This is a genomic window from Vibrio sp. SCSIO 43009, assembly GCF_023716525.1.
Classification (GTDB): domain Bacteria; phylum Pseudomonadota; class Gammaproteobacteria; order Enterobacterales; family Vibrionaceae; genus Vibrio; species Vibrio alginolyticus.
Window position 1 is genome coordinate 57,672 of record NZ_CP071843.1, and the last position, 57,671, is coordinate 115,342.

The 57,671-nt window shown below is 47.3% G+C and carries 47 protein-coding genes (1 of these 47 only partly in view); 16 read left to right on the top strand and 31 right to left on the bottom strand.

Going from position 1 to position 57,671, the window contains the following annotated elements; translation table 11 throughout:
- Positions 1-252 precede the first annotated feature (252 nt).
- The gene (ohrR, locus tag J4N43_RS15995) at positions 253-711 is read right to left on the bottom strand and encodes a transcriptional regulator OhrR (RefSeq protein ID WP_045484297.1); all 459 of its coding nucleotides are present in this window, start codon (positions 709-711) and stop codon (positions 253-255) included.
- A gap of 137 nt (positions 712-848) precedes the next feature.
- Here ohrR and ohr point away from each other — a divergent pair, with 137 nt between their 5' ends.
- Positions 849-1,271: an organic hydroperoxide reductase Ohr gene (ohr, locus tag J4N43_RS16000; protein ID WP_005374640.1), complete on the top strand. Its 423-nt coding sequence runs from the start codon at positions 849-851 to the stop codon at positions 1,269-1,271.
- Between the two features lie 77 nt (positions 1,272-1,348).
- On the opposite strand, the gene J4N43_RS16005 is transcribed toward ohr, so the two are convergent.
- Both J4N43_RS16005 and J4N43_RS16010 read right to left on the bottom strand, forming a co-directional pair.
- Positions 1,349-2,446, bottom strand: a complete 1,098-nt coding sequence (locus tag J4N43_RS16005) for a YdcF family protein (protein WP_062730883.1) — start codon at positions 2,444-2,446, stop codon at positions 1,349-1,351.
- Between the two features lie 299 nt (positions 2,447-2,745).
- Positions 2,746-3,645, bottom strand: coding sequence for an AraC family transcriptional regulator (locus J4N43_RS16010; RefSeq protein ID WP_062730884.1), 900 nt, complete (start codon positions 3,643-3,645; stop codon positions 2,746-2,748).
- Positions 3,646-3,829: 184 nt separating this feature from the next.
- On the opposite strand from J4N43_RS16010, the gene J4N43_RS16015 reads away from it, so the two are divergent.
- Both J4N43_RS16015 and J4N43_RS16020 read left to right on the top strand, forming a co-directional pair.
- Complete coding sequence (locus J4N43_RS16015; protein WP_062730885.1) at positions 3,830-4,693, top strand: helix-turn-helix domain-containing protein; 864 nt, start codon at positions 3,830-3,832, stop codon at positions 4,691-4,693.
- Between the two features lie 91 nt (positions 4,694-4,784).
- A complete protein-coding gene (locus tag J4N43_RS16020) occupies positions 4,785-5,372 on the top strand; it encodes a GNAT family N-acetyltransferase (protein ID WP_062730886.1) in 588 nt (195 codons plus the stop codon).
- A 109-nt stretch (positions 5,373-5,481) separates the two neighbouring features.
- Here the strand turns inward: J4N43_RS16020 and J4N43_RS16025 are convergent, their stop codons facing one another.
- The 6 genes from J4N43_RS16025 to J4N43_RS16050 all read right to left on the bottom strand — a co-directional run bounded on the left by J4N43_RS16025 (position 5,482) and on the right by J4N43_RS16050 (position 12,995).
- The gene (locus J4N43_RS16025) at positions 5,482-5,748 is read right to left on the bottom strand and encodes a DUF2999 family protein (RefSeq protein ID WP_004746427.1); all 267 of its coding nucleotides are present in this window, start codon (positions 5,746-5,748) and stop codon (positions 5,482-5,484) included.
- Between the two features lie 79 nt (positions 5,749-5,827).
- The gene (locus J4N43_RS16030) at positions 5,828-6,937 is read right to left on the bottom strand and encodes a lipocalin-like domain-containing protein (RefSeq protein ID WP_017820081.1); all 1,110 of its coding nucleotides are present in this window, start codon (positions 6,935-6,937) and stop codon (positions 5,828-5,830) included.
- Positions 6,937-9,468, bottom strand: coding sequence for an ABC transporter permease (locus J4N43_RS16035; protein ID WP_062730887.1), 2,532 nt, complete (start codon positions 9,466-9,468; stop codon positions 6,937-6,939). The genes J4N43_RS16030 and J4N43_RS16035 overlap by 1 nt, the downstream gene beginning before the upstream one ends.
- The gene (locus tag J4N43_RS16040; protein ID WP_047102441.1) at positions 9,455-10,165 is read right to left on the bottom strand and encodes an ABC transporter ATP-binding protein; all 711 of its coding nucleotides are present in this window, start codon (positions 10,163-10,165) and stop codon (positions 9,455-9,457) included. Before J4N43_RS16040 ends, J4N43_RS16035 begins: the two co-directional genes overlap by 14 nt.
- Before the next feature lie 487 nt (positions 10,166-10,652).
- Positions 10,653-10,898 carry a DUF3297 family protein gene (locus tag J4N43_RS16045; RefSeq protein WP_005374689.1) on the bottom strand — a complete coding sequence of 82 codons (246 nt, stop codon included), beginning with the start codon at positions 10,896-10,898 and terminating at the stop codon, positions 10,653-10,655.
- A gap of 105 nt (positions 10,899-11,003) precedes the next feature.
- Positions 11,004-12,995, bottom strand: a complete 1,992-nt coding sequence (locus tag J4N43_RS16050; RefSeq protein WP_158159428.1) for a U32 family peptidase — start codon at positions 12,993-12,995, stop codon at positions 11,004-11,006.
- 227 nt (positions 12,996-13,222) lie between these two features.
- Here J4N43_RS16050 and J4N43_RS16055 point away from each other — a divergent pair, with 227 nt between their 5' ends.
- Complete coding sequence (locus J4N43_RS16055) at positions 13,223-13,669, top strand: DUF302 domain-containing protein (RefSeq protein WP_047102439.1); 447 nt, start codon at positions 13,223-13,225, stop codon at positions 13,667-13,669.
- Between the two features lie 91 nt (positions 13,670-13,760).
- Here the strand turns inward: J4N43_RS16055 and J4N43_RS16060 are convergent, their stop codons facing one another.
- The 5 genes from J4N43_RS16060 to J4N43_RS16080 are packed head-to-tail and all read right to left on the bottom strand — an operon-like array spanning position 13,761 to position 21,009.
- Positions 13,761-14,963, bottom strand: a complete 1,203-nt coding sequence (locus tag J4N43_RS16060; RefSeq protein ID WP_053350159.1) for a type III PLP-dependent enzyme — start codon at positions 14,961-14,963, stop codon at positions 13,761-13,763.
- Positions 14,956-16,785 (bottom strand): IucA/IucC family protein, encoded by a 1,830-nt coding sequence (locus J4N43_RS16065; protein ID WP_062730889.1) that lies wholly within the window; start codon positions 16,783-16,785, stop codon positions 14,956-14,958. The genes J4N43_RS16060 and J4N43_RS16065 overlap by 8 nt, the downstream gene beginning before the upstream one ends.
- Positions 16,757-17,962: an MFS transporter gene (locus J4N43_RS16070; RefSeq protein WP_062730890.1), complete on the bottom strand. Its 1,206-nt coding sequence runs from the start codon at positions 17,960-17,962 to the stop codon at positions 16,757-16,759. Before J4N43_RS16070 ends, J4N43_RS16065 begins: the two co-directional genes overlap by 29 nt.
- Before the next feature lie 6 nt (positions 17,963-17,968).
- On the bottom strand, positions 17,969-19,801 hold the full coding sequence (locus J4N43_RS16075) for an IucA/IucC family protein (protein WP_062730891.1): 1,833 nt from the start codon (positions 19,799-19,801) through the stop codon (positions 17,969-17,971).
- The gene (locus J4N43_RS16080) at positions 19,798-21,009 is read right to left on the bottom strand and encodes an ATP-grasp domain-containing protein (RefSeq protein WP_062730892.1); all 1,212 of its coding nucleotides are present in this window, start codon (positions 21,007-21,009) and stop codon (positions 19,798-19,800) included. The genes J4N43_RS16075 and J4N43_RS16080 overlap by 4 nt, the downstream gene beginning before the upstream one ends.
- Before the next feature lie 250 nt (positions 21,010-21,259).
- Between J4N43_RS16080 and J4N43_RS16085 the strand changes: the two genes are divergently transcribed.
- The 6 genes from J4N43_RS16085 to fecE all read left to right on the top strand — a co-directional run bounded on the left by J4N43_RS16085 (position 21,260) and on the right by fecE (position 29,350).
- Complete coding sequence (locus tag J4N43_RS16085) at positions 21,260-23,296, top strand: TonB-dependent receptor (protein ID WP_025768678.1); 2,037 nt, start codon at positions 21,260-21,262, stop codon at positions 23,294-23,296.
- Between the two features lie 121 nt (positions 23,297-23,417).
- A complete protein-coding gene (gene pvuA / locus J4N43_RS16090) occupies positions 23,418-25,556 on the top strand; it encodes a TonB-dependent siderophore vibrioferrin receptor PvuA (protein WP_062730893.1) in 2,139 nt (712 codons plus the stop codon).
- Between the two features lie 101 nt (positions 25,557-25,657).
- Positions 25,658-26,581 carry a Fe(3+) dicitrate ABC transporter substrate-binding protein FecB gene (locus tag J4N43_RS16095; RefSeq protein ID WP_053350194.1) on the top strand — a complete coding sequence of 308 codons (924 nt, stop codon included), beginning with the start codon at positions 25,658-25,660 and terminating at the stop codon, positions 26,579-26,581.
- Between the two features lie 74 nt (positions 26,582-26,655).
- Positions 26,656-27,615 carry a FecCD family ABC transporter permease gene (locus J4N43_RS16100; RefSeq protein ID WP_370687806.1) on the top strand — a complete coding sequence of 320 codons (960 nt, stop codon included), beginning with the start codon at positions 26,656-26,658 and terminating at the stop codon, positions 27,613-27,615.
- A complete protein-coding gene (locus J4N43_RS16105; RefSeq protein WP_005383459.1) occupies positions 27,612-28,583 on the top strand; it encodes a FecCD family ABC transporter permease in 972 nt (323 codons plus the stop codon). Before J4N43_RS16100 ends, J4N43_RS16105 begins: the two co-directional genes overlap by 4 nt.
- Positions 28,584-28,585: 2 nt before the next feature.
- Positions 28,586-29,350, top strand: coding sequence for a Fe(3+) dicitrate ABC transporter ATP-binding protein FecE (gene fecE / locus J4N43_RS16110; protein ID WP_053350166.1), 765 nt, complete (start codon positions 28,586-28,588; stop codon positions 29,348-29,350).
- A 117-nt stretch (positions 29,351-29,467) separates the two neighbouring features.
- Here fecE and J4N43_RS16115 read toward each other — a convergent pair whose 3' ends face one another.
- Positions 29,468-31,354: a methyl-accepting chemotaxis protein gene (locus J4N43_RS16115; protein ID WP_053350167.1), complete on the bottom strand. Its 1,887-nt coding sequence runs from the start codon at positions 31,352-31,354 to the stop codon at positions 29,468-29,470.
- 364 nt (positions 31,355-31,718) lie between these two features.
- On the opposite strand from J4N43_RS16115, the gene J4N43_RS16120 reads away from it, so the two are divergent.
- Positions 31,719-34,469: a M16 family metallopeptidase gene (locus J4N43_RS16120; protein WP_158159427.1), complete on the top strand. Its 2,751-nt coding sequence runs from the start codon at positions 31,719-31,721 to the stop codon at positions 34,467-34,469.
- Positions 34,470-34,557: 88 nt separating this feature from the next.
- Here the strand turns inward: J4N43_RS16120 and J4N43_RS16125 are convergent, their stop codons facing one another.
- Together J4N43_RS16125 and J4N43_RS16130 are read right to left on the bottom strand one after the other, a co-directional pair.
- Positions 34,558-35,010 carry a bactofilin family protein gene (locus J4N43_RS16125; RefSeq protein WP_080659230.1) on the bottom strand — a complete coding sequence of 151 codons (453 nt, stop codon included), beginning with the start codon at positions 35,008-35,010 and terminating at the stop codon, positions 34,558-34,560.
- Complete coding sequence (locus J4N43_RS16130) at positions 34,914-35,867, bottom strand: M23 family metallopeptidase (RefSeq protein WP_005374721.1); 954 nt, start codon at positions 35,865-35,867, stop codon at positions 34,914-34,916. Before J4N43_RS16130 ends, J4N43_RS16125 begins: the two co-directional genes overlap by 97 nt.
- Positions 35,868-36,294: 427 nt before the next feature.
- Between J4N43_RS16130 and J4N43_RS16135 the strand changes: the two genes are divergently transcribed.
- Positions 36,295-38,049, top strand: coding sequence for a hypothetical protein (locus J4N43_RS16135; RefSeq protein WP_186436814.1), 1,755 nt, complete (start codon positions 36,295-36,297; stop codon positions 38,047-38,049).
- 80 nt (positions 38,050-38,129) lie between these two features.
- On the opposite strand, the gene J4N43_RS16140 is transcribed toward J4N43_RS16135, so the two are convergent.
- The 12 genes from J4N43_RS16140 to J4N43_RS16195 all read right to left on the bottom strand — a co-directional run bounded on the left by J4N43_RS16140 (position 38,130) and on the right by J4N43_RS16195 (position 51,331).
- Positions 38,130-38,774, bottom strand: a complete 645-nt coding sequence (locus J4N43_RS16140) for an START domain-containing protein (RefSeq protein ID WP_102970221.1) — start codon at positions 38,772-38,774, stop codon at positions 38,130-38,132.
- Between the two features lie 77 nt (positions 38,775-38,851).
- Complete coding sequence (locus J4N43_RS16145; protein WP_053350169.1) at positions 38,852-40,036, bottom strand: multidrug effflux MFS transporter; 1,185 nt, start codon at positions 40,034-40,036, stop codon at positions 38,852-38,854.
- A complete protein-coding gene (locus J4N43_RS16150; RefSeq protein WP_053350170.1) occupies positions 40,033-40,677 on the bottom strand; it encodes a recombinase family protein in 645 nt (214 codons plus the stop codon). Before J4N43_RS16150 ends, J4N43_RS16145 begins: the two co-directional genes overlap by 4 nt.
- Positions 40,678-40,822: 145 nt before the next feature.
- On the bottom strand, positions 40,823-41,830 hold the full coding sequence (locus J4N43_RS16155; RefSeq protein WP_005374731.1) for a LacI family DNA-binding transcriptional regulator: 1,008 nt from the start codon (positions 41,828-41,830) through the stop codon (positions 40,823-40,825).
- 217 nt (positions 41,831-42,047) lie between these two features.
- Positions 42,048-43,781 (bottom strand): sodium:solute symporter family transporter, encoded by a 1,734-nt coding sequence (locus J4N43_RS16160; protein ID WP_005374733.1) that lies wholly within the window; start codon positions 43,779-43,781, stop codon positions 42,048-42,050.
- Entirely contained in the window at positions 43,774-44,769 is a 996-nt protein-coding gene (locus tag J4N43_RS16165) for a nuclear transport factor 2 family protein (protein WP_053350171.1), read from the bottom strand. The genes J4N43_RS16160 and J4N43_RS16165 overlap by 8 nt, the downstream gene beginning before the upstream one ends.
- A gap of 49 nt (positions 44,770-44,818) precedes the next feature.
- Positions 44,819-45,793 carry a nuclear transport factor 2 family protein gene (locus tag J4N43_RS16170; RefSeq protein ID WP_053350172.1) on the bottom strand — a complete coding sequence of 325 codons (975 nt, stop codon included), beginning with the start codon at positions 45,791-45,793 and terminating at the stop codon, positions 44,819-44,821.
- 513 nt (positions 45,794-46,306) lie between these two features.
- The gene (locus tag J4N43_RS16175; protein WP_158159426.1) at positions 46,307-47,587 is read right to left on the bottom strand and encodes a TRAP transporter large permease; all 1,281 of its coding nucleotides are present in this window, start codon (positions 47,585-47,587) and stop codon (positions 46,307-46,309) included.
- Positions 47,584-48,147, bottom strand: coding sequence for a TRAP transporter small permease (locus tag J4N43_RS16180; RefSeq protein ID WP_053350173.1), 564 nt, complete (start codon positions 48,145-48,147; stop codon positions 47,584-47,586). The genes J4N43_RS16175 and J4N43_RS16180 overlap by 4 nt, the downstream gene beginning before the upstream one ends.
- A gap of 58 nt (positions 48,148-48,205) precedes the next feature.
- Positions 48,206-49,201 carry a TRAP transporter substrate-binding protein gene (locus J4N43_RS16185; RefSeq protein ID WP_025768662.1) on the bottom strand — a complete coding sequence of 332 codons (996 nt, stop codon included), beginning with the start codon at positions 49,199-49,201 and terminating at the stop codon, positions 48,206-48,208.
- 268 nt (positions 49,202-49,469) lie between these two features.
- Positions 49,470-50,426: a LacI family DNA-binding transcriptional regulator gene (locus J4N43_RS16190; protein WP_053350174.1), complete on the bottom strand. Its 957-nt coding sequence runs from the start codon at positions 50,424-50,426 to the stop codon at positions 49,470-49,472.
- Between the two features lie 155 nt (positions 50,427-50,581).
- A complete protein-coding gene (locus J4N43_RS16195) occupies positions 50,582-51,331 on the bottom strand; it encodes an HpcH/HpaI aldolase family protein (RefSeq protein WP_053350175.1) in 750 nt (249 codons plus the stop codon).
- A 289-nt stretch (positions 51,332-51,620) separates the two neighbouring features.
- Here J4N43_RS16195 and hisD point away from each other — a divergent pair, with 289 nt between their 5' ends.
- The 4 genes from hisD (at position 51,621) to J4N43_RS16215 (ending at position 55,440) form a co-directional block, all read left to right on the top strand.
- Positions 51,621-52,913, top strand: coding sequence for a histidinol dehydrogenase (gene hisD, locus J4N43_RS16200; RefSeq protein ID WP_005374756.1), 1,293 nt, complete (start codon positions 51,621-51,623; stop codon positions 52,911-52,913).
- Between the two features lies 1 nt (position 52,914).
- Positions 52,915-53,649: an SDR family NAD(P)-dependent oxidoreductase gene (locus tag J4N43_RS16205; protein ID WP_025768659.1), complete on the top strand. Its 735-nt coding sequence runs from the start codon at positions 52,915-52,917 to the stop codon at positions 53,647-53,649.
- Between the two features lie 65 nt (positions 53,650-53,714).
- Positions 53,715-54,719, top strand: coding sequence for a cupin domain-containing protein (locus J4N43_RS16210; RefSeq protein WP_025768658.1), 1,005 nt, complete (start codon positions 53,715-53,717; stop codon positions 54,717-54,719).
- Position 54,720: 1 nt separating this feature from the next.
- Positions 54,721-55,440: an alpha/beta fold hydrolase gene (locus J4N43_RS16215; protein ID WP_053350176.1), complete on the top strand. Its 720-nt coding sequence runs from the start codon at positions 54,721-54,723 to the stop codon at positions 55,438-55,440.
- A 63-nt stretch (positions 55,441-55,503) separates the two neighbouring features.
- On the opposite strand, the gene J4N43_RS16220 is transcribed toward J4N43_RS16215, so the two are convergent.
- Positions 55,504-56,589, bottom strand: a complete 1,086-nt coding sequence (locus J4N43_RS16220; protein ID WP_062730895.1) for a porin — start codon at positions 56,587-56,589, stop codon at positions 55,504-55,506.
- 177 nt (positions 56,590-56,766) lie between these two features.
- Positions 56,767-57,671, bottom strand: partial view of a nuclear transport factor 2 family protein gene (locus J4N43_RS16225; RefSeq protein ID WP_053350178.1) — the 3' portion only. It continues 112 nt past the right edge of the window; only the last 905 of its 1,017 coding nucleotides appear in the window; its start codon lies off the right edge, out of view; it ends in the stop codon at positions 56,767-56,769.

Below are 57,671 nucleotides of genomic sequence, written 5' to 3' on the forward strand. Positions count from 1 at the left end.
ATATTCTCATCGGAGTGTGTTTAAGGAAAATCGCTTGTAACTATCCTATTGATAGCCATTTCCTATTTCACTTGATAGGGAAATCCGATGTAAGTGAGTTTGCTTTGATAGGTTTTATTGAAGATGAAGGCGGATTAGCAATAGAGAATACCGATGATTACTTTGAGTAGATCTTCTCGATAAGATCGAAGGAGCCTGCATCTCGGCAGGCTCTTTCTAATAGGAAGTGGTGAAGCGGATGCTTCTATCTTGTTAGCTCAGATTGTCGAGCACTTTGCCACACAACTTCTTCAGCATGATCATTTCATCCAGCTCTAGGGTGATTTTACACATCATGGCGTTTGGCACCGACTTAGCTTGCTCTTTAAGGGCACGACCTTGCTCGGTTAGATTGAGTACGCGAACGCGCTCATCGGTTTCACTGCGACCACGCTCTACATAGCCTTTTGCTTCTAAACGTTTAAGCAGCGGTGTGAGTGTGCCTGAGTCCAAATGCAGTTGTGACCCCAATTCTTTCACACTGGCACCATCTTTCTCCCACAGCACCATCATCACTAAGTACTGCGAATAAGTCAGATCAAGCTCGTCCAGCAACGGGCGGTAAGCTCGGATCACTGCATTTGCTGCGCTGTAGAGCGGGAAGCAAACTTGGTTTTCGAGTAAGAGTTTATCGTCGTCGGTCATGGTGTTGTCGGTGTAACACTGGCTCATTGGCGTTGCCTACCTGCTCACAGAGAAAGAGAGTCATAAAATAAATTGTGCACAATATAGTTGCAAACTATCTTCATTTCGATATAAGATTGCAAGCAATTAAATTGTGCACAACTTAAATTAAGAAGGACACTCGCATGACTACTCTATACAAAACTCAAGCTACCGCTTTGGCTGGTCGTAATGGTCAAGTAAAAACTGATGACGGTCTTCTCGATCTAGAGCTGTCATACCCGAAGGAAATGGGCGGCACAGGCGCAGCAACTAACCCAGAACAGCTTTTTGCGGCGGGCTATTCAGCGTGTTTTTCTAACGCGATTTTGCACGTAGCACGTGAAGGTAAAGTAAACCTGAAAAGCGCTCCTGTAACGGCAGAAGTGGGCATCGGTCCGAACGATAACGGTGGCTTTGCACTAACAGTGAGCCTAGCGGTAGAGCTAGACATGCCACAAGAACAAGCGCTAGAGCTAACGCGCATTGCACACCAAGTTTGCCCATATTCAAACGCAGTTCGTGGCAACATTGATGTGGCAGTAACGGTAAACGGCGAAGCAATTTAAGCGGTTCTTATCACTGCACAAAGACAAGAAAGCCTGCAAATACGCAGGCTTTGTTGATTGGTATGAGTCGAGAATACTTAACGCGACTCTAGCGGGTAAGAGCGGTAGCTCCACATGCCGTAAGTACGCAGTGCATCGCGGTAGATACCAAGCAGTTCGCCATCGCTGGCTTTGGCTAAGTCTTTCAGTGGCTTGTCTGGGTAGCTCACTGTGTCAAAAGTGATGTCTTGTGGTCCAGTTTGCCAGCTTGCGATTTCAAACAAGGTTTGACCACGGCGTACGTGGCTCGCTGAGCTGATGATGGTCGCGTGTTTAATGTTATGACGTGCCAATGCGTAGCTGCTGAATAGAGCGTTACCTACCGTGCTGGTGGCGTAGTTTTCTTCAATGATGCGATCTTTGCTGATGCCTTTTTCAATCAGCCAATCCGCCATTAACTTGCCTTCGGTTTTGTGGTTCTTTGGTACGCCGCCCGTCAATACGATCAACGCGTCTGGGTTTGCTTTTGCCATGGCTAGCGTGGTTTCCAAACGCTCAACCAAGATTTGATGCATTGAACCATCTGGGTTCAGCGCGTATCCCAATGTGACGATTGCGCCTTTGTCATCCAATTTACCTTTGTCGGCTTTCTCTTTTAGTGGCGTGGCAAGTACGCGGTCTACGGTGTCGAAGATGCGTTGGATGTCTGCGGCTTTACCTGCATTGAGCTTAGTGAGCGTCGCCATGTGTTTCGCTGATTCCGCTTGGTTGCCCTCAAAGCGTTGCCATACCGCTAAGTAAGCGTGCAAATCCACATCATCTGGTGCAACAGAAAGGGCTTGTTCAAACAGTTCAATCGCGCGGTCTGCATTCTTGTTGTAGATCTGCGCGTTTGCTGCAGAAATCAGTAGGTCAGTACGGTACGGCTCAAGTTTGTACGCTTCTAATAAGCGGTCGGTAACAATCTCCATGTTGCTCGGCATTTTGGCGGTAAAACCCGCATGCGAGATACGCGCAGGGGATTTGAATGCTTGTACCGCGTCGTTGAGAAGTTGGTCGACAACCTGACGTTTAGTGACGATTTGTGAGTAATCGGCGGAAGATTGGACGGCAGCATCGTTAGCCGCGATAGAGTATGGGGCAGCAGTCAGCGCAATCACGCTACCAAAAGCAATGGCAAGTAAGTTCTTCTTCATGGAATGTCCTAGAGGTGCTGTAGCACCTAGTTTTTATTGTGCCTAGCGTTGTAGGTCGAACGGGGTCGATGGAGTTTTTTTCAGTCTAGGTTCGCTTCATGAATAATCTGTGAAATGAATCCCAACTCAGTCGAGCGAATGAACGCGCGTAGTCAAAACGCGAAGTAGGATCACGAAAATAAAAAGGTATTCGTTCGTATTCTAAGTAATTGGATTAAAAGATAAACAGCGTTTAGAAGAAGGGATTTAAGCGACCAGAGTAAGAAATGAAAAAGCCTGCAACGATGCAGGCTTTTGGTTTATTTGATCGCGGTGCAGAAGCTAACGTCTGCATGATGCGTTTGTGGGTCGAAGCGGTGGTAAAGCTCAAAGCAAGGACGGTCGTCGTTCTCAATACCAGATTCAATTACCTTGCTCATGACATCATCCCATGCTTTTGAGTATTGGCTCGGATCAGTAATGTGTTGGCGCATCACCGCATATTGACCGCCGGGGAAGTCTTGCAGCTCAATGCCTTTCGGAACTTCCGTGTCTTCTGGCACCATCAAGCAGATATCAGTACGGCACTTCTCGTCTGGCGTGATTTCAGGATTGTCATGGTAGATGAAGATGCAGGTATTGCCCGCCAAACCTTTCATTCCTGCCCATTGATACAGGCGACCTGATGGCTCTTCATAGCCTTGGCCGTAAGGGCCGTTTACACGAATGTAAGCCAGTTTTGCTTTTTCAAAGTTTTGCGTTTCCATTGTCGTGCTCCATTTGGTGAGTTCAGAGCCAGTATATGAATCGCTTGGTGTTACTTCGTTTCCATTCTTGCGCAACGTGTGTCCAATCTTGCTGTTTCGTGCTAATTCAGAAAACTGCTGGTAGTTTTCGCAGTCACGAAAGGCCGTCGGTGTAACGCCATAATGTTGTTTGAAGGCTTTGGCTAAGCTCTGTGAGCTAGAAAATCCGTACTCTAGGGCAATGTTCAATACCGGTTGTTTGGATTTGAATAAGTCATCGGCGGCGGCTTCTAGACGCAAACGTCGAGTGAAATCGGCTAATGTCTCGCCTTGCACGGCTTTGAAGGTGCGATGAAAGTGATAAGGGGAAAGGTTCGCCAGCGCGGCCACTTCTGGCAGGTTGAGTGGCTCATTAAAGTGTTGTTCTAGATAACGAATCACAGGAACCAGTCGTTGGTGGTAGTCGACGCGCATCGTGGTATTTCCTTGTTCTGTTCAGCTTGTTTTCTCTGCTCAAAGCCTACCGCAATCCAACAAGCTTGCAAGGGAGCAGGGTGAGAAATGCGTGGCGAGATGAGCGTCAATCAGTCACACTCAACGAGCAGATGTTTAAGCAAAAACGTTGCGCTCATTATCTTTACTAACCGCTAGGACAATCATGATAGCTTGGAAACACACTTTGCCAGAGTACGAATGGCTCATTCATCAAGTTTGGTACTTGGAAGTGCCAGAGGGTGAAGTCATTGACCCCAAGCCGCACCTTATTCCAAACCCGCGTGCTCACTTACTCTTTACGCCATCAGAGCAAGACTACAGTTACGATACGGGAGACACAAAGCTTGCTGGCAAAGGCTGCCACTTATTAACGGCTAACGAACATTTGCTGTTGTTGGAAGATACGGCTCCCATCAAGCGTATTGGTATCACCTTTCGTCCAGAGGGTTTGTATGCCATTGAATCACGGTTTAGTGATGCATCCCAAGTTGCAGCAATTAACCAATGCGAATGGTTTGATTGGCTCAACGCGGCGTTTGATGAGCGCTTTCAACAGGGGTTATGGCTGCTAGAGTTGCAAGATTCACCGCAATGTTTGCTGAACTACATCAAACAACATCTAGATTCGTTAGATATCGAACCTTGTTGCACCAAACCGTTTTTGGCGTCACAAAAAGCGGTGTCCGTGATGGATGCTCAAGCGCTACGCTCACCTGAGTTAGCGATGGATATTGATGAGATAGCCAAACAGTGCGCCTGCTCTCGAAGAACGCTTGAGCGCAGTTTCAAACAAGTGGTGGGGTTGAGCGTTAAGCAGTATCAACAAATGGCACGTCTGGAGCAGATGATTTTGACCCTCTACAAGCAACAAGAGGCGATTGATTGGGCGAGCTTCTCCCAACAATTTGGTTTCAGTGACCAATCGCATTTGATTCGTACCCTCAAACAGCAGCTAAGGAAAACACCGAGCAGGTACTTGAAAAAGCGTGACTTAACCATCGATATCTATGGCGACTTTGAGTCGTAATACATTGCTAATCAGCCCGAAAGTTGTCGCAAAAATCCAATTTTTCTCTTATCCGCTGGGCTACTATCTTCAGCAGATAACGAGGTAACACATGTCATATCAAAAACTAAAACAAGGCGAAGCCATCCCATTTAACGAATCGTTGACTATCCAACTGATTCAAGGCTCTGATCTACAAGATATTATCGAGATGTTGAACGACGATAAGGTCAATCAGTATCTGTTCTTCGCTCCTGCTGACAACAGTCTGTATGAAGGCTTCTTTGGCCCTATTATTGAAAATACGGCACAAGCGATCAAAGACGGTGTTTGGCCAGATAGCCCAACGTTCGTGATTCGTGACCAACAAGGTCAGTACATGGGAATGTGTGCGGTGACCGCAGTGATGTTCTTAGCTGGCAACTACGAAGTGGGTTATCAGTTACCTACTTGCGCATGGGGCAAAGGCGTTGCGACTCGCGCTTGTCAAATGATGACCGAGATTGGATTTACTGAGCTAAACGCCCATAAAGTCAGTGCGGATTGCTACGCTTCTAATGCTGGTTCTTACAAAACGTTAGAGAAAAATGGTTTTACTCAAGAAGGCCGTCAGAAAGACTACTACAAACGAGAGCAAGGCTTTGACGACAAGCTGTACTACGGCATGACAGCAGAGCAATTCGCGTCTTTAAATCGCTAATAATTAGCCGACAAAAAAGTAGCTAACAACAAAGTAGTGAACAAAAAGGCCGTTAACCCACATGCTCGGGTTAACGGCCTTTTCTATATTCAGCGCTAATGGCTAAGACTTAGTTGCCTTGGTTTTGACTTTGAAGCTTCTCTTTTGCTTCTTCAACCTTTGAGAAATCCAATCCCAATTCGTCTACCGCTTCTTTGATTAGCGCAGGGTTTTGCATCACTTGCGCCATCAGCATTTGTAGCTTGTCTTGTGGCAAACCTAGTTGGCTGATTGTTGCCATTGCCGCTAGAGGGTTTTGCGTCAGAGTCTGAAAAATCTCGTTGATTTGCTCATCGCTGATGTTGTTCTCTTTCAGCAAGGCGATAATTGGGTTCATCATATTTCCTTTCAATCAGTGTATGACTTGGTTGCCAGTATTTGTTCTAGTAGAATAATTGGGGCTCCCGCTCAACATTTCAATACCCCGTTAGCTCCATGTAACCAGTCCCAGAATGAGAGCCCTCAATACGTACTGGGCCTTCCCAATAAGGTACCGAAAGCGGCATTTTCGCGTTCGGGTTGAGAGCAGAAACGGTAAGCTCAATTTGCTGATTTGGAATCGACACTTGCCACTGGGTTGGATACTTTCGCCCTTGGATTTCTGTTTGCTTGGTTGCTATTAAGCGAATGTCTTTTTGAGAAATGGCGATGCCAGAGCCATCTTGCTGCATCAGCTTTGCGCTGGCGTAACTAGCTTGTCCGGTTTTGGAATCCCGCAACTGGAACACCACCAAGCTGGTTTTGTCACTCAACCTCAGAGCAAACCAGTCCCAGCCTTGTTGTGAGTCGAGTAAGAATTGCGAGCTCCACTCTCGATCTATCCAGCCTTCACCCGACACTTGATGAGTTTCGCCGTCGATGGTGACTTCACCGGAGACATCAATAAACGGTTGGCTGTAGTAATACGAAGCCACCTGACCATCGGCACTTTTGGTGCTGTAACCTTGCTCGCCTTGCTTTTGATAAGGTGCGCTGCTGGTCAGTTTTAGTGAGTAGCCAAACTGCTCTGAATTGGCATTTAGCGTGGCAGGGAAGAGGTCGTTGGTTGAAGAGGTCCACTGCCAATCATCGAGGTAAACACGAAATGGAGAGCTATCGACGCCGGCTAAGGACGCTTGAGCGCGTGACCATTTTTCATCTGCATAGTGTTTGTCGGTTGTCGTGACTGCGCTGTGCGCCATGTAGATTTGCTGAGTTTGCCACTCGGTTTTCTTCACGTCATCTTCGCCCGTTGGCGGCGCAGCAGCAAAGCGAAATTGTGTCCATTGAACGCCAAGTGGGTTGCCTTCTTCATCAATTAAGTTAGCGGTTAAGTACCACCATTCATGACGAAAGTTTGGGTGCGCTTGATGATCGGTAGGAAAGGTGAGTTCAACCCCTTTTTCTACGGGTGTGAATAGGTTGCTTTCGCTTTGCATATCTCCACTGCCCAGAAAAGTTCCCATATTTTGTTGCTGCGCATCTTCACAACCGAATAGGAATAAGCTGCTTATGAGTAGAGTAAGCTTGCTTGCCAATCGAACCATCACAAGACCTCGCTTTGCAAACTGGATACGACAGGCTTGCTGACCAATCGCCACAGCGGAATCAAGGTTGCAATCACCGCCACCAAGATGGTGATCGCCGCAATACTGAGGGCGTCACTCCAATTCCACAGATAATTTAAGCTCCAACCAAAAGCGCGTAAGGTGACGATGTCTGTCAGCACATAACCCACCATGGCTCCGAGGGGCAGGGCGACAACCAGAGTAAAACTGACTAAAGCGACGATCTGCCCGACCACCATGGTCATTAATTTACGACGGCTGACGCCAAGTGCATACAGCCTTGCAATGGCGGCTTTGCGCGCGTCGAGCAACATAAAACAAGCACTGAACAAACCAATCACCGCGACCATCAACGTCACGCCGTTGAGTGCGCGTGTAATGGCGAAGGTCTGCGAGAAAATATCCAACGCGATGGATTTGATTTGCGCCTGGTCGTAGAGTTGACTCGGATGCAGATTCAATTGCTCGCGCAGTTGCTCGTAGACGATTTGTGGGTCCCCTGAGACTTTAATGCCAAGGCTTGTTGGCAGGTCGGTAAAGCCACTCTCTTGCCATAACTTTGGTGCTAATAAGACTTCACCGTTAGGTGAGCCGTAATCATGGAATACCGCACCCACAAGGAGGTTCTTATTTGGAACGGCATCAAGCGTGAGCTCGCTACCCAATGATAAACCCAGTTTGACCGCGGTTGGTTCACTGATAGCGACCAACTCACCTTGGTAAAAGCGTGACCAGAAGTTCTCCAAACGCGATTTGAACACCATTGTTTGCTCTAAGGTGTCTTTGTCTTTGGTGCCAAGCAAAATCGGTAAGCCTTGCAGGTTATCGTCGACGTAGTATTGCTTGTAGACGGTCTCAACATTGTCAAACTGTCCTAATGCGCGCTCTACATCTGCGATTTCCCCTTGCGCAGGGCTGACGTAAATATCGGCGTGTAACCTTTGTTCTAACCACTGCTTTAGGGTGGATTCAAAGCTACCAACTAGCTTGTTCATCCCCATATTGGCAGTAACGGCGAGTAGCAGTGCCATCATGGCGAGAGAAAGCGGAGAAATCAGCTCACGCAGCTCAGCAAACAGATACTGCATCAAACCGGAATTGGTGCGCTTCTCACACCAATTGGCTAAGACGCTGAGTGTTTTGGGTAGGTACAAAGGAATCGACACTACAAGCACGCCGAGCCACGCCATGGTGAAGCGGTGATGCTCACTCAGCCATAACCCTGCGAGTGCGAGAGTCGTCAACGCAGCACCTATCACGAACAATTGGTTTTCGTTAGAGGCTTCAGGCGCTTGATAAAACCCGCCATGAGAGGAAAGCGGTTGGCGCACTCGCTGTTTAAAGTGCTGCCAACACGCCAACAGGGTTGCGGTTAACGTGAGCAGCAGCGCTTGCGCCCACCATTGCCACTGCCAAGTTCCGGGCAGAAGTGTCGCGCCATAAAGTTGTTCTAGAGTCAGTGCCACGGTCGGATGTAGCCAATGGCTAAGCTGCATGCCCAATACAAAACCGAGGGAAGCGCCGATGGTAACGAGAACAGTGAGTTCAACTAACAGCGCAGAGAGCACAATGCTCGGCGCAACGCCCGCCTGTTGAATCTGCACTAACAGCCGATTGCGTTTAAGCAAGCTGTACTTAACGCCGTTGTAAGCAATGAACAGCCCGACTAAAAACGCGAGTAAGCTCATTGCGGTGAGATTGAGGTGAAAGCTGTCGGTCAGTGAGCCAAGGTCTGTGCTTTGATTATTGGAAATCCATTGTCCTTGCTCGCCAATGATGCTTTGCCAATTTGCTTGCGTGTCTTTATTCCCTTTATCACCCGAATGGAAAACCGCAATGTAACTGAGCTGCCCTTTTTTATTGAGCAGTTGCTGGGCAAAGCCAATGTCCATCAACATTCGGCTACCTAACTGCCATTCGTCAGGCAACACCACCACTTGGGTTGGAATGTCGTCCAGAGTTAGGGTTTCTACCTCTCCTAAGTTTTGATGTTGAGATTGGCTCATCATCACGATTGGCTTGCCAGCTAAAAGCTCAGGTAGAGGCAAAGCACTGTCGAACAAAGACACGTTCTGTTGGTTATCTGATGACTTTTGCTTGTTATCCGTTGAGTAGCGCGAACGTGAAGAGATGGCAGCAATTAACTCGCTACCTTGTACTGACCAACGACGACCTTGTTCGTCTCTCACTCGCCCTTCGATTACAGGTAGTGCTGCACTGAGCCCGTTTTGTCTAAGGGTGAAATAAAGAGACTCGGGCAGATAGTTTTGCCCTGCTGGTGGAATAATTAAGTTCTGAGCTTGTGCGCTAAGCTGCTCGGTAGATTCCGCATAACTTCGTTTGGCATTGAGGTTGATGGCTTGCACCGCAACAAATAAGGTCACAGCCAACACGATACCGATCAGAATCGCGGCGGCTTGCAGTGGTGCTTGTCGATAATGTGCCGCAAACAGATCCAGGGCGAGTCGAGTATGCGTGAATCTGGTGGTTGATAGCTTAGCTTGCTTCATGGCGAAGCTCATGTTTGTTTACTTGATGACTGTTCTGTAGCTGACTGTTATCCAATCGCAGCCGTGCTTTCATAAATTCAGCGCATTCATGGCTGTGTGTTACCAATAGCACCGCCGTATTGCCCTGGGTGGTGATTTCACTGAGCAGTTTCATCACTTCCAAGCCTGCTTTTTGGTCGAGGTTACCTGTGGGTTCATCAGCAAGTAGCAGTTTAGGTTTGTGTGCTAAAGCGCGCGCAATCGCGACTCGTTGTTGTTGACCACCGGAAAGGGCAGAAACATGTCTATCAAGCAGTTGGCTGATGCCTAGAGTCTCGACCAAATAATCGCACCAGTCATTCCATTTTTGTTGATTCAAATGTAGAGGGAAGGCGATGTTTTGCTGCACGTTGAGCGGCGTTAATAGGTTGAATTGCTGAAAAATAACACCGAGTTTTTGGTGTCGAAATCGGCTCCATTGCGGGTCTTTCCAAGCCGCCGTGTTATCACCATCTAACCACAACTCACCTTCGGAAAGTGGCTCAAAGCCAGCGATGACATTGAGTAAGGTACTTTTGCCGCTGCCACTTGCGCCTGTCAGCGCAACACTCGCTCCTGTGTTCAACGTAAAGTCGACGCCTTCCAACACGCGATGTGTCTCTTTGCCATCGACAAAGCTTTTGCTGGCGTGTTTGAGTGTGACAAGTGGGCTTTCCATTTCCTCTCCCTGTATTCAAAAGGTGTCGTTTCTTTTGGCAATGGCTATTGCAGTTAGTTCTCTAGAAACTTTAGACAACAATTAGATAAAAACAGCGATTTACATCGAGTTTAAGGTCTGTTGACCTTTCGAGCTGATTTTTGCAGCGAATTGTTGGGTATTTGTGCAAGGCAGAAGTTTTGATGTGTAGTTAGCCTACATGAAAAAGCTGATAACGCAGGAGAAATGACCAACAAACGCTGCCCAAAGGGTTCGGCTAAAATCGTTCTATGCCTTGTTAAGGAGTATTTACTTAGGATGCTAGGCTACACACTCCTTGCCTCGCCTAAAACGATTTTACCTCGAACAAAACTTAATCTCGAAAGATAAACAGACCCTACTTTGTACTGAAAAGAAGAGGGAAGAGATTAAATGAGGAAGGGATATGACAGGCATTAAAAAAGCCCGAGTCAGACTCGAGCTTTCAAAGATATTAAGCGTGGTCAGCTTACACGTAGTACGCTTCAACTTCGCCTTTAAGCTTGATTAGCATTGGGTTACCGAAACGGTCTTTTGCTTTAGGAGAAGCAATTTTTACCCAACCTTCGCTGATGCAGTATTCTTCTACGTCAGTACGCTCTTGGCCGTTGATACGAATACCGATTTGGTGCTCGAAGCATTCTTTGATGAAGAATGGGCTACGTGGGTTACCCGCTAGGCGATCTGGTAGAGCTGGTTTAGCTGTATCTGTCATTTTGTGTGACCTAAATTCCGTAAAAAGTGCGCTATTGTAGTCAGTGCACTGTGTGTGTTCAAGATATGTTGAGAGTGGATGCGTTGTTTAACTTTCAAGTACCGCCTACAACCCCTTCAAATACTGCGCGTTGGCTGTTGGTTGAATCATGTCATTCAGCGTTTGGATGGCTAGTTCGCTGTGATCTTCAAGTAGAGCTAAGAACGCGTCAATCAACTCAGGTTTGCTTGCTGAGACTTTCGTTTCGGTCTGGATATCACGCAGATCGATCAACACATCGGTAAACAATTGCGGCAGATCGTGCAGCACTTGCAGGTTTAAGACGTTGTGCTCGCTGTAGATTGAATTGTGGCTGCCTTTCTGTTTTTGCACCACGTAAGGATTGTCTTTTAAGTTGATGATAGACGTGCGTTTATCACAGCGTTTCAAACAACCTTTGTTGACCTTCACCTTACGGCATCCTTCGGTTTGTTGGAACAAACATTGGCGGCTCGTGAGTAGGGTATTTGGATGATAAATGCTGTAGAAGCTGCGCATGTTTTTCGGACGCTTGATATGGCGCATCTGCTTCATATTCAGCTCGTTAGAAACAAACGCGCCACTTGCAGCGAACTCGTCTTGAAGGCATTTAAACGCGTATGAGTTCACCGTGTTCATTTGTGGGCCTGCCACCCAGCCTAAGCCGAGCTCTTTTGCGATCATGCTGACGCCTGAGTTGTTGGTGATCGACAACTCAGGTTGGATGGTTTCCAAAAATACGCGCGCGGCTTGGTAGTCTTCGCCAATCAAAATGGCAGGGAACCAAGGTTTGAGCATTGGGTTGGCTTGGAACAACTCAATCATCGCGCTCAGTTCACCAGACAATCCCATTGGTAATTGATAGTAAACATCAATGTCGCGGTATTCGCACAGCATGGCTTCTTGTGCTGACGAGATCAGAACCGATAATTTTGGCGCACCTTGGCGAGGTTCTGGTTGAGGTAACGCTGGCAGAGTTGGTACATCAATCGACCCTTTCAAGCTGCTGCCGGATACTTGTGTCGAAGTGACATCGAACGACTTGGTTTGCTCTGCCACTTTCTCAATGATCGCGGTTTTGTCGTCGTAGAGTTTCTTTTTCACCGCTTGCACATCATCAGCAGACTGGCATTGATAAACCTTCGAAAAATACTTTACAGCGTGGTCGCGCGGGTTGTCGATGTACATCGCCTTGCCGAAATCACCTTGCAAAAATGCGTTGGAGAAATCACGGTTGAACACCGTGTACAACTCGGTTGTGTCTTCAGAGAGTTCCAAACCCTCGCACAAGCGATCGATTTGCTGGCGCCAATTGTCGACCACGGTATAGACGTAGTGCGATTTCTTGATTCGTCCTTCCACTTTTAATGAATACACGCCAGCATCGGCAAGCGCTTCCAAGTCCCCAAAGGCGGAATTGTCTTTCATATTGAGTGGGTAGTTGTTGCCCGTTTTGGTCGTTTCGTATTGTTCACGACAAGGCTGGCTACAACGACCACGGTTGCCCGAAGCGCCGTTACGCGCAGAACTGATGTAACAGATGCCAGAGAAACCAATGCAGTAAGAGCCGTGTACAAACACTTCCATCATCACGTCATGCTCACGACCAAACTGAGCCAGATATTTGATTTCATTAATGTTTAGTTCGCGAGATAAGTTTACTCGGCTTGCGGTGAGCTGGTTGAGAAAGAGGATTTGGCCTTCGTTATGCGTGTTCAGTTGCGTTGAAGCGTGCACATCCAAATCGGGAAAGTGATGTTTGAGAATGTAGGCCAGACCGAGATCTTGCACGATCACGCCATCGATTTTGGTGGTGTTCAGTTGGCTGAGTAAGCGAACAATCGCCGGAATTTCACTTTCTAAAATCAGCACATTCAACGTTAGGAAAATCTTACAGCTGTGCTGATGGGCTAACGTTAACACGCCATTTAAGTTATCTAAGGTGAGGTTGGTCGCTCGGTTACGAGCATTGAAGCGGTCGAGCCCACAGTAAATTGCATCGGCGCCAGCGGCAATGGCGGCTTTGATGGAATCTAAATCACCACCGGGTGCTAATAACTCAAATTGATCGCGTGTCACTACTTTTCTCTTTCTTACTAAAATAGGCTGCAAATGTTACGTATTTCACGCTTTTGATGCTCGGCTAGTTAATGCTTTATTAATCTGAATCAATTAATCCGTGTTACACGGTCGACTCTTGAGTGGGTAGAGTGCAATTCGCCATAGCGGAATCTGACTTCTATAGTTTTCCTACACTTGGTTTTTCTATATTTAGTTTTCTACTCAGAGAGAGGAAGGGACGACAAATGAAAAAAGTAATGATGGGGTTGGTAGTGGCGTTGGCGTCATTGAGTACGTTGGCTGGGGAGGGTGTGGTAACCGTTGCGAGCACGCATTCAGCAAAAGATACGGCGGATAAATTTGTCGCTATCGCGCAAGAAAAAGGGTTGAACGTCTTTGCGCGCATTAACCATCAAGAGAACGCCGTGAAAGTCGATATGACGTTGCGACCAACTGAAGTTATCGTGTTTGGGAACCCTAAAGTGGGCACACCACTGATGATCTGTGCGCAGGAAGTGGCGCTCGATTTACCCCAAAAAGTGTTGGTGTATGAAGATGCTGAAGGCAAAACGTGGTTAGCTTATAACGATCCGATGTATTTAAAGCAGCGCCATCATATTGAAGGCTGTGACGAGGTATTGAACAAAATCAGCGGCGTGCTGGGCAATTTAACCAACGCTGCGGCGAAGTAGAGTGCTGTATTAGGGCTGTTAGGGCTGTTTGTTATGTTGAAGAATAAAAAAGCCCCAATGATTGGGGCTTGAATGAAGCGAAGTATGCCGTTTAAAAATAGTGGAAGATCGGCGGTTCATGCATCAAGAAGTTTTGATGGGAGATGTTCCACGCATACGCGCCCGCTAAGGTAAACACAACGTAATCACCAATATCGACGTGGGCGACGTGTTGATTGCGTGCCAGCACATCTTTGGGCGTACAAAGCTGGCCGACAAAGGTCGCTTGTGCATGCTGAATTGGGTGAGAAATCTCATGGTGTTGCTCGCTTTTCAGGATGACGAATGGATGATCATGGCTCTGCGCTGCTGGCGTGCGGAAATGGTGGGTTCCTCCGCGCGCGATGACAAAGTTTTCGCCAAGATTTTGCTTAATATCCAGCACTTCCATTACGTAATAACCGCATGCCGCCGTGATGAAACGTCCGCATTCAAAACGCAGTGTCCAATCTTGCACTTGCTCTTTAGCGATGAGGAATTCCAACTTGTCGCAAAACTCCATCCACGGAAAGTGTTGCTCAGGGTTTTGGTAGTTGATGCCCATGCCGCCGCCCAAGTTGATCATCAGCTCACCGAGTTCGAACTCCTGTTGCCACGCCTTCACGACTTGGAAATAGCGCTGCATCAACGCTAAGTGACGTTCAACATCGAGCTGATGCGACATCAAGTGAAAATGGAAACCTTTCAGTGACACTTGCGGGAAATCGCGCAGCAACATTAAAGCATTACTCAGTTCGGACTCGTCCAAGCCAAATGGAGTCGGCTTGCCACCCATCGCCAACTTGCTGAGCGTGATGTCGCCAATATCAATGTTCATACGCAAAAAGATCGAAGTAGGGCGGTTGAGGCGCTCGGTTAGTGCTCCAATGCGCTTTAGCTCGGTGAGACTTTCGACATGAATTCCATCGACATCCAGCTCAATCGCTTGTTGCAATTCACTTAGCATTTTTCCGGGGCCACCGAAGATCAATGGCTTATCGAGTTGTTGCTGGTGGAGGTGTGTCAACTCCCCGCCAGACGCCGCTTCAAAACCATCGACATACGGCGCGAGCGTTTTGAGAATAGGGCCCGATGGATTGGCTTTGGCTGCGTAAAATAGCTCGACATTTTTCGGCAAAACGTGACGCAGTTGTTTGATGTGTTCTTCTAAGGCGCTTAGGTCATACACGTACGCGCACAAGGGTTGATTTTGCTGCTGTGCGAGCGTGTGAACTTGCTGGCTAACGCGTGTCGGTAGGGAGAGTGAATTAGACATGTTGCGCTCCTTTTTCGTGTTGCTGCCAAGGCGCGGCGACTTGGGTATAGCCCGACTCCTTATCGGCTTTTTGCATCAAACGCGTGGTGAAATTATTTTTGCTTGGGAAGTGACCGCCATTCAGCAATGCTTCTAGTTCTGGCTGTTTTCCATTCACTGACTGCCAACGCACAATGGCACTTTGCACCGCATTCCACAGCGTTTGCTCTAGTGGCTCATCACCTTCTGCGATGAAGAAAATCGCTTCGCTGATGTTGTTGATAAAGGTGCAGTATCCGATGCGATTCCAGCCTTGTTCGCGACTGTAGTAAACCGATTGTCGCGCGCGTTCAGACAAGTCAGTTAATGTTTCTGCTGGCCAAAACTCTGGCAGTAACTTGGTGCCTTCCAAATCACGAATCCAAACACAACACGGCATCTCTTGTTCAAAGCCAATCAAGGTGTTTTGCAAATGCGGCTCAAACGCCACCCCGTGTTTGAAGTAGTAGTTAAACACACCTGGAATTAGGCAATGCAAATAGCGTTCAAACCACAGTGTCGCGATGTCGGAATAGCGATTTTGCGTAGTACGCGCTTTGTTTTTAAGGCGTTGAGCAATGCAACTGTTGCCGTTTTTGTCGTAAGCAAACAGAGCGCCAGCGAGGGTTGGTTTTAAGATGTCGACTTCGCTCAGCGAGAAATTTTCGCGGTATAAAATCCCAAACGATTCGCGCGCTTTGGTGTTGTCATCCCAATTACGCTCAGCGACACTTTCTAGATTCAATGTGGTGGCGTAAGGCTCTGTCATCACTTTAAATACGGGGTTGTGCAGCTGTTCGTTTTCTCTAATTGGTTTGAGAATCGACGTGAGTTGCACGGCGCTGTCGAGTTCGTACCACGCGTTTTTACGCACGCAATTGGTTAATCGTACGTTGATGGAGACTTTCGCAAACCAATCCATATCTGGGTGGTAGAGGGTACGAACTGAAGAGGTCGGCTGCATCTTTTCACCACCTAAACCCAGTGGCGTGATCTTGCCTTGTTCAATGGCACGCTTCACGCTTGGGTTGCTCAAAATGGTGTAGCTTTCCCAAGGATGGCAAGGGTAGAGGGTCTTCCCATTGCTGGTGGCGTGTTGTGGCGCGAGCTGTTGTAGCATGTGCTGAGCAGGGTTAGCTTCTCCGTCGGAACTCAGCACATCAAGTAAGGACGTATCCACTTCAAACCAGTACAACGGGACTTGCGCGCCGACTTCTGGAGAAAACGCCAAGAGATCATCCATGGTGACGCCCGAACGACTTTTCGGGGTCGGATGGAAAGTATGCCCCCAAATCAGAGACTGTTCCGAAGCGATAAACTCGTTGTGATGCGATTTGGGCGCGACGTTGAGAAACTGCTCGGTAACCAGCACGCTATTTTCTAGTTGTTCGATCAGCTCATGGTTAAACGGGATCGCCAACACCTGCTTGAGATAGTTAAGCAAAAGCGTAAGAGTTTGCGTGGCATCCAATTTCGCCCAACCAGATCCCGGCATTTTCGCCCACGGCAGTTCTGCCAATTTGATTTTGCCCAGTTTGCTCGCGTAGTGAATCGGCAAAACCAGCACGCCATTTTGTTGAGAAAGATGAACGGCTACCCGCTGCTTGGCGGAATAGTTGCGTTTTAACGTTTGGGGTAGCGATGTCGATTGGTAGTGCCATTCCACTTGTTGATTCGGTAGCGCAAATTCACGTAAGTAACAATTAAGAACACCCATTATCGTGTTGAGTTGGGCCTTCTCCCGATTGAGCTGCACATCATGCGCGCGCAACTCGCTAGTCTGAGAGGATTGAGTTTGTAACATGTTGATTTCCAAATTTTGAATGGAGAACCAGCGCGATCAAGGTGATTACGCTGACTATCGCAGAAAGTAGGAAAGGAACCTCAAGTAGCCCCAAGCTAGAAATGAAAGAAGCGCAAAATCCCGCCGCCACGCCACCCCATTTGGACATGGCATCAAAGCGAGAAAATACTTTGCCACTGAGTTTGCGATCCAGATTGCTCGCAAGATGCTGATGCAATCCGTGATAACAACACACCATCGCGATGCCAAAGATAATTCTCGCAGCAATGAGTGCGGTTTCGGACGCAATCAAATGCAAGGCAGAGCTCACGGCAAGCAATGCAAACCCGAGCCACAACGTGCGCAGCGGTTGATGGCGATTCAGCCCATCTGACAACACGTGGATTTTGCCTGCCAGCAACAGATAGACGCCATGCGGCAGTGCGTACAAAAAACCGATCCATGCGTGGTGAGTGATGCCATATTGCTGCACAAACGGCGAGAAATAAGGAAAGGTCACCACCATGGAAAACGCAAACCCGAACTGAGCAAAGAAGATCCAGCGAATGGCATGCATTGCGTTTTTCTGTGCAACCGGTTTTTCTTGCTGAGATTCTGAGTTTGGCTTTTCGAGGTTTCGTTCGGCGGGTTTATCCGCAGGCAGTGTTAGCGTGATGCCCATAGCAATTAAAGGCAAAACGCATAACCACAGGTACGCGTTGAGTGGGTTGGTTTCGGACAAGCTCCAGCCGAGCCCAATGGGCGCAACGATCAGCGCCAAGCGAGCAGATAGCTGGGTTTTATTGAGTGACTTGCCGAGTTTTTTGGCTTCTTTAATTTGACTAGATAAGTAGCTGTTCGAGGCGGCCATGGTGCCGCCAAAGGTTCCTTGAACAATAAGACCAAACACAAACATGGCGAGGTTGTCTGCCAAGCCGCACAGCGCAAAACCTGCTGCAAGGCCAAGTTGCGCACGCAAGAGTGAGCGGCGGCGACCGTAGCGATCGGCAAAGTTGCCCCAAAATCGCGCCGCCAACGCAGTACAAAACGTAGGTAGGATAAACAATACCCCTGCCCAGTCCGCATCAATGCTTGCGCCTAATGTTGGCAACACGACGGGTAGAAATAGCGGCATACCTAACGCGGCAAACGCAGCGATAAAGTGGCACAACAACACACTGTAGATGAGTTTGGTCATAATCGTTTAACGTACGCTTTTTTTGATGGCTTCTAAGTAGGCGCGCTGCGCTTCTTCGCTAGAAAGCAGCAAGAAGTTCGGGGCCGACAAACCATAGAACTTATTGATGTCACTCGCGCCGGAGGCTTCTTTCGAGAGCAAACTGCCAGAGCTCAACAAGTACTTGGCGTACAAATCAGGTGCTTCTTGCAGTAACTCGCGTGCCAGTTTTATCTCTAACCCTCCGCTTTCTAGTCGGTTGAGTTGCTCTGCAATGCTTTTGGCCACGATAGCGTAAAGCGATGCTGAAGAGGAAATGCCCTTCGCTGCCATGGCTTCTACAATCGCTGCAATATCCAGTTGCAGTGTGATGGTGGTAAACATCTGACCGAGCGCCAATTCATTGTCGACTTTGATGCGTTGGTCGAGCAGTTCATCACAATCCACGGGAGTTGTTCCTGTTCCGTGTTTTTGGGCGGCATGCTCTGTTGCAAAGTGGAAGCGCTCTGGCCAAATTCGCGCTGCGTCGTTGTCTTTCATCGCGAGCGTCATTTTGCCCTGTTGATCAAATGCAACGATGGCGTTTTGCTGGTTGGACTCCAATGCAATGCCATAACGAAGCCACAAGGTAAGGTGTACTTGGCATAATAGGTCGACGTAATCTTTGAACCACGCCAGCGTATCTTGTTGATAGTACTGCTCTGCCAAGTGTTCTAAGAACAAGCGGTCGTCAGGCATTGGGCTAGCCAGTGCTGCAACCGGAACTAACGCTTTATCTTCGCAATGAGTAAGTGGGTACTCACGTACGATGTACGCGAAAGTTTTATCCTCGCCGACGTGCCCACCGTGTTTTTCGTTGCAATGGAACAAGCGAGTGTTTAAGTCTGCGTCCGTTTGTTCAAGGTGGTTGAGTAGGCGCTCAAACCAGTGGCCGTCATACAGTGTTGAAGGCTTGATTAAGCGAATGTTTTTCGTGCCTAGCGATCGCATGATCAGCGGAACTTTGATGTGAATGTGCGGTGCGTCGTTCACGACCACCGTACGAACGGAAAGCGTCGGCGTCACGTCTAGATACGTTAAAGGCGCTTCTATCATACCTTCGGGTAAGGCTTCTAAAGATCGCAGGGTGAGCGGATGCGCAGGGAACAGTACGTGGCTCAGTGCAAAATCAGCAGGAAGCCCAACTTGCTCCATGGTTGGCCAGCAATCAGGTTGTTCGCTGGTTAATGTCACCAGTGATTTTTCAATCGCAATCCAATGCAGATCAAAGCTTGGTGCAAACTCGGGCGCGTACTTAGCAAGGTCTTCATCGCTCAGACCAAACTTCGCCCGCGCAGTTGGATAGTACGGATGGTCAAGGTAAGAAGCGATCTGGTCGGCTAGCAGCAGTTTTTGATGCCAAGAACCAAGCTTGGATATTGGTTGAGAAATGTGGTCTGCGTGATGATGAAACGCTTGGTCACACAGCGCTTTGTGTTTCTCTGCACATTCCAGTTCTTGAAGGTATCCCGCCAGCAACTCGTGAGAGCTCTCGTGCGCCAGTGTCGTTAGTAGCGCAATCCACTCTTTGTAATGCTGTTGATGCTCGACTTGGCCATTTTTCTCCACCCACCAACCTTGTGGTGTTTCGTCATTGGAGTGACCGTAGCGCCAGTGCTGCATGTAATACGTTGGCGCAACGGGTAAATACAACGTGAAATCAGAGTTGGCAAATATCAGCCAGACTTGCTCGTCTTGAGGAACAATTCCCCCTTTTGGCGCGTCGCTACTGAACTTGGCCTTCGACAAAATGCCAAACATGTCTTCGCGCAAGCAAGTGTCGATCAATCGTTGCGTTAGATACAAAGCGTTGTCATTCATGCTGCCACCTCACGAGTCGGAGCGAGATCGAAATTGCTAAGCGCGTTCTGCAGCGCTTGGTCGAGGTTTCGCCCTGATGGTGAGACAATCGAAATTCGGGCGAGATAATCCTTATTGGAATAACTCTGTTGGAAGTGTTCTCCAGCGGTTTTTAGTACCTGTTGCTGGGTGATGATATCGTCATCGTGTTGGATGAACGACGTCGAACCTCCGTCAATCACACCACAGTGTTCTGCAACTACGTAGTGCACGTGCGCTGACCCGTGAATTTGGTAATCGCCGTCCAATCTTCGACCCAGATGCAGACCCAAAATCGTGCTAAACCAGCCGAAGTGAGCGAGATTGTTGAGCAAGAATTCGCGGCCATCTCCAATACTGCGGTAGTTGATTTCCACCAGAACTGGGCCGTTTTCCGTGATGATAAATTCACTGTGGCAAACTCCAAAACCAACGCCGAACGCTTTCAGTTGAGCCAAGCAAGCTTCTCGGTGAGCAATGCCGTTTGGTCCGTTCCAGTCTGCGGCGGTTTCGATAAAGTAAGGCGGCTCAGAGAGCGACACATCAAAACCGCCCACGGCGATAAGTTGGTTACCGTCTCCTAAAGTTTCGAGCGTAACCAACGGTCCTTGAAGAAACTGCTCCACCAGAATGGCGGCGTTTGGGTGCTTTTGCCAAAACGCCTCGCAGTAAGCATCGAGCTCGCTTTGGGAGTCACAGCGCTGTACATCTAAACTTGCCACGCCTTCTTTGGGTTTTGCTACGACAGGGAAGGCCATGCCTAATGCCGCATTCGAATGGCGGTGCAGCAAACAGCTTTGTGTGTTGGGTAGGGCTTTTTCATTTAACACTTGTCGAGTTAAGTGTTTGTTTTTGGCCTTTAACGTGACAGACCAATCTTTGGATGGGAGGCCAAAAAATTGCGCGCAGATGGCGGTGGAAGTTTGTAAGTGATCACTATTGCTGAAAATAGCGTCTGGCTTTAATTCATGCTCCGTGATGGTTTCGATGAGTTCTAATGGGTTGAAGACATCACATTCTAGAATGGTATCCGGATTAAAGTGACTATCACGACTCGCCAACTCTAAATGGCTGAGCTTATGGTCGGTGATAAGAACGACGTGAAGGTCCATCGCTTTAGCTGCAGGCACAAAGCCGTGAGTGACTGCATCGTTAACGACATGACTTACGATAATCATCGTAGATTTCATGAGCTTTCCTAATTTTCTAACATTTTCTTCTAACGTTGATAAAGTCGCTCACGGTCGTCTTCCAATGTGCCTCTCGCGAGACGGAGGGCAGAAGTTTTAGTATTTATTGTTATGATGTTTGGTTTTTTTTGTTGTTAGTTGTGTTTTTAGGGTAAATAAATATAGAGCATAAAATTAATATTGCAAATAGAAATAATATTTGTTCTTATTTCCATCCGTTGGCTTTATAACAACTAAACGGAATTATGGAATGAATAAATTATTGACCCTGACCCCCTTGGCGGTCGCGATTGGTTCTTCACTAGTAGCACCAAGCGCAGTGGCTTCAGAAGAGACGAACTCAACCTCATCAGCAACTGAAACGATTCAAGTCTTCGGGCATCAGTACGAAGGTTATGCTGAACACATGCCTCAATCAGGCACCAAAACCGATGTGGAATGGCTTGATGTGCCACAAGCGGTATCCGTAGTAACGAAAACAGAAATGCAAGACCGAGGCGCGGTGCGCTTAGTGGATGCGCTAGATGGGGTAGCCGGGGTCAATAACACCTTGGGCGAAGGCAGCCGCGATCAGTTCATGATACGTGGTTTTGATTCACTCAACGATATGTACCGTGATGGCTTGCGAGATGACGGTACGTTGCAGTCTTACCGCAGCTTAGCGAACGTTGAACGCGTTGAAATTGTGAAAGGCCCTGCGGGTGCTTTGTATGGCCGTGGTTCGGCTGGGGGCATCATCAACTTGGTGACGAAACGCGCTAACGGTGAGAATTTTACTCACGTAAACGGTAGTGTAGGCAGCAACAACCAGTATGTTGGTCAGGTCGACAGCTCAATGGCGTTTACAGATAAGGTCAACGGGCGTATTAACTTGGAATACCGTCAAGCCGACTCGTACGTTGATCATGTTGATTCAAACGATTTCTTCATTGCACCGACCATTCGTGTGTTACCAGCGGAAGGTCACACCATTGATATTGACGTGGAATACGCCCATCAAGAACTAGTGCCGTATCGTGGTGTGCCATCAAAAAATGGCAAGCCAGTTGATTTGCCAGTAAGCACTTACTTTGGCGGCACAAACGACTATCAGGAGTCAGACAGTCTCCGTATTGCGGTGGATTACGAATGGCGTCTGAATGATCAATGGGTATGGAACAACCGAGCGGCGTTCAACCATATCGAACTTGAGCAAAAAGGCACGCGTCAGGGCAAAGTGACGGGTAATGAAGTGTCTCAAACCGTCAACAACTTTGGTTACGATCCACGTACTACGACCACTTTACAATCTGAGTTGGTTTGGGAAACCAGGGACAATCAATTGATGGTGGGTGCTGATTTCAACCAGATCGATATCGACCTAACGTTGGCAAGTGACAAAACGCTTCCTCCGCAAAATATCTACGACCCAGTCGTTGGTCCAACGCCTGATCCGGGCTTTAAGCCATTTCGTGACAATACCACCACCACGACAGGTTTGTATGTGCAAGACGTCTATACGTGGGGTGACCTTTCTTTGATCGGTAACGTGCGTTACGACTCGATGGAACTCGAACAACAAAAAGCGGGCTCAGATAAGGAAAAATTGGATGATGACAAAGTCAGCTACCGTGCTGGTTTGGTATACCGCATCAATTCCGACACATCCGTATACGCCAGTTTAGCGCGCTCTTGGCAGTTACCGTACGCTGGTATCTACATCAATCCAAAATTGGCGGAATTCTTCCACACCGACTTAAAAGAGGTGGGTGCGAAAGCGTACCTTTTGGATAACGCATTAATGTTGAATGCGGCACTGTTCCAGATTGATCAAGAGCAACCACAAACTAACGTGGACGGCGATGTGATCGATAAAATTGAAGTGCGTCACCAAGGTATTGAATTAGAGGCTCGCGGCCAAATCACCAAACAGTGGGACATCTCTGTGGGTTACAGCTATTTGGACGCGGAAGACAAAGCCACAGGCAAAAAGCCGAACGATGTATCAGACCACTTGTTCTCTCTTTGGAGCACTTACCAATTGGATGACAACTGGCGTTTAGGCGGTGGTGTGAAGTACGTGGGCGACCGTTACGCAGGTAACGACGAAGCTGTCGCACTTGGCGATTACACAACGGTGGATTTGATGGCGGCGTACACCACTGGTCGTCATAAAATCCAAGCGAACGCTTACAACATTTTGGATGAGAAATACATTCTTGGCGCAACAAACGGCACGTCTGGCTTAAACCAGATTGGCTACGGCGCACCAGCCGAGTTTATGCTCAGCTACGGATATCAGTTCTAGGCTTGTTGTGCGTAGTTAGCGCCTGTTAGCCGATTTTTTTCCTCATATTGAGGATGTTTAGCCCCGAGAGCCTACGGGATGTATTCTGCCCGAGGCTCAATTTCTCGCAAAGGAGATCTTAATGTCTTACCAGAATTTGGATGGTAAAGTGCGTGTACGTGCTGGTTTGTCTACCACTTACAGTGTGCTTGCGATTGCAATCGCTTCTGCCACATCCATGAGCGCGGTTGCCGCTCCTGCTAAAAAAGAACAAACTACCGCGATGGAAACCGTCGTTGTCACTGGTAGCGTGATTGGTAAATCTGAAATTGAAGACGTCAAAGAGTACCCAGGTGCTCGTACCGTCATTACCCGCGATCAAATCGAGAAAACCGCTGCAGGCTCGATTGATAACGCGCTACAGCGCGTGCCGGGTATTAAAGTTCAGGATGAAAGCGGAACGGGCGTATTGCCTAACATTTCCGTACGTGGTTTGAAAGCAAGCCGTAGTGGTCATGCTCAGTTCTTGATGGATGGTGTACCGCTAACACTTGCGCCATATGGTCACACTGGTCAGTCTATCTTCCCAGCAACACTGTCGATGCTTGATCGTATTGACATTGTACGCGGTGGTGCCGCAGTACAGTACGGCCCAAACAACGTCGGTGGTGTGATCAACTTAGTGACCAAACCGATTCCACACACGTGGCAAACTGAAATCAGTAACCGTCTTACCGTGTTTGATGGCGGTGATGCGCCGCTGAATGATTTTTACCTACGCACGGGCGGCTGGTTAAGCGACACATTTGCACTACAGTTGGAAGGTAACTTTCTAAAAGGCGAAAGCTTCCGTGAACATTCCGATACGGACGTGAAGAACTTTCAAGCTAAAGCACAATGGCTACTGAGTGATACTCAAGAGATTCAAGCATTCCTGCAACGTTACGATGCTGAAACGCAAATGCCGGGCGCACTTTCGCCACAAGATTACGAGCAAGATCGTCACCAATCGAAACGTCCTTACGATGATTATGAAGGTAAGTCGACGCGCTGGAGTGTTAAGTACATCCACGATTTGCCATTTGCCGACAGTGCCGAGCTAGAAGTGCTAACGTTTGGCCATAAGTCAGAGCGTCTTTTCAAGTGGGGCTTTAACAGCGCGGGTGGCCATTGGGCGGATCCGGCTCTGCCAGCGACGGACGTTCGTACCTCTCCACGTGAATTTACCGTGTATGGTATAGAGCCAAAAATGGCGATGTACTTTGGCGAAGGTAAATCCGTTACTCAAAACTGGATCGTGGGTACCCGTTATGTTAATGAAGACATTGACTACAAACTCACTCAGACTCCAATCGCCGGTGGTGCAACCAGCGTTCCGCGTGATTGGCATTTAGATACGGACGCGTTTGCTGGATACGTTAGCAACGAAATTGGTTTGTTCAATGATACATTGAAGGTAACGCCTGGGTTGCGTGTTGAGTCGGTTCGAATGACGTTTACCGATCGTGGTAAAAAACAAACAGCAGACAACACCGTGACGGAATGGTTGCCAGGTTTGACGGTGGCATACAACTTAACTGATCAGTGGGTGACGTATGCGAACGCGCAAAAATCACTTCGTGCGCCACAAATTGCCTACATCCGAGGCTTGGGTGAAGAAGGTAGCGAACTGGCTTGGAACTACGAAGTCGGCGCGCGTTACACCCAAGATGCGACCAGCTTTAACGCTGCACTTTATCGCATCGACTTTGAAGATCAATTGCAATGGCAAAGCTCAACGCAGACTTTCGATAACATCGGAAAAACACTTCACCAAGGCATAGAGCTTTCTGCTCGTTATGTGCCTGAAGTTCTACCTGCACTGAGTTTAGGCGCAAGCTACAACTATCTAGACGCTACGCTTGAAGAAGAAGGCGCGAATAAAGGTAATCAACTGCCTTACACCTCTAAGCATCAGCTTGGTTGGGATGCAACTTACGCATTTTACGGCATGGACACCACGCTATCGGGCTTCTACTTCAGTGACTCGTATACCGATAACGCCAACACCAGTGCCGAAGATGCAACAGGCGCAACGGGTAAAGTACCATCTTACATGGTGTGGAACTTCAACTTGGGGACGGATTTATACAAAGACGACAAAGGCAAGTTACGCATGAATGTTGCGGTGAACAACTTGTTTGACGAGGAGTATTACTTCCGCGGGATTGATACAAGCCCAGTTGGTCGGTACCCAGCTCCGGGACGCTCTTACACACTGGATCTGAACTATCAGTTTTAAGCGTTTCGTTCACCGAGTTTGAAAAGAAAAGTCGCCAATTTACCTTGGCGACTTTGCCGATCTTAGGTACTGGAAAACTCTTAGCACTGGAAAAAAGCAAGATGAAAAATAAAAAACAATTTACGATCAAACACTTTTCAACCGTTTTGCTGATGCTGTTGAGCTCAGTTTTTATGTCATTTTCCGCAAGTGCTCAGGTGCGTAGCGTGCAAGATGAGCAAGGCACTTTTGAGCTAGAAGCGATACCTCAACGTATTGTGGTTTTAGAATTTTCGTTTGTTGATGCATTAGCGGCAGTCGATGTCTCACCGGTAGGCGTCGCCGATGACAACGATGCCACACGAGTCATCCCTGCAGTTCGTGCCAAGATTGAACCTTGGCAATCGGTCGGCATGCGTTCACAACCGAGTTTAGAGGCGATTGCGGTGCTCAAGCCGGATTTGATCATTGCTGATGCAGAACGTCATCGCGCGATTTATCAAGATTTGCAGCGAATTGCGCCAACTTTGCTGTTAAAAAGCCGTGGTGAGACATATCAAGAAAATCTCGAATCCGCACACAAAATCGGCGTGGCAATTGGCAAACAAGCGAAAATGACACAACGAATTGAGCAGCACAAACAGACAATGGCGGAGTTCAAACAGCATTTTGCAACACAAGAAACCATTCAGTTTGGTGTGGTTTCTGACAAAGGGATGTGGCTGCATAGCCCGGTTTCTTACGCTGGGGGCGTTTTGAGTACGCTGGGCATCCAAAGCCCGCTGGCTCCATCTGAGCAAAAAGCGTATATCCCAACCAGTTTTGAACTTTTACTAAAAACCAACCCTGATTGGTTGTTAGTTGGACTTTACTCTCAACCAAATATTGTGGATGAGTGGCGCAAAAACCCATTATTTAAGCTGCTAACCGCTGCGAAAAAACAGCAACTTGTTGAGGTCTCTCCTGAACTGTGGTCGTTAAATCGCGGCATGTTGGCTGCGGAAGAAATTGCCCGCAATCTTGAAGCGTTATTGGAGCGCTCATGAGTGCGGCGATAAGCTCGGAAAGCGCGTCTTCGGTTAGCAAATCGCATTGGAAAGCGAGCTTGTTTGTCTGTGCTATGGCGTTGTGTACGCTCTCAGGCTATGCAGCCTCAATGATTGGCTGGTCCAACTTTTCTTTGAGCGTTAATGATCTGACAAGCTATTGGTTTGCGTTTGATGAGGGCAATATGCTGCATCAAATCCTCGCGACGCTGCGTGCGCCTCGTGCCTATGCTGGGTTATTAATTGGCGCTTCGCTTGCGGTATCCGGAGTGCTGATGCAAGGATTAACTCGTAACCCTTTGGCGTCGCCATCCATTCTCGGCATTAATGCTGGTGCGGCTTGTTTTATGGCCTTGGCGTCCATCGGCGTACCATTCTTTAGTCAATTGAACCCAATCATCAACGCAGTACTCGGCGCGCTACTAAGTGGTGGTGCGGTCATGTTGTTGGGCGGTTTTTTTTCCGCGCGTTCTCACCCATTGCGTTTAGTGCTAGCGGGCATTGCCATCAGTGCACTGCTGATAGGGTTAACTCGTGCGTCGGTAATTTTGGCGGATGACATGGCTTACAGCGTGTTGCATTGGTTAACGGGTTCACTCTCCGCGGTAGATTCTGAACAGTGGCAGCAACTGTGGCCTTTTGCGACTTTAGGTTTGGTGCTCGCCATGGGCTTAGCGCGAAACTTAAATTTACTCGCGTTGGGGGACGAAGTTGCTGTTGGGCTAGGTGGTAACATTCGTCTTACGCGATTTATCAGTGGTTTAGCGGTTGTGCTGTTGGCAGGAACTAGCGTAGCGATTGCTGGGCCAATTGGCTTTGTCGGGTTGTTAGTGCCGCACTTGGTACGCCCGATTGTTGGTCACAACTATCACATTCTCATTCCGGTTTCCGCCTTGTGTGGCGCGGCATTGGTGACGTGGTCAGATGCTTTATCACGCGCGATTGCCTTTCCGGCTGAAACGCCAGTGGGCGTGATTACCGCGCTGTTGGGCACACCTTGCTTTATCGCGATTGCAATGAGGAAATCATCATGATGAATCAAACCAAACTGTTTGCATTAGTTGGATTGTTGCTGATTGCGTCTTCTCTCACGCTGTTTGTTGGTGCGGCGAACATGTCGGCTCAACAGGTTTTTGCATTGCTGTTTTCTTTCTCTGACTCGGACTTTGTGATTCACCAATATCGATTACCGAGAATGTTGCTCGCCATTGGCGTGGGCGCAGGGTTGGGGCTGTCAGGCGTTTTAGTTCAAGGCGTCATCCGTAATCCACTTGCCTCACCAGATTTAATGGGGATAAGCGCCGGAGCAGGACTGGCGGCTACCGCTTGTTTGGTGCTGTATCCGAATGCGCCAGTGGCAATGTTGCCGATGGTCGCCATGGCGGGAGGCTTGCTTGCTGCTGGCTTTATTGCTGTGCTGGCTTACTGGTCGAAACCAACACCAGCACGTTTGGCGCTGATTGGTGTTGCTGTCAGCGCATTTTTAGCCAGCGGTATCGATTTTCTTCTGATTGTGCACCCTATCGAAATCAACACGGCGATGGTATGGCTAACCGGCAGTTTGTGGGGACGAAATTGGCAACAAGTGCCGTTTATTTGGAGTGCTCTATTGCTGCTACTACCATTGGCGTTTTGGCTGGCTTGGCGGCTAGATGTTATGGGACTGGGAGAAGAAAGCGCCACTACACTTGGCACGAAACCAAGACAGATCCAAATTCTTGCGTTGATTGCTGCCGTGCTATTGGCGAGTATCAGTGTGTCTGTGGCAGGCACGATCAGCTTTGTTGGCCTGCTTGCGCCGCATCTTGCGCGTTTGCTGTTTGGCCACAACCACAAGTTGTTGATTCCAGCCGCTGCAACCCTTGGCGCTTTGTTGGTGATTTGCGCCGATGGTTTAGCGAGAGGCTTACAGCCACCAATTGAGCTACCAGCGGGAGTGCTGACATCTGTTATTGGCGCACCATATTTCATTTTTCTTTTGTATCGTTATAGAGGTTGGTAAGCATGTTACGAACGCAGAACTTATCCGTCGCGTACGGCAAACAGACCATCATTCCAGATCTCTCTTTGTCGATTCCTCAAGGTAAAATTACCGCACTAGTTGGTCCAAATGGTTGCGGTAAATCGACACTATTAAAAACCTTGGTACGCATCAATAAACCCGCTTCTGGCCAAGTGTTGTATGACGACAAACCACTAAGCAGCTACGGTGATAAACGCTTGGCGCGTTCGTTGTCTTTGCTGCCGCAGATTCTTGTCAGTCCTGAAGGTATTACAGTCAGAAAACTGGTCGAATATGGCCGCTCGCCTTACCTCTCTCATTGGGGCCGGTTAAGTCAACAAGACAAAGCCTTGGTCGAGCAAGCAATGCAAGATACTGGCGTGATTGAGTTTGCTGATAAGCCGGTTGAATCGTTGTCTGGTGGTCAAAGACAAAGGGCGTGGATTGCGATGGTGATGGCGCAAGATACCGACGTAGTGATGCTTGATGAGCCAACCACTTACTTGGATCTCTCTCACCAAGTTGAGCTGATGAAACTCATGAGGCAGATGAACGACAAAGGCAAAACAGTGGTGGTAGTGCTGCACGATCTAAACCAAGCGTGCCGTTACTGCGATCATTTGGTGGTGTTGGAAAATGGTCAGTTAGTCACGCAGGGAACACCGCAAGAGGTAATGACAGAAGGCATGTTGTCATCGGTGTTTGATTTACAAGCGAGAGTATTTAATGACCCAATCTCAGGCACGCCGATGTGTGTGGCGGTGTAGGTTTACGTCTTTGGAAAGCTATCTGCAATAAAAACGTCGATCCATAAAAACAAACCCCGCTAGTAACAAAGTTGCTAGCGGGGTTTGTTGTTTTTAAGAGCGTCCTTAATGTGGCGTTTAAGCCAGTTTAAACGTCGCCACTTTCGAGTTGAGATCCTCAGCTTGCGATTTCAGCTCAGCAGATTGATTCATCGATTCTTCGGCACCAACTACCAAGTGATCGGTCACATCTTTAATGGACGTGACATTTTGCGTGATTTCATTGGTTACGTGCGTTTGCTCTTCGGCGGCGGTCGCGATTTGCGTTGCCATATCGCTGATCAGCGCAACGGCCGCGTTGATTTCATCCAGAGCCAGTGCTGCGCGATCTGCATCTTCCACCGAACCTTGCGCGAGCTGAGAGCTTGTATCCATGATGGTCACAGCGCGTTGTGTGGTTTGCTGTAAGGTCTCGATCGTCGAGCGAATCTCTTCGGTTGAGGTGTGTGTGCGTTGTGATAGCACGCGAACCTCGTCTGCAACAACGGCAAAACCGCGACCTTGTTCACCTGCACGCGCCGCTTCAATCGCCGCATTCAGAGCCAGTAAGTTGGTTTGTTCTGCGATGTCTCGAATCGTTGATAGTACGGTTGAGATGTCTTGCGCGTGCTGGTTGAGCTCGCCGATGACAACGCTCGCTTGGTTGACTTCAGAAGACAAATTGTTGATGGATGACTTGGAGTTGATCACTAACTCATGACCATTTTGTGTGCTCGCTGAAGAGTCTTGAGCGGCTTTAGCCGTCTGCTCTGCATGTGCTGCAATCTCTTGCGTTGCCGATGCCATTTCAGTCACAGCGGTCGCCACCATCGTGATTTCTTGTTGCTGATGGTTCAGATCGGAAACCGATTGATTCGCGCGATTCGTGCTCAGCTCCGATTGTTGGCTCAGTTCTTCCGCTTGGTGACGAATGTGACCAATAAGTTGCTGCAAACTTTCAACGAACTGGTTGAAGTTTTCAGCCAGCTCACCAACTTCGTCACGGTTTTCTACTTTGATGCGTTGAGTTAGGTCGCCGCTACCGTTTGCGATTTGTGTAAGCGCATTCGAAACGTTGTAGAGCGGACGGAACAAGATGTTACATAGCAGATTAAACAAAGCTACGCAGATAACGACGACGATGGTGGTTGCGATGATCTGATCCCAAACAGCATCGTAGAGTGGGGCAACCAACGAGTTTTGATCTAACACCGTCACTGTTGTGAGCTTGGTACCCTCTATGTGGCGCGCGTAAATCACATATTCGGTGCCGTTAATAGAGACGCGACGCTCTGTACCTGAACGTGCGGCAGACGTAATGTCGTTGTTGTTGAGGCCTAGCTTGCTAACCGGTTGATTCAGCAGTTTACCGTTGTTATGAGTGAAAATATTGCCCTGTTCATTGGCAATAAACATATAACCTTCACCCGGTAGGATCACTTGGTTCAGACTGTTCAGGATATCACCGATCTCTACGTCAGCACCCAGAACGACGGTTTGACCATGCAATTGCAGGGCTTTACCGAGCGACACGACGTTAGCCCCCGTGGCTGCTGCGACGGTTGGGTTATCCATAAAGACTTTCGATGGGTTGGCGATTGCATTGGTATACCAACCCCACTTACGAGGATCGTTATTACCTGGTGGCAAAACCACCCCATTAGCGTTGTCTTGTGACCCGTCCGGGTAAGCGAGGAAAACGTTATCGAACGCGCCAGAGTCTCGGACTTGTTTCAAATGCGTAACCAGAGAACGTTTCTCTGAATCAGAAGAGAGTGAAGTTAGTGCGCGCTCTTTAGAGAGTAGCCAGTCCTTTACGTATTGATTGTAAGATGCGCTAGTGCTTTCTAGTCGCTGTGCGACTTCGACATCGAGCCTGTTTAATGAATCTCGAAAAGACAGCCCCTCTACCAGCACTCCCCCTAGAATGATGGCGGCACTGGCAGAGATTGCCAGTTTGTTTTTTAGTGATAGATTTTTGAACATAAAGCGAATAGTAGATCTTTGAATAATAGTTGTTGTGTTTTTATTCTCATCAGTACTCTCTGTGCTGTTGAATATGCAGCAGAAAGTCAGATTCGAATCTGTTCAATAATTATATTTTATTGCTCAAAATAAATACTGACTCCATGTCGCGAATTTGAGTTTTACATCAAATAAGCAAAAGGATTTGGAACGATATTTTTTATGTATTTGTAAAGTAAGGATTTGTCGATTTTTGTAAATGAGAATTGATTTCAATAAATGGTGATCTTTATCACATTTGCGTGTCTGACAATCCATTAAAAATGTGAAGGTTATAGCACCGGATATATATTGATTAGCTTAATCATTGTTATGGGCAATCGTTATGCGCAGTATATTGTTAGTCCCCGCGTTATTAGTGTCAGGGTGTGCTCTGATACAACAGTCGACGCCGATTCAACCTGACGCCAACTGGCACGTGGACCAGTTATCGAACGGTATGAAATACCATCTTTATCCAACAGAAGACCAAGAAGTCTCGGTCCGTTTGGTGATGAATATCGGCTCATTCCAAGAAACATCTTCTCAAAAGGGTTACGCTCACTTTGTTGAGCATATGGCGTTTAATGGTAGTGAGCATTTTACCGGTAACGACGTTGTCAAACTTTTCGAGCAATCTGGTGGTAGCTTTGGCGCTGATATCAACGCTTTTACCAGTTATCAGCAAACGTCTTACCAACTTGACCTTGCGAATAATACGAAGCTAGAAGATGCCCTGAAGTGGATGAGAGATATCGGTAACGGACTTGAGTTTGCTCCTGAGCAAGTAGAGAAAGAAAAAGGGGTGATTCTCGGGGAATGGCGACGTGCTAATCCGGATGATAAGTCCTTTTCTATGCATGCTTACCAAGCCTCGATTGAAGGCACTATGTATGGTGAGCATGACCCAATAGGTACTCGCGAAGCGATTCAAAATGCTTCCTCGAGTAAGTTAAAGGCGTTTTACGACAAGTGGTACCAGCCACAAAATGCCGAGTTGATTGTGACCGGTAATATCGACGTAGATTCACTGTCCAAGATTATCAAAAGCAAGTTCTCGAACTGGGAAAGTACCTCGGATACGGTAATAGAGAAGCGCCGCGATATTCGAGTGAACAACGAAAACAGAATCTTGCCAAGTAACACGATGGAATCACCAAGTCTTCATTTAGTGATTGAGCGTGGTCTAAGTGGCGGCACGACGATTGAGCAACAACATGAAGTGTGGCGTGATGAAGTCGCAACACAACTCATTCAACAGCGTTTGATCCGTGTACTCAGTGATGCCGCTGAACCTTTTCAATACGCTTATGCAGAGCCCTATTACTCTAACTATCAGCGTATGATGTCGGCAGGGATTTCGTTTGCACCAGATCGCCGCGAACAAATGCACCAGACTTTCATTCGTACCTTGGCGTCGTTGAGAGATTATGGTGCGACTCAATCCGAGTTAGATAGCGTTATGTCAAATTGGCAAGGTGAACTTGCAAATATTGATTCAGATTGGAGTCTGCGTAAGCCAAACAGTTACGCAGAAGCACGTGTTTTTCAAATTGGACAAGACAGTGTCAGCCAATCAAAAGAGAATTATGCCCAGAGTTTGACAGAATTCATCAACAACGAGAATTTAGAGAGCATTAACACACAATTGGCGGCTTTGTTATCTCAGCAGCCAAGCTTTTTTATTGGTTTGGGGAAAAGCGAAACGTCAGAACAGTTCAATGGTGTATTTGCCGCTCTAAACAGTGCCTATCTTCAAACTGGCGAAAAACCGTTAGAGATGTATGACAAAGTGGATGGATTCTTAAAGCCTACCCAGGAAGGCAGCATCACGAGCATGCGTCAGGAAGCGGGTGGTTTTCAAGTCTATACGCTATCAAACGGTGTCGAAGTGTGGTTCCAAAAAGATACTAAAGCGGGTGGTCGAGCGTATATTTACTATGCGAGCCAAGGTGGTAAAGCCGCTGTTGATCCGACGTTGTATGCCGCTTATGAAATCGCAGCAACAACGGCAATACGCAGTGGGTTAGGGGCATTTTCTGGTTCAGAGCTAGATAGCTACTTACGCAAAAACAACATTGCGCTTGGCGCGATGCTTGATGCGACCAGTCACGGAGCACAAATTACGGCGCCAAATACGCACCTAACTGATGCTTTGAATGGACTATACAACCTAGCGACGGAGATTAAAGTCGACGAGCGCCAGATGGCAGCAGCGAAGCAAGAGTTTAAACAGCAGAGCGGCGCTTTTTTTGAATCACCGATGGGAAAACTGATTCAAAAAGCAAACGGCAATTCTTATTTGCCGGGGAGTCGTCATCGTATAGTGTCCAGTGATGATGTTGAACAAGTGACTTCCGAGCAGGTACTAGCGGTGCATGAGCAACTTTTCAAAACCAATGATGGTTTTAAGATGGTTATTGTTGCAAACGTAGAGCCGGAAGAAATTACACCACTTTTGCGTAAGTATGTGGCCTCTATCGAAATGAAACCGAGTCGTTCGATTGATTATCACGTTGCGTTTAACCCGGAAGTGCCGGAGCGAACTGTGGTTGCGGATGGGCATGAACCTTCATCGTTGTATGTAATGCGTTTGACTAATACGAGCGACTACCAACGTACGGCAAGAGACACGGTTATCGAAGATATTTTGCAACGTATTAGTAATGCACGTGTTTTGGATATTGTGCGAGAAGAGTCTAGCCTTGATTACAGCCCGAGCATTTACACCATGACACAAGATCGCGAACCCATCTCTGATTGGCTCTTGGAGTCTCAAGTTGAGCCCGAAGACGTGGCACTTTTAGAGAGTAAACTGGGCAAAGTGTTTGATGATTTAGCGTCAAATATTACCCAAAAAGAAGTGGATACGGCCGCGAAACAACTGGCAGTCGCGATGCAAGGATTGGATGACAACCCAGCACAGAGATCATGGGCATATACTCGTTATTTGGTGCATGATTACGGCGTCGATGTGTTGCTTGACGTTGAGAAAGTGGCTAAGAGTGTGACGTTAGATGAAGTGAAAGCGTATGCAAAATCAGCTTTTGGTCCACAAGCAAAACGCTCGGTGATGGTTTTAAATCCGGCCGAATAATCACGTAGTTTCTGACGAAAATCGTGGCAATAGTAATAAAAAAGACGGCGTGAAAGCCGTCTTTTTTAAGCACTTTAATCAAAGCGTTTTATGCTGATTTACGCGCAAGTCGCTTTTCATTGTTGGTGTTGTTTTCTTTTGTGTTCGCACTGTCTTGAGCCTTACCCTTGAGCGTTACCACTTCTTTTTCAGGTAATTCAGCTGCTTCACCAAAGAATTTACCACCAGGTTCAATGCTGAGGTTATTGCTCCAGATCCTACCGCTTACGCGTCCCTTGGCAAGCACTTGAATGTGTTCTGCGTGACAGTTTCCGTCCATCATGCCGTTAATGATCAGCTGTTTAGCGTAAATTTCACCGTTTACTCGCCCGCTTTCTGCGACAACGAGAGTGCCTTCCACGTTAATTTGACCATCGACGATGCCATCAATCTGGACATCGTTTTCTACTTTGAGTTCTCCGCTAAGAGAACAGCCTTTGGCGATGAGAGTTGAAGCTGCTGAGCTACTCGTTGTTCCACTGTTTTGATTAAAGATTCCCATCGTATTCTTCGCTCCTTAGTAAAAATGTCTTCGAAATCATTAAGGCTCCAATCGACAAATGGTTTCGGATTCAGTGCTCGCCCAACAAATCGCACCTCGTAATGCAGGTGAGGGCCAGAAGAGAGCCCACTGTTGCCGGAAATTGCAATCAGCTGCCCTTTTTTGACGAACTGACCACTTTTTACTTTGAACGCTTTCAAGTGCGAATAAGAACTCGAAAAACCGAAAGAATGTTGTAGCCTGAGGAAGTTACCAGAGCCTTTATTACTGCGGCGGGTGACTTCCACTACCCCATCGGCAGGGGCATAAATTTTGGTGCCGATATTTACGGCAAAATCGAGCCCACGATGCATCTTGGCAACTTTTGTCACCGGATGGATACGCTTACCGAATCCGGAAGATAGTCGTACGTTGCCGACTGGAGAGCCACTTGGTATTTGGTTTAATAACACCATGCGAACGTTTGAGGTTATCGCTGCTGCATCGAGCCTAGCATCCAAGTTATTTGTCGAGGTATGTTCCCCAACCCCAAGCACTTTCTCTAATTCACCCAAACGTTCCGAAACAAGTTGTACCCGTTCTTCCCGTTCTGAAAGGTCATTTTCTAGCTCTGATTTAAGTGTTTTCAGTGTGCTGAGCTCTTCACCCATGGTGCGTGAATGCTCTGTCAATTCAGCTTGTTTTAACGCTGCATTATCAACGCGAGTGTACAAGTGATGAATTAAGATTACGGTCGCGGCCAGAGCAACAACAAAAAAAACGAAAAACGTTTTTATGTTGCGTTGCATCCTTTTACTGAAGTACCAATGTCTTGAGCCATTGATAGTTGATATAGAGATCGTCAACTGGTCTTTCATCGTCTTCTATTGCTCGTATTTGGTATACGTCTCGTCACTGAGTTAGTAGGAATGTAAGGAAAACGAGTAGGGACTGCCAGAGGCAAATTGGAAAGAAGTGTCAGGTCGTGAGGCGTTTTCAGATATTAGATAAAAGACTCAATAAAGATTTAATATTCTGCTGATTTTGGTCGTAATTACTCCAAATCGCTTCATTTAACTGAATATTATGATTTTTAAGGCGGTTATCCGAGAAATTGGATTGTGAATATTGCCAATAGCATCCGCACGCAATTCAACTTACTTCACGGTTTGCCTTATAAATGTTGGATAATTTATCAAACCGACATTCATTACATCGATAACTTGTTTATGATAGCGGTTGATATAAAGCACTATTCATTGGCTTTAAACCTAAGCGTTACATTTCGTTTAGGAACACATAACTATGACAACGGAGTTGGTCGTGAAAAAACTACTATTGGCTACAGCGGTGGTCGCAGCTGCAGGGGGCGCTGGCTACCTGTACCAAAACAATACTACCACAAGTGATGCAGGCTCACTGTTAACGCAAGTTCCTGCAGATTCACTTATGGTGACGTATCAGACTGAACCTTTTAACCATTATAAATACATGAACGCATTCGGTACGGCGAATCAAGGCTCGATTGCAGAACTTTTTGCCGATGAACCACTGTCTCCACAACAGCAGTTTGCAGTTAACTTATTCGATGGGTACCTAGAGAGTGCTGCGTCGCCAGAAACATTAAAAGCTTATTTGGGCACCGGGGAAAACATTAATCCTGTGTTGTACACAATTGGTATGGTACCGGTGTACAAAGTGGATATTGAAGACCCTGCCGCGTTATGGAAAACACTGGATCATGAAGAGCAGATGAGCGGCGCTAAGCATGAGTTGGTTAAGCTTGGTGACGTCGAGTATCGTCGTTACGAGATGACTGATTCAATTGACCCGCAGGACGGTATTGGCTTGGTTGTAGCCGTGGTTGATAACGTGCTTACGTTAACGGTTGATGTTCCGCAACTGGGCGTTCAAAACCCGATTAAAATGGCATTAGGGCTTGAAGCACCAAGTCAAAATATTGCTGACAGTGGACGCCTTGAGGCGTTGCAAGCCAAATACGGTGAAAACAACAACTCTTTTGGTTACTTTGATCATCGCGAAGTGATTAAAGGTTTGACGACGAAAGATGGCAATATGTTTGCTCGTCAAATCAGCACGTTGGATGCAATAGATCCTGAACCAACTATTGAGGAAATGCGTTCACCAGCCTGCCATACTGAGCTTACTCAAGTTGCAGAAAACTGGCCTCAGTCCGTCGCGTTTGCAGAATACAAGATGAAAGGCGATCAGGCGTTCATTAAAGGTTCTTTTGTTGTTGAGTCCAACAATAAAGTGATTCTAGATGCGCTCAAGTCGATTCGTGGTGTATTGGCAGAGTCTAAAAGTGATAAGAGTTTCTTTAGTATGGCGCTTGGCTTAGACATTAATACGCTAGCGCCATCGATTGGTCAGATTTGGGCTGACTTGACTCAGCCTCAATACCAATGCTCTTTATTGACACAAATGCAGCAAGAGATAGGCGGCCAGAATCCAGCAGCCGCTGTAAGCATGGGGTCAGGCATGGTTAACGGCCTGAAAGGGTTAAGCCTGCAAATGTTTGATATCAAAGTAGATACTAATGCTCAGCATGGTGAAGTATTTAGCCAGCTAGATGGTATGTTGTCTCTTTCTGCCAATGATCCAATGATGCTTATTCAAACTGCGCAAATGTTCGTTCCTGAACTTGCTCAATTGCAAATTCAACCGGATAACCAACCTGTTAATGTCAGTGAGCTATTAGAAATGCATACTGGCATGAAGGTGGACGTGTTTGCTCGTCTAAACGAAAACCATTTCACCCTTTACAGTGGTGATAGTGCTGCGGAAGCAAGCAAAGAAGTGATGGCGCAATCACTTTCTCCAAATGGCTTGTTCAGCTTTGATTTTGATTCAGAGCGTATTTTGGAAGTGCTAGAGAGTGCGTCGTCAATCACTGGGGAGCCGGTTCCGGATGATGTTGTCAAAAGCTTACAAGGCGAGCTTGTTGGTGGTATGACGATGGACGTGACAGACCAAGGTATTGGTTTTGAGTTTGATTACCGTGGTGCAACTAAACCTGTAACGGTTGCACAACAGTAACACATTGAGTAGAAAAAGGCGGCATATGCCGCCTTTTGTTATTATGTACCGTATTAAAAAGCGAGTGGGAAGAGCGACGCTTACTCATCTATTTGAGGATGAGAGTATTGCTGATATTCAGGTAACTCTTTTCTTAAATTACTAAATGTCGCCCATGCACTTTCTTTTGAGAGTTTGTTGATCAGCCAGTTTGGCAATAGACCTCCGGGGTCAGCAAACGCCTTGTATTCCACGAGTGTTGTATCGTTTGTGAGTTTTTGTAACTCCCAAGTCGCATCAACCGAGCGAATTCGAACATAACCATTTTGTTCAGCAAGATATGAGTCAGGTGCGCTTTTGATTTCTATGGTGAATCCCAGCTCATCGACCCAGTACTTTGAGTAGGTGACCATATCCCGATTTTTGGCAGGCCATGGTGCTTTAAACTGGGTGTAAACGATGTTCTCGGTGGCCGATATCTGATTTAAAACCCGGCTATGACTGGCATTGTCAATCCAGTTCGGGATATTGTCACTGTCTTCCAGTAGCGTTAAAAATGCACCATAGCTGGTGGGTGTGAACATCCGGGCACGGATCTCAACTAAACCGTCACTATGTTCTCGGGAGTAAATTGTGATTCCATCCTTGTCACTCTCGAACTGCCAGTTCTCGTTGGCGCTCGCATCAGTGCCAGCGGATATCAATGTGGCGAGTGTTAAGGCGCCCATTCTTAAATGCAACATCATGTTAGTATCCGCCAACTTTTCCTAAATTTAAGTTTATACGATTTGTCGTAACTATAAGGACAATAGTATGTTTTTTGTTATCGTTCTGAAGGTTGCTCTGCACTGAAGCCACGTTGAATGTTGGTGAAGGTAAGCGATGCAAATATTACGATAACGATCGCTAGATGCCATGCTTGACTCAATCCAAGCTGCACCAGAGTTAAGCTGACCAATGAGGAGACGACCATTTGTCCACCACCAGACATTGCCGCTGCGGCACCTGCTTGCTTTTTATAAGGTTGCATTACCATCGCTTGTGCACAAGGTAGGGCAATACCATTACCCAAGATCATTAATAGCTGTCCTAGCATCAGAAATAGAGGCTCAACAGGACAGAAAAATAACCATATTGCGGCAGCGAGGTGAAGAAATGGGGTGCAAAGCAGCATTTTTTTATTGCCAATAATTGGCCTTACTCGGTTACAAATCGTGGTACCACATAACATACCCAAAGCGGGAATGAGCGCCCACATCGCGTATTGAGCGGAGGTCATGCCAATTTGATCTTGCATGATAAATGGCATCACAGAGACTGTCGTAATCATTAAGCTGAAGTTTAACCAACTGATACTGGCGAAACTCATAAAGTAACGAGACGTAAGTAAGCTCTTGTATTGGAGCAACATTTTTCGGGGTGACGGAATGACAGAACGTTTTGCGATGGTTTCTGTGAACTTAAAGGCGATGATTACCCAGGCCAGCGAGACATAGCCCAACAGAGAAATAAACACCATACTCCAACCGAAGTGGAAGTTGATAAAGCCGCCAATCACAGGTGCAATAAGTGGCGTGATTGAAGCCGCCATGGCGATGTAAGACATTGCCACTGGGAGTTCATCCCCGCTAAACCTATCTCGAGTCGACGCCCTCGCGAGTACCGCGCAGCATCCTGTACCTAACCCTTGTAAAAAGCGCCCCATCACCATCCCTGTAAATGTGTCACTGAAGAAAATAATCATCAGCAGACCAGACATCGCGATGAGTAAACCGGTAAGTAATACTCTTTTTCGTCCTAAAGCATCTGACACTGGCCCGTAGATAAATTGTGAGGGGCCAAAGCCGAGCAAATAAATACTCACAAGTAGTTGAGCTTGGTCGAGGGAGATGGAAAAGTCTTTTGCTATCCATGGCAAAGAGGGCATGACTAGCCCCATGCTCAACTGGCCAACGCTAATAATAAGACAGGCGAGTAGTATAGTATGAAAGTTGATTGGGCGACTCATGACTGGTCTCCATTCAAACAACCTTTTTGGCGTCGTGATCTTAAGCCGCCTTCGTCATCCACTTCATTTAGCTTTGCTTTGACCCGCTTCACAGTCGATAGACTGACTTCGCATTTCTCTGCTACGTTTTGCAATGTGTAGCCTTCTAGCAGTAACGTTGCGATCTGTTGGTGTTTGGTTTTGTTTGCGGGGCGGCCGCGAAACTTCTGTTTCCATAATTCTGGCTGCTCTTTAATGGCCTGTCGCCCTTGCTCTGCGGCAAACAGGCGATGTTCAGTCTGCACTTTCCCATATCCAGATAACACTGTGAGTAGTGTTTGAGTTTGAACAGAACCTGGCTCAAAAGTTAGTGATTCACATACGGTTTTCAATGTTACCCCTTTATCGAGTAGCATTTTTATCGTGTTCAATGCTTGACTAAAGTCGCGACCAAATGCGGTCAGCCACCAGAGCACAATCGTATCCCCAGCTCTGACGGAATCGAGCAGTCGTAAGAATGCCTCTCTCTCGGTTGGAGGCATGCAACCACGAACCTTATCCTCAAAATGCTGAGCTTCGGGCGCAAAAGCTTTTAGAGTATTAAGGTGCTCTTGGTAAGCTCGATTTTTTGGCGAATAGCGAGTGTAAAGATACGTGGTCATAAGGATTATGAGCCTTTTTTGTTTGGTTCATATAGTGTAATGGCTCACAAATATACATGGGTTCATTAATACTGACAACACTAAATGAGCCGTTTGGGAGTCAGAGGCACATAAAAAAGCCAACCGAATGGCTGGCTATAGCTATTTAAGCTTTTGTTGTCTGTCGCTCGATTAACTTCACTGGCACCATCATTTTTACTAGGCTTCCGTTTTTCGTATTAATTTGATCAACAATGATCTTCACGCATTCGCGAGCGAGGCGACGGAAATCCTGGCGGAATGTGGTTAATTGATAGCTTAACCATTCTGTCTGAGGAATATTATCAAAGCCAATGACTTGTAAGTCCTGAGGAATGCTCAACCCGCATTCTATACGAGCGATATCCATGACCGCCATCGCAAGGTTATCGGTTGCACAGAACACCGCTTCAGGCCGATTTTTGTCTGCCAGTATGGCACGGACTTTATCAAGTGAGCTCGCGTAGTCATAACTGGCTTCAATGATGCGTGGCGTCTTGCCGGTTAGGTCTTCAAATTCAGAGCAGAAGCCGCTTTGGCGTTCGTCATTCGTAAAGGTTGGCACTTCTCCCGTCAAATAAACCGCGTTCTTCACGCCACTTTTATGCAGAAGTTGCGCGGCTTGTTGGCCTGCTTCGTAGTTGTCACTGATAACGTAGCTACTCCTAGTACCTTCAACAACTCGTGCGTATTGAACAATTGGGATATTAAACTCTTCACATTCTTCATAAAGGGACTTATTGAAGGTTGCGGAAGCGGCAATGACACCATCGACGCGATACTGGAAGATATTTGGGATTGAGTGACCCTCTTCTTCATCCACTTGCCATGGAATCAATACGGCAGAATAACCTTTTTTCTGTAACTCACTGGAAATTAATTGCAGTGTTTTCATATGGATAGGGTAATCCGCATCAGGAAACACCAAACCTATCAATTTCGATTCGTTTGTGGTCAGGCTACGTGCAAAGGCGTTAGGGCGGTAGTTAAGGGCTTTAGCCGCTTCAAAGACTTTTTGCTTGGTCTTTTCGGATACTGAGCTACCCGGAACAAACACGCGCGATACAGTAGATTGAGAGACGCCTGCCATCTTTGCCACATCTTTTGATGTGACTACGTGTTTAATTGATTTCATGAATAAAACTTAGTTGCCAGTAATTGAGGTCGTAAGACTAGCATAAATAGGTACGTATTCATAAATGTTCTGACGGGGTATCCTAAGTAGAATAATGGCTTTGGAGTGTTAAAAAGCAAAATGTGGGTTAACCCATTTGGTTTGCTTTGAGCTAGCACTAGATCTAGAGCGTAGATACTGTCCGTTTGTTGGACGTACAGTATCTACGTAAAGAACATTAATTTGCTTGTTTGACTGCAACTTTACGTTTTGGGGAGAGGAGTGAATACCCCATGTATCCGATGCAAGCGGTAGCGACAAGAATAGAGCAGCCACGCATAAAGTTAATCAGCATAGGAGCGTTGTCGGTAAACGCGTTGATCCCCCAAAGCATCACGATCGAGAATACAAACATCACTAGTAAGCCATAACATGGAGCATCGATTTTGCCGGGAACGACATACCAACCATCTTCCTTGATTGGTTTATTTAGACGAGCATATTCCGCTTGCTGGCCTTTCACTGTGTAAAGATGCATTTCATCTTGTTTACCCGTCAGGAGAAGGCTAGCAATGTAAGCGACAACGGCATTCACAAGGACTCCAATCACGCAATACCAAGGCCACGCAATATCGGTCGCAACGGCTACATACCAAATCACCAAGAAGCTAGCAGCAACGCCAATTAACAAGCCTTTTTCCGTAATGTGTTTTGAGTAGAAACCAAGGACGAACATACAGAAGCTCGCACCGACAAAGTAAGAGCCTGCCTTACTCAGCACTTCCAGTACCGAGCCTGTGCTGGTGGCAAACATGATCGCTGGAATGATGACCAAAATCGCCCACGCAACCGTGAAGAAGCGCGATACTTTCAAGTAGTGCTCTTCCGATTCGTTTTGTTTGTAGAAGCGCTTGTAGAAGTCAGCCACTGACACCGTCGCCATTGAGTTAAAGGCGGAATCAAGACTCGACATACTTGCCGCCAGAATCGCTGCTGCAATGATGCCCATCAAGCCTGGCATTCCATATTCACTTGCATAATGAAGAATGATGGTGTTGCCGTTTTCAAACTCTTTACCGTCGTAATAAGCGTTGAATAGGACACCAAGCAAGATAAAGACAAAGTAAATAAAGAAGGCCACGTAGCCCATCATCAACATTGCCTTTTTCGCATCGCCCATGTTTTTCGCGGCCATACAACGTTGTACCATCATCTGGTTACCGCCATACACGGTGGTGTGGAACATCGTCATTGCGATAACGCCGGCCCATACCGTCGTTACTTGGCTTAGGTCAAAACTTGTTTGTAGAGCATCGGTCATTCCTTTCGCTTTGAGTTCTGCCATGACCTCCGTCATTGGAGCAGGCATGCCATTCCAAACGGCTTCAATGATGATGAATGCGCCAATAAATAAGATTACTGCTTGAATCACATCGGTCCAAATGACAGCCGCGATACCGCCCATTACGGTGTAGATAAGGGCAATTGCAGTGACGATCATGATGCAGTACATCACGTCGATACCAGTAATGAACTCTAAAATCATTGCTGTCGCATAGAGTACCGCTGCCGAGCTCAATGCTTGTTTGATAAGGAAGATAAACGACAAAGTCAGTCGTGAAGCCTTACCGAAGCGTCGTTCTTGATACTCGTAGATGGAGGTTAAACCGTTGTTGTAGAAAAACGGCATAAACACAGCCACGATGAAGAAGATCACCAGCGGATAATTTAGGTGAATCGCGATAACCGACAGGCCTTCTTTGTAAGACCAAGCTGGCCCGCCAAGGAACGACATGGCACTCACGTAAGTACAAACGACAGAAATACCGATCGCCCACCAAGGGATGCTCTTATCACCCAAGGCGAATTGGCTAGCCGAAGTGACTCGCTTTCCGATTACTGCACCCAGTACTAGCGTGAGGGCGATGTATCCCCCAAGGATGCTCCAGTTAAGTGCGCCAAACTCATGCATAATTAGGTCCTTCTAACTGTTCTTTCATTTGTGCAAACACGTCATAGCCAAGTTGCAGCAGGATATGAACGATGTCGATCGCCACCCAGTTTTCCTTCAGTAAATCGCCTTCGCGTCGCCAAATGTCCATAACGCGAAGTTCGATGTGTTTTCCGGTTGGGGCAAGACCGAGCCAGCCACTGTAACCAGTGTGAGTACCATGCATATGTGGCCAACCACCTGTGGATACGTAGTCATTTTTGGCCAAAAAATTGACCTCAATATCGACACTTCGATCTGGGAACGCAAACACAAATGGCGCTTGATGGTGGTTACGGAAACCTTTGATACCGCGCGTAGTACCAATACCAGCAGGGCCGTACCACATGAAGTCATTGTGCCAGTAGTTTTCAAGATCCATCGAGAAAAGATCTTTGCCATCAAAACGACCCAAGCAAGACAGCATATCTTCAACCAGCTGGGCGCTCTTTTCACTTTCTTCCAAAGACACAACAGATTGTTGAATACCGTTAGAAGTTGCAGGAGAAGGAACCAAGCCATCGTGACCTAAGCTTTTACGAAGAGGGTTGCAGCCTGCTTGATTCATCGCATCGATGAAGTCTGGAATCATGTAAGAGTCGGTGATTTGGTCGTTCTCCACACACACCATTTCGGTGTAACGCAAGTAGAGTGTTTTCCCTGTTGCTGGGATGCCAAACAGTGGTTGTTCAAATGTACCGATAAAGTAGCCGGTAGAGTTGTACCAAGTGCGGCCTTCGTATTCGCCGTGCATAACAATTATTGGTCGGCGCTCGGCGTCAGGCAAAGCATTAACAAGTGGTGAGAGGAAAGATTCGTGGGTTGCATCTGGGCCATTAAGATCGTTCACAGGGTGCGCCACGCACCATTTTACGTCAGGGTTCAAAGTTTGCAGAGCGGCCTGTTTTTGCTCGATGTCTGCGGCTTTGAAGTAGTTCTGGTAGAACTGTTCGATGATGTTGAGTGACATGTTGCTTCCTTACTGTCTGTGATTTTAATAAATAGTGTTTAGTCAGCCGTTAGCCTTGCTGAAGCAGGATTTGCTTCCAGATTGCGGTCTCGTCAAACAAAGTGAATTCGCGACGAAGACCCCAAGGGCCAAACTCAGCGTGGCTGATCCCCATGATGTAAACCTCTTTTCCTGAAGGCTTACCAAACATCCCATATCCCTCATGCTTACCGTGCAAAGACCATCGAATTGCCGCGCGTGGTGACATCATGTCGTCATCTCGGCCAATACGATGGTGAACGGTAAATTGAGCATTTGGGAAAGACGCACGAAGTACCATCCAAAAATGATCGACTTCCGAGTGTGATAGGGCAGTTTGACCGCCAGTGTATTCGCCGATGCAAGCGCGGTCGTACTCTTTCGGTACTATTGAGAACTCGGCATTCATAAGGCTTCTGAGAATTGCTTCATAACACTGACCATATTCGTTGTCGTTGCCTACGCCCAAATAAGGTCCAGGAATGTCGACTTCAGGTGTGAACGGAAATGGGCTTGATTCCACGCCACCTTCAAATTCGATTTGTTGGCGTGCAAACTCTTCTGACGTCATGCCCAGTTGCTTCGCGATATCGGCTTGATCGCGAACCAACCATTCGTCATTGATTTGGTTATTGATAGCGTGGCAATCTGCGATAATACGGAAACGAAGTTTGCGGTTCGAGGCTTGCCCGTAGAAGCCGTTGCCACTGTGTGTTGCAGTAGAGATGATTCGATGAGAAGAAAGCATGCCTTGTTCCGGGGTGCCTGACCAAATGACGTCTTCGCCATATAGCGTGCGATCGGGAAACTCGGCCAGTGTCGCCATTGTTGCACTGATCACCCCTTCGTTTCCTTGAACGATAGAGAGTGGAGTACGCACAACAATGTCGGGAGAGTAGTAGTGTTCTAAGGTGTTTAAACCTCGGTCTTCCCAAATCTCTTTTGTGATACCAAGAATGTAGTCGGGAAAATCACGCCACTTTTCATCGAAGCCAACCATGGCCATAAATCACCTCCGTAATTGAATAATTATGTTTTGATTACGTATTCAAAATATATCATGTTGCCATTTTGTCAACGGATTGTTTTTCGATTGTTTAAATAGCGTGCTGATGATCAGGTTTTTAACAATTGAGCGGAAAATAAACTAAAAAAGTACAGGAGAGATGGAAGCTATCTCTTATCGAGACGTGTTAATAAGAAAGGAGGTCAAAGTTTTTTGTATGAATTTCCTAATATCTTATTGTTTTTTAATCGCTTAATTTATTTTGATCTGTTTGAATGGAAACAAATGATTAAGCCAAAACTGATAATCATGCAGATCAAGGCACCCAAATAGACTTTATCGCTAATATTCAGCTATTTTGGTGTCAATTATCCTTATATCTTTCAAATTCTCCTTTTGCATACGAATGCTTAAAGGCTTTTTTATTAAATCGGAAGTAGATAACGAATAAGCCACTAGAAAGGTATTTATCTAGTGGCTATAACAGTCATAAGCGCTCTATGAGTGCAACGATCAGGATAAAAGCGCAGGTAATGATAGCGAGATGGCAGGGATGAAGGTAATCAACATCAAGGCCACTATCATTGCCCCAATCCAGCCCATAATGGCTTTAGAGAGCGACTCTATCGGTACTTTGCCTACCTGACTTGCCATAAACAGGTTGGCACCCAGAGGAGGCGTAACAAAGCCAATGGCCAAGTTCACGATCATCACGATCCCAAAATGAACGGGGTCCATGCCGAGTGCTGACGTTATGGGTAGCAGAATTGGCGTGAGAATAACAATGGCCGCCAGCGTTTCCATAAAGGTACCGACGAGCAACAACAGGACATTGATGCAAAGCAGTATCAGAAGTTTGTTTTCGGTAATCGATAGAATGAACTGAGCAATTTCAGTCGGCAGACATTCTAGGGTCAATATGCGGCCAAACGTCACGGACGCACCCACAATGACGAGCACAGCGCCAACTAACAGTGACGACTCTAGAATGATTTTCACCACTTGCGCTGGTTTGAGTTCTTTATAAACAAACATGCCAAAGAATAAGCCATAGAGAACTCCGATGGCGGCTGATTCGGTAGGCGTGAAGATACCAGAATAGATACCGCCGAGAATGATCACGGGTAGTAGCATTGCCCAACTGGCTTCTTTTAGCGCATCAAGACGCTCTGCCCAGGTCGCTTTGCGCTCGTTACCTGTGTAGCCCCGCATTTTTGACACAATTAGACAATAGCCGATCAATACCATACCGACGACCAAGCCAGGAATGATTCCCGCCATGAACATCTTAGTGACGGAGACTTCAGCAGTGATCGCGTAGACGATCATCACCACAGAGGGTGGAATAATGACGCCAATTCCGCCGGAGGACGCGATTAAAGCACCTGCAAAGCTGCGGTCGTAGCCTTTCTTCACCATCGAAGGAATCATCGTCAGGCCGATAGCGGCAACAGTGGCAGACCCTGTACCAGAGATGGATGCGAAGAACATACACGCCACAATGGCCACGATACCAAGCCCGCCAGTAAAGTGGCCAAAGAAGACCTCCGCCACATGCAATAATCGTTTTGAGATCCCTCCTTGGCTCATAAGGTTACCTGCTAAGGTAAAAAGAACGACGGCGAGGAGAGGGAAGGAGTCGAGCCCTGTCACCAAGCCTTGTACTAAAAACTCGATGTTAAGGAATGGCAGGCTTAATATCGCGACCATACTGGCTGCCGCCAGAGCAATACCGACCGGAACGCCAATGAGCAGAAGCAGACCAAAGCTGCCAAACAAAAGTGCAGACGTCATGCGTTAAACTCCAATAGTCGGTTAGAAGTACGATACTTTGCTTTGATATGGCGATAGCGTTGGCGAGAAAAGCGAACTCGTTCATTGCTGGTGGAGCACGCGTTCACACGTTGATAAATGCTTGTCACTAGGCGCGCGCAGCTTAATAGTGCGCAAACTAAAACAGAGGCATACAAACACGCAATAGGAATTTCCATTGCGGGTGCAATCTGACCGAGTTGCAGGCTGCGGTTTATAACCTTAAATCCAAACCAGGCGACAGTGGCACTAAAGGCAAGGTAGATAAGATCAGAGACAATCAAACTGAATTGCGTCCAATTGCCCGGAAGTTTATCGATGAACACACGAATGCGGATGTGTCGATCATCTCGGATACAGTAGCTGATGCTCAGGTACATCGCCCATACGAATAAATAACGAGCCAGCTCTTCAGCCCACGCGATCGTTGCATCGAACAGGCGTAGGGCGATTTGCAAGCACAGTAAAGTTGTCATCGCTGAGATCGCGATAACGATAAGGGTTGGTTCTAGGTATTTGCCTAGTAAGCGAAACCACTTCATGTTCACCTCCAAAACGAGAAAGCACGACCTGTTGCCAGATCGTGCAAAAGAGTGGGAGTTATAGGCGTTCTATCTCGGCAATCACGTTGTCAAACAAGTCTTCACCTGTCTTGCTACGCAGATCTTGGTACACGGCTGCATTCATTTTTTCTTTCATGATGCTGCGTACCTCGTCTGGGACGATGTTAACCGTCATGCCTTTTGCTTCGAGCTCTTTGATTACTTCTTGGTTTTGCTTAGCGGCGAGCTCACGCTGTTTTGCGATGGTTTCTTTGCTTACTTCACTGATCAGCGCTTGTTGTGCGGCCGGCAGTGAATCCCAAAACGATTTGTTCATGAACAACACGTAGTTGGTGTATATATGGTTAGTTAAAGAGAGGTACTTTTGTGCCTCGTAAAAACGTTCGGCATAAATAGAGTAGATAGCACTTTCTTGAGCGTTAATCAGGCCTTGTTGTAACGAGGTGAAAATTTCTCCCCAAGACAGAGGTGTTGGCGCAGTACCAATAGATTTCCACGCGCTTATTTGAGTGGGGTTAGATGCCGAGCGAATCTTTAGCCCTTTCAGGTCCTCAATACTATCAATTGGCTGTTTGTTGTTGGTCACGCTACGAAAGCCGACCTCCATAAAGCCAAGTCCATGAAAGCCTTTTGATTCCATAGCATTCAACAATGGTTGTCCGATCTTCTCACTGTCGAGCGCTTTGTGTGCTTGCTCTTCGCTATCAAAAAGGTAGAACACGTCGAGCACGTTAAACTCTGGGACGTAGGGAGAGAGTAAAACTGACGCACCAAACGTCATTTGTAAGTTGCCTTGCTGTACGAGTTCAGTCGTCTCACGCACATCGCCTAGTTGTCTTGCCGGATAGATTTCAACTTCTATCTCACCGTTTGAGCGAGCTTCCACTTCTTGTTCGAAATAGAGCATTGCTTTGTGTACGGGAGAGGTTTCTTGACTGTCATGAGCAAGACGAATAACACTGGTTGCAAACGTATTCATACTGCTAAATGCAAGCCCCAATGCGGTAAGTGAAGTAAGGATTGCTTTCTTCATCGTTCTTCCTTGTTTCTGGTATGACCTGCCATGGGCATTCGTTGGCAAGTCACACAACTTTTTATGTTTTTATAAATTAGTTGAGCAATTCATATCCATTTTGCATACGAATCCAAAATAAAACATTAAAGTAACAAGTCAATAACAAGATTGATGAATTGATGAGGTATTAAATAACGATTGGTGAAAATTTAATCGCGATCACAGAAAATGCCTTACTCGAAAGCAAGGCATTTTGTTTTATGAAGAATGAATAAAAATGGATTTATTAAATGGTGCTACTACGTTCGATCAAGGTGCCTTGCTCGAAAAGGTATTCGCCAGTTGCATCCAGGTTGCCGTTGATTCGATTCATCAAGTCTTCAACCGCTCGTTTAACAATTTTGTCGACTGGTTGAGCAATGGTGGTCAAATCATAGCTCGGCCATGCAGACATCGGAATGTTATCTACACCCATCACAGAGAAGTCTTGGGGGATCTTTGTTCCGGCTTGTCGCAAGCCATCCATCACACCCATGGCGAGGATGTCGTTTGCACAAAAAATTGCATCGGGTTTGCTAGTGTGCGACAAGATCGCTTTCGCTGCTTCTAAGCCTGCTTCAAAGCTGTACTTGGCTTGGATAAAGGTTGGTGATGGGGAGCCGAGTTCTTGCAACTTTGAAGAGAAACCCAGCCAACGCTCTTCACTGGTCATGGAGCCAGCATCGCCACTGATATAAGCACACTGTTTTGCGCCTTTCTGCGTTAAATACTCGGCTGCTTGTTGGCCCGCCAATCGGTTATCAATACCAGAGCTGTTGGCATTAATGCCTTCGGCGTAGCGGTTGATCAAGCTTAAATGAACGCCAAACTTTTCGCATTGGGCAAACGCGCGTGAGGTTAAACGGCTGGTGGCGATAACGAGTCCGTCCACTTGGTATTCAATGGCGCGTGAAATGGCGAGATCGAGGTCGTCCTTGTCGATAGGGCAAAGCACAACTTGTCCGCCTCGCTTTTGAATTTCGACAGCCAAAGCACGAGATTGCATGTCGTACATTGGGTTTGATTCGCTATCTAACGCAATCGCCACTAAGCCTGAACGATTCGAAATCAGACCTCGGGCGATGGCATTCGGTGTGTATCCGAGCTTAGCTGCGGCATCCATCACCATTTTGCGTTTCTTCTCGCTAATACTCGCAGTCGGGCTGAATGCTCTAGATACCGTCGATTGAGAGACGCCGAGCATCTTCGCGACGTCGATCGAAGTTACTTTCGCTTTAATGGTGATACTCCTTATTTAAGGCCATTGAACCTTCTCATACGTGCTGAGTTGAGTGTATGGGCTAGGGGATTTCTGTGTCTAGAGCATTACATTGATAAGGCGTAAATATCAGAGAAAACTCAAGAATTCATCACATTTCTCTCTTGCTTGAAGCCATCAATGATCATTTTGTGTTCAGAGCCAACACAAAAGAAGCTAACGCCGAGTTCACGCCATTCCCGAGCTTGTTGAGCCGTCGCGACAAACATGCCAACAGGTTTATTGGCGGCTCTGGCCGCTTCGATTACTCGCATACTTGCTTGTGCGACTTTCTCATCATGAACGCTATCAGCACCATAAGCGACAGTGAGATCAACTTGGCCAATGAAGAGCGCATCAATTCCTTCAACATTGGCAATCGCTTCAACATTTTCAACCCCTTGAGGGTCTTCAATTTGTGCAATGACAATCGTATTCGCACGGCTGTCTTTTAAGTGTTCAACCATGGGCTTAGTGGCGTATTGCGCTGCTCGACTGGAACCAGCATACCCTCGGCCACCTTCGCCGTAATGGCAGATTTTCGCCAGTTGCGTCGCTTGCTCAGCAGTACAAACATGGGGAATTTGTACACCCGCCGCGCCACAGTCAAGCGCGTTCAAAATGGTTGAAGGAGCGCTGTCTTGTACTCGTACCACGCACGCGAGCTCATTCGCTCTGGCCGCCATGATGCACAGATCAAGCGAGGAGCGATCGAAAGGTGCGTGCTCTGCATCCAGTACCACAAAAGGCAACTCTGCCAGTGCCAATACTTCGATAATGTGAGGGTGAGGGGTTTTAACAAATGTACCTAATATCGTTTCTTGATTCAGACGTTGTTTAAAATTGCTCATGATTCTCTCCTTTGCAAAGGTATGCAAAAACTAACATGTAGAAATGTAAATGATGAGTAAAAATGATGTGATCTAAAACTCATTTTTGATTAAAAATTAAACTTAATTAAGGTCCTTATTACTTGCTTTTATTTGTTTAAACTAATAAATACAAAGGCTTAAGGAATGTTTTTGTGGTTTGTTGACTTAACTTGTCAAATGTTAATTAAGTGTTTAATCTGATTTTGCATTCGTATCCAAAAGTATAAAAATAACCGTTCGTCAGCCTCAATGTTCAAGGAGAAACCCAATGGCACGCATTTTAAAAAACGGAATCACTGAAGAAGCATCAGCATCAAACGACGCAAAAGTGCGTCAGATTGTTGAAAACATTCTTGCTGATATTGAATCGAAAGGTGATAGCGCTGTACGTGAGTTGTCTGAAAAGTTTGATAACTGGTCGCCGGAGCAATTCCGCCTGTCAGAAGAGCAAATCCAAGCCTGTGTGGATGCGCTTGATGAATCGACTCGTCATGATATCGAGTTCGCTCAGCAACAAGTTCGAAACTTTGCTCAAATTCAACGTGACTCAATGAAAGACGTCGAAGTAGAAACCATGCCTGGTGTGGTACTGGGGCATAAAAATATTCCAGTAAACAGCGTGGGTTGTTACATCCCTGGTGGAAAATACCCATTGGTTGCATCCGCTCACATGAGTGTACTGACGGCGAAAGTCGCGGGCGTAAAACGTGTTATTGCTTGTGCGCCTCCGTTTAACGGCCAGCCGAACGTCGCGATTGTCGCTGCGATGGCAATGGCGGGTGCGGATGAAATCTACTGCTTCGGTGGTGTTCAGGCGGTAGGTGCAATGGCTCTTGGTACAGAGACTATTGCGCCAGTCGATATGATTGTAGGGCCGGGTAACGCATTTGTGGCAGAGGCAAAACGTCAGTTGTTTGGTCGCGTTGGTATCGATTTGTTTGCAGGGCCAACGGAAACCTTGGTCATTGCTGATGAGAAAGGCTGTGACCCGGAATTGGCAGCGGCAGACTTGCTTGGTCAGGCTGAGCATGGTTACAACTCTCCCGCTGTATTGTTGACCAATAGCGAAACATTTGCGCAAGAAACCATCAAAGAAATTGAACGTCAGTTAACCATTCTTCCAACGGCTGAAGTCGCGGGTAAAGCGTGGGCAGATTACGGACAAGTGATTGTGTGTGATAGCTACGAAGAAATGGTGGAAGTGGCAGACGATATTGCATCTGAACATGTGCAAGTGATGACAGAAGATCCTAAATACTTCCTAGATAATATGACCAACTACGGTGCCTTGTTCCTAGGTCGTGAAACCAACGTTTCTTACGGCGACAAATGTATTGGTACCAACCATACACTGCCAACGAAGAAAGCGGCGCGATACACCGGTGGTCTTTGGGTAGGTAAATTTATCAAGACCTGTACTTACCAGCGTGTAACGGAAGCTGCGTCCCTCAAAGTCGGTGAGTATTGCTCTCGCTTGTGTGCACTCGAAGGTTTTGCTGGCCACAAAGAGCAAGCGGATATTCGTGTGCGCCGTTACAAAGGCAAAGTGGAAGAGGCGTAATATGTCGAAACTTGCCTTAGTCACAGGCGGCAGTGGCGGACTGGGTGCCGCCATTTGTCGCAAGCTAGCTGAATCGGGATATCGCGTAATTCTGACTTACAACAGTAATCAGAAAGCGGCCGAGGATGTGCTTTCCTCGCTGCCACGTAACGAGCATCTAGCATTCAAATTGAACGTGGCAGATTCTAGTGCGATTGAACAGCTTAAACATCAAGTCAGTGAAATAAGCGACAAGCTGGATTTGTTGGTCAACTGTGCGGGGATGACGAAATTCGTCGCGCACTCTGATTTGCAAAGTTTAGATGACCAGCTGTTTGACCAAATTTTCCAAGTGAACGTCCGTGCGCCTTTTGCCATGGTTCGAGCGTTTGAGCCTTGGCTTAAGCAAGCCAATGGTTGTGTGGTGAACATTACTTCTATCGCGGCACAGACTGCGATGGGGAGCAACATTGCTTACTGTGCAAGTAAATCTGCCGCGGAGAACATGACCCGTTCTTTAGCTCGCGCTCTGTCTCCCGAGGTTCGCGTTTTGGCTGTTGCTCCAGGGCTTGTCGACACTGAGTTTGTCAAAGGCTTGGATGACGCATGGCGTAATCAACAAGAACAATCCACACCGCTTAAGCGTTTAGCCAATGATGAAGAAGTCGCTCAAGCCGTGTACGCCGCGGCAGATCTTCTGACCTTCTCGACAGGCAATACCATCGCGGTTGATGGTGGGCGACCTTTAGGTCTGTAACACACTTTAGGTTTGTAACTAACAATTCAAAGGCTAGGTCCAAACAAGGACAACAAGGATTTACAATGACTCTACAATCTAAAATGAATAATAACCTGGTCCGCTACATGGAACTGATTCCGGGTACGAGTGCGTTTATTGATGCGCGCACGCCAGGCAGTGATCTCAAAGATAACTTTTGCATTATCGGTGCTGGGGTGGCAGAGAGCAGTCGTCAGCATGTTCATATTCGCGATACGGCGGGCTTTAACATTGGTGCCGCAGGCCAACCGCCGGGCATCAAAAATTCGTTGCACTCTCATCGTACCGCCGAGCTTTTCTTGGTGTTCAAAGGTCAGTTCCGTTTTTATTGGGGGAACGATGGAGAGCATGAGGCGGTGTTGTCTCACGGTGACGTCATCTCGATTCCAACCAATCTCTTCCGTGGATTTGAAGTGGTTGGCCGCGATTACGGCTTTATGTTCTCGGTACTTGGCGGCGACGATTCAGGTGGCGGCGTTATTTGGCATCCAAACGTTATTAAAGACAGTCAAGGTTATGGTTTATACCTCAAAGCCGATGGCACACTCGTGGACACCATTAATGGCGACCCGGTGCCACAAGAATCAGAATTGATGCCGCTGCTTACCGAAGAAGAGCTCGCGACCTTCGATACCTACACCGCAGAAGAGATGATGCCATTTGTCGCTCTGCAAAAAGATTATCGTGAAATCAAAGGCGATTTCGGCGGAAGCAACGTGAAACAATACGCCTTAACGGGTCATCCTTTGGCGAGTTATGACTTCCAAGTAAAGAGTGAAGATGAAGTGAGCATCATGGCTTATGAGCTTTCTGAAGGTGGCTCGATTCCTCAACACTGCCGAGAAGAAAAACAAGTACTTATCAACTTTGATGGCGATACAGAGGTGGTCCTCACGCATCAAGGCGAACAAGCTAATGTTGTTTTAACGCGCGGTGATGTGCTGAATGTTCCAGAAGGTGCGTCATACTCACTGACGAACTTGCGTGGTAATAGTTTGACGTATTGCATTCTTGGCTCTGATCAACCAAAGCCGCTGGCAGGAGAATAAAATGACGCAACCCACCTCGTTAGTTTGGCTACCCGGACTACTTTGTGATGGCACATTGTTTGAGGAAGTCAACCGAGCGTTGCCAAGTTGGGTTGAGCCTTCATGCCCGACGCTGGCTTCATTGCCGTCAATGGAACAGCTGGCGCAGAGAGTGTTGCAAGACGCACCGCAGGAGTTTGTCTTGGGTGGCTTATCAATGGGTGGGATTCTTGCCTTTGAGGTGTACCGTCAAGCGCCAAACAGAGTCAAAGGCTTGATCCTCATGGATACCAATGCAGCAGATGAAAAGCCAGAGGTGACACAAAAGCGTGATGCACTGGTTAGCCGTGCGTTAAGTGGTGAGTTTGAACGCATTACGCCTGACACTCTGATGCCTGTGCTGATTCATCCCAGCCGTTTGCAAGACAAAGTGTTGACAGAGCGTATTGAAGGCATGGCGGTCAATGTAGGTTTGGAGGCATTTGAAGCGCATGCTAAAGCGTTAGCAACTCGCCCGGATGCTCGACCTTTATTGGCGGACATTCAAGTTCCTACGTTGGTGATAACAGGTAAAGAAGATAAGCTTTGTCCGCTAGACAATCACCTGCTCATGGAGAGATGCATCCCAAACGTCACGCTTCATGTTATCCCTGAGTGTGGGCATCTATCTACGCTGGAGCAGCCTTTAATGGTTAGTGAAGTGATGACTACTTGGCTTCAAGATAACTTTGCTTTGTGTTGATAAGAACTTCATCACTCACCACCTTAAGGCTACTTGGGTATAGGTGGTGAGCGATGAGTATTATCAGAAGTAGTAGCGAATACCTGCCGCGAATTGATCATCACGATTTTCGAATTTGCTGCCATCGTACTGATCTTTACCTAGGTCGAATTGGTATTCAGTCCAAACTAGGAATTTGTTCTTCTGGAAGTGGTATTCAACACCAGGAATCAGCAAGTTACGCTCGTAACCTTGCGTCTCGTCACCGCGATCTTCCATGTAGTTGTAGTTCAACGTTGGGCGTAGGCCGTTGTCGAAGTGGTAGTAAGTGTAGATTTCGCCACCTAGGGTATCGAACATTACGTCCGTACCGCCTTGGCTCACTGCTTCCCAGTTTTCACCAACGTGGAAAGTCGCACCTGCGTAGAAGCCACCGTTGCTGTAGTTTGCGCCCAATAGCATGATGCGCATGTTGTCGCCGTTTTCTACGCCAACCACGCTTGCGTCTAGATCCGCAACTTCATTTTGATGGTAAGCCGCACCAAGTGTTACGCCATCAACGGGTTTGTAAGTGATAGACGCACCCATGCCGTTTTTCAGTGAGGCTGTCGCATTGCTTGCTAGAGCAACATCTTCACGCGTGGTTTGGTAAGTAAAGCCGTAGCTCACTTTTTCATTAATTGAATTACGGTACGTAATTGAGTTTTCCGCACGACCAGCACCGGATGCGATACCCCAGTCAGCTAGGTTGTAAACACCTGAGCCACGAGTACCGAATACACGACCTAAATCGGTGTACCATGCTACGTCGTAGAAGGTAGACCACTGCTTAGTACCCGCAGCAATCTTGCCGTATTTTTCGTGATCAACACCTGCGTATAGCAAGCGGTCGTAAATGTTGTCGCCGTTCGCGCCAGAGTTGTAGCCCCATTCCGCGTGACCGAAACCAGTCCAGCCGTTATCCAGACCCATTTGGCCTTTCAAACCGAAACGTGAGCTGCCGCTGTTCCATTCGCCGTTGTCATCACCGCCACGGTCTTGGTAGCGAAGATCGAAACGGCCATCGATGGTTAGGCTGTCGCCAGCGTCATTAACAAAAGTGTGTGCAGCAAAGGCTGAGCTAGAAGTAAGCGCTGCTAAAATCACTGCAGAAAGGGTCGACTTTTTCATCATCAATCTCATTATTCAGGGCGCAGAAAGCCACCGTGCGTTCATGCCCGTTTTGAATAAGGGTTCTATCTTGAGGTTGTGCCCCATCCTTGAGGCACGAGTTGGGAGCATGTCGCCTGAACCGAGAGGGGATTCAGGCAACATAAAGGCGGGTTGACAATCCGCCCCTAGGACTTCTTATAGAGAAGGGTTTAGGATCTGTTGAGTACGCTCGAACACGTCTAGACCTTGCTGTTTTAGCCAGTAAGGAAGGTCGATCAGTACCCAGTTCTCAGATAGCTTGTCGCCGTCACGGTAGTAAACGTCAACCACTTGCATGTCTGCACGTACTTCACCGCCTGTCATACCTAGGAAACCACCGATTGGCGTGTTAGATAGGTTTGGCCAGCCGAAGAAACAAGAGAAGTTACCTTCTGCGAAACGACATACGTGGCCGTTAAACTTCTTGTCTTTCAGGTTGTTACGGAACGGCAATTGGTGCTGCTGTTGGTAACGAGGGATTGTGTAAGACGCACCGATACCACATGGACCGTACCAGATCATGTCTTTAGACCAGCTCTTCTCAAGAACTTCTGGTGGGCAACCCATAGCACCGCTGTCGTTTAGTGCAGATAGGTCATCAACCATCTTGTTCACTAGTGCTAGTGTTGCTACGCCTTCTTCTGGTGCTGCGTCTTCGAACAGTAGACCGTCGTGGTTACGAGGACCAGGGTATACGAAGTGCTTACCTGTTGATGGTGGTAGTGGGTAACAACCCGCTTGGTCCATCGCACCTAGAAGGTCTAGGAATAGGCCAGTCTTAGTGATCTTGCCGTTTTCAACACAGTTAAACTCTGCGTAACGGATGTTCATGATTTTGCCAGTTGGGCGCATGCCTAGGTATTCAGCGTCGAATAGACCCATGAAGTGACCCATGCTCATTACCCAGATTTCACCTGATGTTACTTCGTTCTCACCACCGATGAAGATGTCTTGACGACGCTGCATGCGAGTCATTGATTTCATCAAAGGAGCCCAGAAAACGTCAGCCGCTGCTTGAGCGCCTTGTTGCTCACGGAATGGGTAAACACCACGCCATAGGT

Excerpts from the sequence above, each read along its gene's own strand:
- J4N43_RS16195 (WP_053350175.1), bottom strand. The coding sequence starts at position 51,331 with ATGAGCAATTTTAAACAACGTCTGAATCAAGAAACGATATTAGGTACA.
- J4N43_RS16130 (WP_005374721.1), bottom strand. The coding sequence starts at position 35,867 with ATGAAAGACCAGTTGACGATCTCTATATCAACTATCAATGGCTCAAGA.
- pvuA (WP_062730893.1), top strand. The coding sequence starts at position 23,418 with ATGTCTTACCAGAATTTGGATGGTAAAGTGCGTGTACGTGCTGGTTTG.
- J4N43_RS16065 (WP_062730889.1), bottom strand. The coding sequence starts at position 16,785 with ATGTTACAAACTCAATCCTCTCAGACTAGCGAGTTGCGCGCGCATGAT.
- J4N43_RS16150 (WP_053350170.1), bottom strand. The coding sequence starts at position 40,677 with ATGACCACGTATCTTTACACTCGCTATTCGCCAAAAAATCGAGCTTAC.
- J4N43_RS16190 (WP_053350174.1), bottom strand. The coding sequence starts at position 50,426 with ATGCTCGGCGTCTCTCAATCGACGGTATCTAGAGCATTCAGCCCGACT.
- ohr (WP_005374640.1), top strand. The coding sequence starts at position 849 with ATGACTACTCTATACAAAACTCAAGCTACCGCTTTGGCTGGTCGTAAT.
- J4N43_RS16155 (WP_005374731.1), bottom strand. The coding sequence starts at position 41,830 with ATGAAATCAATTAAACACGTAGTCACATCAAAAGATGTGGCAAAGATG.
- J4N43_RS16045 (WP_005374689.1), bottom strand. The coding sequence starts at position 10,898 with ATGACAGATACAGCTAAACCAGCTCTACCAGATCGCCTAGCGGGTAAC.
- J4N43_RS16210 (WP_025768658.1), top strand. The coding sequence starts at position 53,715 with ATGACTCTACAATCTAAAATGAATAATAACCTGGTCCGCTACATGGAA.
- J4N43_RS16010 (WP_062730884.1), bottom strand. The coding sequence starts at position 3,645 with ATGCGCGTCGACTACCACCAACGACTGGTTCCTGTGATTCGTTATCTA.
- ohrR (WP_045484297.1), bottom strand. The coding sequence starts at position 711 with ATGAGCCAGTGTTACACCGACAACACCATGACCGACGACGATAAACTC.
- hisD (WP_005374756.1), top strand. The coding sequence starts at position 51,621 with ATGGCACGCATTTTAAAAAACGGAATCACTGAAGAAGCATCAGCATCA.
- J4N43_RS16135 (WP_186436814.1), top strand. The coding sequence starts at position 36,295 with ATGACAACGGAGTTGGTCGTGAAAAAACTACTATTGGCTACAGCGGTG.
- J4N43_RS16100 (WP_370687806.1), top strand. The coding sequence starts at position 26,656 with ATGGCGTTGTGTACGCTCTCAGGCTATGCAGCCTCAATGATTGGCTGG.
- fecE (WP_053350166.1), top strand. The coding sequence starts at position 28,586 with ATGTTACGAACGCAGAACTTATCCGTCGCGTACGGCAAACAGACCATC.
- J4N43_RS16105 (WP_005383459.1), top strand. The coding sequence starts at position 27,612 with ATGATGAATCAAACCAAACTGTTTGCATTAGTTGGATTGTTGCTGATT.
- J4N43_RS16030 (WP_017820081.1), bottom strand. The coding sequence starts at position 6,937 with ATGGTTCGATTGGCAAGCAAGCTTACTCTACTCATAAGCAGCTTATTC.
- J4N43_RS16125 (WP_080659230.1), bottom strand. The coding sequence starts at position 35,010 with ATGGGAATCTTTAATCAAAACAGTGGAACAACGAGTAGCTCAGCAGCT.
- J4N43_RS16170 (WP_053350172.1), bottom strand. The coding sequence starts at position 45,793 with ATGGCCATGGTTGGCTTCGATGAAAAGTGGCGTGATTTTCCCGACTAC.
- J4N43_RS16025 (WP_004746427.1), bottom strand. The coding sequence starts at position 5,748 with ATGAACCCAATTATCGCCTTGCTGAAAGAGAACAACATCAGCGATGAG.
- J4N43_RS16165 (WP_053350171.1), bottom strand. The coding sequence starts at position 44,769 with ATGTCACTCAACATCATCGAACAGTTCTACCAGAACTACTTCAAAGCC.
- J4N43_RS16040 (WP_047102441.1), bottom strand. The coding sequence starts at position 10,165 with ATGGAAAGCCCACTTGTCACACTCAAACACGCCAGCAAAAGCTTTGTC.
- J4N43_RS16160 (WP_005374733.1), bottom strand. The coding sequence starts at position 43,781 with ATGCATGAGTTTGGCGCACTTAACTGGAGCATCCTTGGGGGATACATC.
- J4N43_RS16095 (WP_053350194.1), top strand. The coding sequence starts at position 25,658 with ATGAAAAATAAAAAACAATTTACGATCAAACACTTTTCAACCGTTTTG.
- J4N43_RS16140 (WP_102970221.1), bottom strand. The coding sequence starts at position 38,774 with ATGATGTTGCATTTAAGAATGGGCGCCTTAACACTCGCCACATTGATA.
- J4N43_RS16020 (WP_062730886.1), top strand. The coding sequence starts at position 4,785 with ATGTCATATCAAAAACTAAAACAAGGCGAAGCCATCCCATTTAACGAA.
- J4N43_RS16180 (WP_053350173.1), bottom strand. The coding sequence starts at position 48,147 with ATGAAGTGGTTTCGCTTACTAGGCAAATACCTAGAACCAACCCTTATC.
- J4N43_RS16185 (WP_025768662.1), bottom strand. The coding sequence starts at position 49,201 with ATGAAGAAAGCAATCCTTACTTCACTTACCGCATTGGGGCTTGCATTT.
- J4N43_RS16220 (WP_062730895.1), bottom strand. The coding sequence starts at position 56,589 with ATGAAAAAGTCGACCCTTTCTGCAGTGATTTTAGCAGCGCTTACTTCT.
- J4N43_RS16070 (WP_062730890.1), bottom strand. The coding sequence starts at position 17,962 with ATGACCAAACTCATCTACAGTGTGTTGTTGTGCCACTTTATCGCTGCG.
- J4N43_RS16085 (WP_025768678.1), top strand. The coding sequence starts at position 21,260 with ATGAATAAATTATTGACCCTGACCCCCTTGGCGGTCGCGATTGGTTCT.
- J4N43_RS16215 (WP_053350176.1), top strand. The coding sequence starts at position 54,721 with ATGACGCAACCCACCTCGTTAGTTTGGCTACCCGGACTACTTTGTGAT.
- J4N43_RS16075 (WP_062730891.1), bottom strand. The coding sequence starts at position 19,801 with ATGAATGACAACGCTTTGTATCTAACGCAACGATTGATCGACACTTGC.
- J4N43_RS16205 (WP_025768659.1), top strand. The coding sequence starts at position 52,915 with ATGTCGAAACTTGCCTTAGTCACAGGCGGCAGTGGCGGACTGGGTGCC.
- J4N43_RS16145 (WP_053350169.1), bottom strand. The coding sequence starts at position 40,036 with ATGAGTCGCCCAATCAACTTTCATACTATACTACTCGCCTGTCTTATT.
- J4N43_RS16175 (WP_158159426.1), bottom strand. The coding sequence starts at position 47,587 with ATGACGTCTGCACTTTTGTTTGGCAGCTTTGGTCTGCTTCTGCTCATT.
- J4N43_RS16035 (WP_062730887.1), bottom strand. The coding sequence starts at position 9,468 with ATGAAGCAAGCTAAGCTATCAACCACCAGATTCACGCATACTCGACTC.
- J4N43_RS16120 (WP_158159427.1), top strand. The coding sequence starts at position 31,719 with ATGCGCAGTATATTGTTAGTCCCCGCGTTATTAGTGTCAGGGTGTGCT.
- J4N43_RS16115 (WP_053350167.1), bottom strand. The coding sequence starts at position 31,354 with ATGTTCAAAAATCTATCACTAAAAAACAAACTGGCAATCTCTGCCAGT.
- J4N43_RS16055 (WP_047102439.1), top strand. The coding sequence starts at position 13,223 with ATGAAAAAAGTAATGATGGGGTTGGTAGTGGCGTTGGCGTCATTGAGT.
- J4N43_RS16080 (WP_062730892.1), bottom strand. The coding sequence starts at position 21,009 with ATGAAATCTACGATGATTATCGTAAGTCATGTCGTTAACGATGCAGTC.
- J4N43_RS16005 (WP_062730883.1), bottom strand. The coding sequence starts at position 2,446 with ATGAAGAAGAACTTACTTGCCATTGCTTTTGGTAGCGTGATTGCGCTG.
- J4N43_RS16060 (WP_053350159.1), bottom strand. The coding sequence starts at position 14,963 with ATGTCTAATTCACTCTCCCTACCGACACGCGTTAGCCAGCAAGTTCAC.
- J4N43_RS16015 (WP_062730885.1), top strand. The coding sequence starts at position 3,830 with ATGATAGCTTGGAAACACACTTTGCCAGAGTACGAATGGCTCATTCAT.